General features: G+C 56.6%; 40 protein-coding genes and 4 pseudogenes (1 of these 44 running past the window's edge). 24 read left to right on the top strand and 20 right to left on the bottom strand.

The genetic code is table 11. The annotated features are described in order from the left end of the window. The first annotated feature begins 222 nt into the window (after positions 1-222). The 3 genes and pseudogenes from ACQZ45_RS19340 to ACQZ45_RS19330 all read left to right on the top strand — a co-directional run bounded on the left by ACQZ45_RS19340 (position 223) and on the right by ACQZ45_RS19330 (position 1,660). Positions 223-522: a hypothetical protein gene (locus ACQZ45_RS19340; RefSeq protein ID WP_080670375.1), complete on the top strand. Its 300-nt coding sequence runs from the start codon at positions 223-225 to the stop codon at positions 520-522. Then, positions 522-952: pseudogene (locus ACQZ45_RS19335) on the top strand (PIN domain-containing protein). The gene ACQZ45_RS19340 and the pseudogene ACQZ45_RS19335 overlap by 1 nt, the downstream one beginning before the upstream one ends. A gap of 393 nt (positions 953-1,345) precedes the next feature. Next, complete coding sequence (locus ACQZ45_RS19330) at positions 1,346-1,660, top strand: hypothetical protein (RefSeq protein WP_421461398.1); 315 nt, start codon at positions 1,346-1,348, stop codon at positions 1,658-1,660. Between the two features lie 38 nt (positions 1,661-1,698). Here the strand turns inward: ACQZ45_RS19330 and ACQZ45_RS19325 are convergent, their stop codons facing one another. The 5 genes and pseudogenes from ACQZ45_RS19325 to ACQZ45_RS19305 form a co-directional block, all read right to left on the bottom strand. Continuing rightward, positions 1,699-2,805, bottom strand: coding sequence for a Fic family protein (locus tag ACQZ45_RS19325; protein WP_421461396.1), 1,107 nt, complete (start codon positions 2,803-2,805; stop codon positions 1,699-1,701). Positions 2,806-3,397: 592 nt separating this feature from the next. Next, positions 3,398-3,538 carry a hypothetical protein gene (locus tag ACQZ45_RS19320; protein ID WP_003518781.1) on the bottom strand — a complete coding sequence of 47 codons (141 nt, stop codon included), beginning with the start codon at positions 3,536-3,538 and terminating at the stop codon, positions 3,398-3,400. Between the two features lie 370 nt (positions 3,539-3,908). After that, on the bottom strand, positions 3,909-4,679 hold the full coding sequence (gene hpaI / locus ACQZ45_RS19315) for a 4-hydroxy-2-oxoheptanedioate aldolase (RefSeq protein ID WP_025591807.1): 771 nt from the start codon (positions 4,677-4,679) through the stop codon (positions 3,909-3,911). A gap of 7 nt (positions 4,680-4,686) precedes the next feature. Further along, complete coding sequence (gene hpaH / locus ACQZ45_RS19310) at positions 4,687-5,469, bottom strand: 2-oxo-hept-4-ene-1,7-dioate hydratase (RefSeq protein ID WP_421461394.1); 783 nt, start codon at positions 5,467-5,469, stop codon at positions 4,687-4,689. A 19-nt stretch (positions 5,470-5,488) separates the two neighbouring features. Beyond that, a pseudogene (locus ACQZ45_RS19305) lies at positions 5,489-6,383 on the bottom strand (intradiol ring-cleavage dioxygenase). A 245-nt stretch (positions 6,384-6,628) separates the two neighbouring features. Between ACQZ45_RS19305 and ACQZ45_RS19300 the strand changes: the two are divergent. Together ACQZ45_RS19300 and ACQZ45_RS19295 are read left to right on the top strand one after the other, a co-directional pair. Continuing rightward, positions 6,629-7,363 (top strand): GntR family transcriptional regulator, encoded by a 735-nt coding sequence (locus ACQZ45_RS19300; protein ID WP_019567163.1) that lies wholly within the window; start codon positions 6,629-6,631, stop codon positions 7,361-7,363. After that, positions 7,360-8,178 (top strand): sugar phosphate isomerase/epimerase family protein, encoded by an 819-nt coding sequence (locus ACQZ45_RS19295; protein WP_112157981.1) that lies wholly within the window; start codon positions 7,360-7,362, stop codon positions 8,176-8,178. Before ACQZ45_RS19300 ends, ACQZ45_RS19295 begins: the two co-directional genes overlap by 4 nt. Positions 8,179-10,464: 2,286 nt before the next feature. Here the strand turns inward: ACQZ45_RS19295 and ACQZ45_RS19290 are convergent. The 3 genes and pseudogenes from ACQZ45_RS19290 to ACQZ45_RS19280 all read right to left on the bottom strand — a co-directional run bounded on the left by ACQZ45_RS19290 (position 10,465) and on the right by ACQZ45_RS19280 (position 12,404). Beyond that, a pseudogene (locus ACQZ45_RS19290) lies at positions 10,465-10,868 on the bottom strand (PIN domain-containing protein). After that, positions 10,865-11,110, bottom strand: a complete 246-nt coding sequence (locus ACQZ45_RS19285; protein WP_080671390.1) for a type II toxin-antitoxin system prevent-host-death family antitoxin — start codon at positions 11,108-11,110, stop codon at positions 10,865-10,867. The pseudogene ACQZ45_RS19290 and the gene ACQZ45_RS19285 overlap by 4 nt, the downstream one beginning before the upstream one ends. Positions 11,111-11,255: 145 nt before the next feature. Beyond that, positions 11,256-12,404: a site-specific integrase gene (locus ACQZ45_RS19280; protein ID WP_026331063.1), complete on the bottom strand. Its 1,149-nt coding sequence runs from the start codon at positions 12,402-12,404 to the stop codon at positions 11,256-11,258. A gap of 190 nt (positions 12,405-12,594) precedes the next feature. Between ACQZ45_RS19280 and ACQZ45_RS19275 the strand changes: the two genes are divergently transcribed. Then, a complete protein-coding gene (locus tag ACQZ45_RS19275; RefSeq protein ID WP_448742480.1) occupies positions 12,595-13,761 on the top strand; it encodes an RHE_PE00001 family protein in 1,167 nt (388 codons plus the stop codon). A gap of 101 nt (positions 13,762-13,862) precedes the next feature. Here ACQZ45_RS19275 and ACQZ45_RS19270 read toward each other — a convergent pair whose 3' ends face one another. The 6 genes from ACQZ45_RS19270 to ACQZ45_RS19245 form a co-directional block, all read right to left on the bottom strand. Continuing rightward, on the bottom strand, positions 13,863-15,551 hold the full coding sequence (locus tag ACQZ45_RS19270) for a response regulator receiver domain (protein WP_448742479.1): 1,689 nt from the start codon (positions 15,549-15,551) through the stop codon (positions 13,863-13,865). 3 nt (positions 15,552-15,554) lie between these two features. After that, on the bottom strand, positions 15,555-18,518 hold the full coding sequence (locus ACQZ45_RS19265; RefSeq protein ID WP_448742478.1) for an ATP-binding protein: 2,964 nt from the start codon (positions 18,516-18,518) through the stop codon (positions 15,555-15,557). Further along, positions 18,511-19,566 carry a DNA cytosine methyltransferase gene (locus ACQZ45_RS19260; protein WP_448742477.1) on the bottom strand — a complete coding sequence of 352 codons (1,056 nt, stop codon included), beginning with the start codon at positions 19,564-19,566 and terminating at the stop codon, positions 18,511-18,513. Before ACQZ45_RS19260 ends, ACQZ45_RS19265 begins: the two co-directional genes overlap by 8 nt. A gap of 417 nt (positions 19,567-19,983) precedes the next feature. Continuing rightward, entirely contained in the window at positions 19,984-21,252 is a 1,269-nt protein-coding gene (locus ACQZ45_RS19255) for an McrC family protein (RefSeq protein WP_448742476.1), read from the bottom strand. After that, positions 21,239-23,407 carry an McrB family protein gene (locus tag ACQZ45_RS19250; protein WP_448742475.1) on the bottom strand — a complete coding sequence of 723 codons (2,169 nt, stop codon included), beginning with the start codon at positions 23,405-23,407 and terminating at the stop codon, positions 21,239-21,241. Before ACQZ45_RS19250 ends, ACQZ45_RS19255 begins: the two co-directional genes overlap by 14 nt. Positions 23,408-23,677: 270 nt before the next feature. Continuing rightward, complete coding sequence (locus tag ACQZ45_RS19245; RefSeq protein WP_448742474.1) at positions 23,678-26,050, bottom strand: hypothetical protein; 2,373 nt, start codon at positions 26,048-26,050, stop codon at positions 23,678-23,680. A 240-nt stretch (positions 26,051-26,290) separates the two neighbouring features. Here ACQZ45_RS19245 and ACQZ45_RS19240 point away from each other — a divergent pair, with 240 nt between their 5' ends. Beyond that, a complete protein-coding gene (locus ACQZ45_RS19240; RefSeq protein ID WP_448742473.1) occupies positions 26,291-27,472 on the top strand; it encodes a Fic family protein in 1,182 nt (393 codons plus the stop codon). A gap of 47 nt (positions 27,473-27,519) precedes the next feature. On the opposite strand, the gene ACQZ45_RS19235 is transcribed toward ACQZ45_RS19240, so the two are convergent. Further along, complete coding sequence (locus ACQZ45_RS19235; protein ID WP_448742472.1) at positions 27,520-28,533, bottom strand: LacI family DNA-binding transcriptional regulator; 1,014 nt, start codon at positions 28,531-28,533, stop codon at positions 27,520-27,522. Between the two features lie 196 nt (positions 28,534-28,729). Between ACQZ45_RS19235 and ACQZ45_RS19230 the strand changes: the two genes are divergently transcribed. The 12 genes from ACQZ45_RS19230 to ACQZ45_RS19175 all read left to right on the top strand — a co-directional run bounded on the left by ACQZ45_RS19230 (position 28,730) and on the right by ACQZ45_RS19175 (position 44,715). Further along, a complete protein-coding gene (locus ACQZ45_RS19230) occupies positions 28,730-30,658 on the top strand; it encodes an ABC transporter substrate-binding protein (RefSeq protein ID WP_448742471.1) in 1,929 nt (642 codons plus the stop codon). A 103-nt stretch (positions 30,659-30,761) separates the two neighbouring features. Beyond that, positions 30,762-32,876: a family 10 glycosylhydrolase gene (locus ACQZ45_RS19225; RefSeq protein ID WP_448742470.1), complete on the top strand. Its 2,115-nt coding sequence runs from the start codon at positions 30,762-30,764 to the stop codon at positions 32,874-32,876. 28 nt (positions 32,877-32,904) lie between these two features. After that, a complete protein-coding gene (locus ACQZ45_RS19220) occupies positions 32,905-33,891 on the top strand; it encodes an ABC transporter permease (protein WP_448742469.1) in 987 nt (328 codons plus the stop codon). Positions 33,892-33,901: 10 nt separating this feature from the next. Beyond that, positions 33,902-35,077 carry an ABC transporter permease gene (locus ACQZ45_RS19215; protein ID WP_448742468.1) on the top strand — a complete coding sequence of 392 codons (1,176 nt, stop codon included), beginning with the start codon at positions 33,902-33,904 and terminating at the stop codon, positions 35,075-35,077. An 11-nt stretch (positions 35,078-35,088) separates the two neighbouring features. Further along, positions 35,089-36,801, top strand: a complete 1,713-nt coding sequence (locus ACQZ45_RS19210; RefSeq protein WP_448742467.1) for an ABC transporter ATP-binding protein — start codon at positions 35,089-35,091, stop codon at positions 36,799-36,801. Between the two features lie 11 nt (positions 36,802-36,812). Beyond that, positions 36,813-37,598 (top strand): 2-oxo-tetronate isomerase, encoded by a 786-nt coding sequence (gene otnI / locus ACQZ45_RS19205; RefSeq protein WP_448742466.1) that lies wholly within the window; start codon positions 36,813-36,815, stop codon positions 37,596-37,598. Positions 37,599-37,601: 3 nt separating this feature from the next. Next, positions 37,602-38,471: a 2-hydroxy-3-oxopropionate reductase gene (locus tag ACQZ45_RS19200; RefSeq protein ID WP_448742465.1), complete on the top strand. Its 870-nt coding sequence runs from the start codon at positions 37,602-37,604 to the stop codon at positions 38,469-38,471. Positions 38,472-38,802: 331 nt separating this feature from the next. Continuing rightward, the gene (locus ACQZ45_RS19195; protein WP_448742464.1) at positions 38,803-39,087 is read left to right on the top strand and encodes a YMGG-like glycine zipper-containing protein; all 285 of its coding nucleotides are present in this window, start codon (positions 38,803-38,805) and stop codon (positions 39,085-39,087) included. A gap of 207 nt (positions 39,088-39,294) precedes the next feature. After that, complete coding sequence (locus ACQZ45_RS19190; RefSeq protein WP_448742463.1) at positions 39,295-39,969, top strand: response regulator transcription factor; 675 nt, start codon at positions 39,295-39,297, stop codon at positions 39,967-39,969. A gap of 1 nt (position 39,970) precedes the next feature. After that, complete coding sequence (locus tag ACQZ45_RS19185; protein WP_448742462.1) at positions 39,971-41,320, top strand: sensor histidine kinase; 1,350 nt, start codon at positions 39,971-39,973, stop codon at positions 41,318-41,320. Positions 41,321-41,565: 245 nt separating this feature from the next. Beyond that, complete coding sequence (locus ACQZ45_RS19180) at positions 41,566-42,759, top strand: efflux RND transporter periplasmic adaptor subunit (protein WP_448742461.1); 1,194 nt, start codon at positions 41,566-41,568, stop codon at positions 42,757-42,759. 9 nt (positions 42,760-42,768) lie between these two features. After that, a complete protein-coding gene (locus ACQZ45_RS19175; RefSeq protein ID WP_448742460.1) occupies positions 42,769-44,715 on the top strand; it encodes a MacB family efflux pump subunit in 1,947 nt (648 codons plus the stop codon). 847 nt (positions 44,716-45,562) lie between these two features. On the opposite strand, the pseudogene ACQZ45_RS19170 reads toward ACQZ45_RS19175, so the two are convergent. The 4 genes and pseudogenes from ACQZ45_RS19170 to ACQZ45_RS19155 form a co-directional block, all read right to left on the bottom strand. Next, positions 45,563-45,790 (bottom strand): annotated as a pseudogene (locus ACQZ45_RS19170) (helix-turn-helix domain-containing protein); the annotation flags it as partial. Positions 45,791-45,974: 184 nt separating this feature from the next. After that, on the bottom strand, positions 45,975-46,712 hold the full coding sequence (locus ACQZ45_RS19165; protein WP_448742459.1) for an SDR family NAD(P)-dependent oxidoreductase: 738 nt from the start codon (positions 46,710-46,712) through the stop codon (positions 45,975-45,977). Between the two features lie 95 nt (positions 46,713-46,807). After that, positions 46,808-47,761, bottom strand: a complete 954-nt coding sequence (locus ACQZ45_RS19160; RefSeq protein WP_448742458.1) for a zinc-binding dehydrogenase — start codon at positions 47,759-47,761, stop codon at positions 46,808-46,810. A gap of 67 nt (positions 47,762-47,828) precedes the next feature. Continuing rightward, positions 47,829-48,425, bottom strand: a complete 597-nt coding sequence (locus ACQZ45_RS19155; protein WP_448742457.1) for an NADPH-dependent F420 reductase — start codon at positions 48,423-48,425, stop codon at positions 47,829-47,831. 191 nt (positions 48,426-48,616) lie between these two features. On the opposite strand from ACQZ45_RS19155, the gene ACQZ45_RS19150 reads away from it, so the two are divergent. Further along, positions 48,617-49,546: a LysR substrate-binding domain-containing protein gene (locus tag ACQZ45_RS19150; RefSeq protein ID WP_448742456.1), complete on the top strand. Its 930-nt coding sequence runs from the start codon at positions 48,617-48,619 to the stop codon at positions 49,544-49,546. A gap of 167 nt (positions 49,547-49,713) precedes the next feature. Further along, positions 49,714-50,478, top strand: coding sequence for a 3-oxoacyl-ACP reductase family protein (locus ACQZ45_RS19145; RefSeq protein ID WP_010974443.1), 765 nt, complete (start codon positions 49,714-49,716; stop codon positions 50,476-50,478). 272 nt (positions 50,479-50,750) lie between these two features. Here ACQZ45_RS19145 and ACQZ45_RS19140 read toward each other — a convergent pair whose 3' ends face one another. Continuing rightward, on the bottom strand, positions 50,751-51,677 hold the full coding sequence (locus ACQZ45_RS19140; RefSeq protein WP_448742455.1) for a LysR family transcriptional regulator: 927 nt from the start codon (positions 51,675-51,677) through the stop codon (positions 50,751-50,753). A gap of 194 nt (positions 51,678-51,871) precedes the next feature. Here ACQZ45_RS19140 and ACQZ45_RS19135 point away from each other — a divergent pair, with 194 nt between their 5' ends. The 3 genes from ACQZ45_RS19135 to ACQZ45_RS19125 form a co-directional block, all read left to right on the top strand. Further along, positions 51,872-52,858: a zinc-dependent alcohol dehydrogenase family protein gene (locus ACQZ45_RS19135; RefSeq protein WP_010974446.1), complete on the top strand. Its 987-nt coding sequence runs from the start codon at positions 51,872-51,874 to the stop codon at positions 52,856-52,858. Between the two features lie 14 nt (positions 52,859-52,872). After that, entirely contained in the window at positions 52,873-53,187 is a 315-nt protein-coding gene (locus ACQZ45_RS19130) for an antibiotic biosynthesis monooxygenase family protein (protein ID WP_448742454.1), read from the top strand. Between the two features lie 114 nt (positions 53,188-53,301). Then, a protein-coding gene (locus ACQZ45_RS19125) for an alpha/beta fold hydrolase (protein ID WP_448742453.1) crosses the window boundary here: on the top strand, positions 53,302-53,486 show its 5' end (the start). Its footprint extends 538 nt past the window's final position; the window shows 185 of its 723 coding nt (coding positions 1-185); its start codon is at positions 53,302-53,304; the stop codon falls past the right edge of the window.

Raw genomic sequence — 53,486 nt, 5'->3', positions numbered from 1 at the left:
ACCGGGCCGGTAATTGCTATGGGCTCAGACCGTGGATCCGCCTACGAAGGAGAAATTCGATGCCACTCGAATGAACAATTGACAAAAATCCTGATGTGAGGGGATACGAAGTGACGACCGCAATATTCTAATCAAACTCTAGCTGCGCCAATATCATTCCTCCTGACGACTTGTCGAAACCTCGATATCCAGCTTTATTACTGGAAATATCTGGAGGATCAGATGGCTAGCTCTCAGACACGCGCAATGCAGAAATATAGAAGCCGCCTGGGCGACCGCGGTCTCGCTCGTTTTGAGGTGCTCGGGCGCGATAGTGATCGCAGCCTGATTAGATCACTTGCGCGCCGATTGGCCGAAGATGGCCCGGAAGCAGCCAATTTACGAGCCTTTGTAAGCGAAACTCTCGCTGGAGAGCCGCCGAAAAAAGGAGGGATTGTCGCGGCACTCCGCCGATCACCACTGGTTGGAGCAAATCTCGACACACCCCGTTCACGCGAAGAAGGTCGCGAGATCGATTTGTAATGCGCTATTTGCTCGACACCAACATTCTCAGCAATATCACGAAACCAGAGCCTTCAGCGTCATTGTTGACATGGATGGCTGAACAATTTGACGATGATTTGTTCATCGCGTCTCTCACTATCGCCGCGATACACCGAGAAATACTCGAGAACCCGGAGGGTAAAAAGCGAACTGCTCTCGAAACTTGGTTGGAGGCAAGGAGGGGCCGCTGTCACTCTTCGCAGGTCGCATCCTTTCGTTTGACGAGAAGGCAGCCCTCGTTTGGGGAGAGCTGATGGCACAAGGAAGGGCAACCGGCCGCCCGCGTAGTGCGCTGGACATGATTGTGGCTGCCATCGCCCAATCCAATAGCTGCGTTGTTGTCACCGATAATGAACGAGATTTTCACGGGATCGAAATCATCAATCCTGTCCGAGGAAACGCAATCTAAAACAATTGCTAGATTTAGCTCTTGAAAGGATCGGAACCAAGGACGCCTTTGTTTTTATTTTCTCATCGCCACAAAATTTCTAGGCACGGGAACGAAACATCAAATGTAACTCGCTTTATCGGTCGATATGAGTGAGCGGTAGCGATGCGGAGATTACGCTTGCTATTCTCTGCATCTGAGCCCGATTATGAGCCATGACCGATATCTGGCAGTCGCCCCTGACCATTTCTAAGGCGGCACGTCAGGCTACGTTACCTGCAATAGATCGATCACGACAGCGTGGTTGGCTGGCTTTCGAACGACCAATTCATAACCGAATTGCGAAGGAGAGCGATTCTGGCGTAGCCATTCGAGCGAAGGCGCCTTGTTAGTGACCACTATGAGCGGTTCGCGTTGATCAGCCTTTGCGACATCAACGATCACCGCCAGGACCTCGTGGTCCGGATTTCCATGTTTGCCGTTCGCCGAGAGCAGATAGATGTCAGCAGGCAGGCGTTCGAAGTAGTTTTCCGTGACATTTCTATCGCTGCCGTGGTGCTAGACCTTGAGAAGGCGAAGGTGGTGGGCGGCACCTGTCGCGACAGCACCGCTCTGTTCGAGGCCGTTGAGAATGTGATCGCCCCGCGCATCTCCGGTGAGAAGGATATTACCGGCCGGCGTCCTTCCGAAAAACCTGATGAGAGCGGAATCGAACAATCGGTTACGTAGATAATGACTTTGGTTGAGTTCACTGGACTAGCGGCAATTTATTTCTGCAATGACAGCGAGTACCGGGTATGCCTACGTTCACCCGTACGCGTCAGTGCGCCAATCTCCACGAGCTGCTGAAGGTCGCGTGTTGCTGTAGCGCGGGAGGTGTCTGTGATCGAAATGTAGTTTTCGGCACTTAGCCCCCGCTTGAAGCCTGCCGTGCCTTCCTTGAAGATGCGCGCGACTACTTTTTCCTGCCGATCGTTTAGCTGGCCCCGAAAACGATGATATAACTTTGCTTTCTGAATGAAGAAATCTATGCGCTCAAGCGTCGCCCGTTGAGCATCCAGGATAGTTTCTGAAAAGAAAATGACCCAGTCGGTGATATCGAGCGTGCGCTGATGCCGCTCAAGCTCTGAGTAATAGGCCTTCCGGTGTTTCTCGATTGTGAAGGCGAGTGAAATGAGGCTTGGCTGCCCTATGTTTTGCGCTAGGGATTTCTCGGCGAGCGCGCGTCCAATTCGGCCGTTGCCATCCTCAAACGGATGTATGCTTTCAAAGTAAAGATGGCCTACTGCGGCACGCGTCAAAGCTTGAAGCGAGCATTGGCCATCTGGCCCTGATTGATTGAACCATGTGATGAAGGTCTCCATCTCAGCGGCAACCCGGCGCGACGGGGGAGCCTCGAAGTGGATGGTGGGCTTGTCCAATCGACCTGACACGATCTGCATGGCGTCGTCATGCGTGCGGTAAGCCCCAACCGTTTCAATATATTTGTTTCCCGCCATCAGCATTGAATGCCAGTGGAACAGTCCCTCATGACGCAGCGGCCCATGCCAACTTCGATAGACATCTGCCATCATCTCGGCGATCCCCCGCTCTTGGGGGCGGATCTGTCTATCATCAGTGTTTAGCCCGAACTGTCGGCGGAGTGACGACTGGACACTCACGCGGTCCAGAAATTCCCCCTCAATCTCTGAGGTCTTGACCGCTTCGTCGCTCAGCAACTCAATGCGAAGTTGGTTGCTGTCGTCCTCGTTCAAATGCCGGACAGCACCGATAACCTCTCCGGCTGATTGCAGGAATTTCTGCTCCAGCGGTACCAGGCTTGCGGTGTCGCACCTGAAGTTTGGCCAATCAGTGTTTCGCCAGTTCCATTCCATGAGTTATAGAATCCCTCTCTATAACTCATAATTATTGCCATAAATGAGTTATTGCAAGCCTATCTATCGCTCAGCACCACAATCGGCAGCTCTCCATTCAAGAGGCAGCGATCGACAGCCAACCACTTGCCCTAAACATATTTTGTTAACGGGCGCTCAAGCGAAGAGCTGCAAAAACGATCCGTTCGTCGACCATGATGGCAGCTGACGGATTATCCGATTCAATAAGTGCGAAGATGGCGTCTCGATCTTATCGCGCAAACGCTGAGCAAGTAAGCTTCACGACTTGCGTGCCACTGCTTCAAGCCGCGCTTACCCGCTACGTTTCTCAAACTGTGCCTCGACTTTACCGTCCGAGACGCCCGGTCGAGAGAAATTAGTTCAGCCCCACCTTGTTACGGGCGGGGCTGGTCAAATAAATGCATGGATAATGGCTTGCGGATAATCTATTGGGCCAGGTGCGTGAGGCGAGGTCTATGCTCGATCTCCTGCTACGCAAATCGCCCCCTACGTTTCGTCGAGGCGGGTTTGAAGAAGGTCCATTCTGCTTCCAAACCAATGTGGATTGAAGCAAGTTGACACCTGTCGGCGCTCAGTTTCCTTTGGCCTCGTTATCTTTCTTAGCCTGATCGTGATGCCACTTGATGGCGTAGTACATGCCAATGCCCAGTACGATAATTTTGAACGGCAAGAAAACTATTGGGAAAAAGTCCACCCATTCCAGGTCAGCCATTTCGAGTACTTCCAGTCTGTTGCTTGGAATTGTCTATGCTTTTGCATAGGACACACCCGAAATGCTCCTTTAACAACTCAATTACAAGATCGACAGGCATGGTCTTTTTGACGCAGCCTCGCCTCCTTTGTGCCGGCTGCTAACGTGATACAGGGCTCCTCAATCAGGAGCGAGACGCCGCCGCGCGCAGGTGCATGCTGTCTATCAGGCTGGATGGAAAGACTGTTGACACCGATACGGTCGGACCGGTCTCGGCCTCGAATGCGAGTTGGCACGCGTTTGGATCGGATGGCCGCATCGCTCTCACATTCCAATCGGTTCACGCCCGTAGGCACAAGTTCGTTGACGACGTGCCCGGAAGCTCGCATGTCTACAACTGTTTCGAGAACCTGGCCGCCAGTGCTTCTGATCCGCGCGCCAGCAATGCGACATCGACACCGACGGCAGTGAACAGCGTTCCCAATTCCATGCAACGTGCCGCGAACTTCTCGTCAGGCGTGAGTATTCCTGCCGGCTTTCCGAGCCGTTTGAGTAATGCGATCGTATTTTCAATCGCCTCGACCACTTCCGGATGGCCTGGTTGTCCCGGATAGCCGAAACTGGCTGCGAGATCCGCCGGGCCGATAAATATCCCGTCCACCCCTTCGACCGATGCCATGGCCTCGATATGAGCAATAGCCTCCCGCGTTTCGACTTGAACGAGAACACAAATCTCCCCCTCCGCCTGCTGGGCATAATTCTTTACCCTGCCGAAACGTGTGGCACGCGTAAGGGCCGAAACGCCTCGAATTCCTTTCGGTGGATAGCGGGTTGCTTCCACCGCGGCTTTCGCTTCGTCTGCATTTTGAACAAAGGGTATTAGAAGAGATTGTACACCAATATCTAGGAATCGCTTGATCAGCACAGGATCGTTGACAGCTGGGCGCACCACCGGGGCGACATCGTAGGCGGCGATCGCCTGCAATTGTGGCAGCACGGTCAGCACGTCGCTGGGGGAATGTTCGGTATCAAACAACAGCCAATCGAAGCCGGCTGGCGCCACGATTTCGGCAGCGTAGCTCCCTGGAAGCCCGCACCAAAGTCCTATCTGGCTTTGCCCGGCCTGCAGTTTTGCTTTAAATTTATTGACTGGAAGATCCATCTCTACCTCACGTAAAAGAGACGCCGATCGAGCCAACTGGCCCATAATCAGCCTGAATGACATCGCCCTTTATGATGTCGACCGGTCTCGTAAATGAGCCCGCAAGGACGATCTGACCTTTTTTCAAGCCGCCGCCGACGGCATGAAGTTTGTTGACAAGCCATGCAACGCCGGCGGCCGGATGACCCATGATCGCGGCTGAAACCCCGGACTCTTCGATAATGCCGTTTTTCGACAGAGTTGCTCCGACCCAGCGTATGTCGATATCAAACGGGCGGATCACCCGCCCACCCACGACGATTGCTCCGAAGGCTGCATTGTCGGCGATTGTGTCGGTAATCGCACGCGGAACTTCGGTTCTGTAATCGATGATCTCGAGCGCAGGCAGAATGAACTCCGTCGCGCGCATGACGTCATAGATACGGGTGCCCGCTCCTTCCAGGTCTTCACCCATTACGAACGCCAACTCGACTTCCAGGCGCGGCTTGATGAACAAATCCGCATTAATTTGCGCGCCATCATTGTAGAGCGCATCATCCAGTATCACCCCATAATCCGGCTCGGTCATCTTGGATGCCATTTGCATGGCGCGAGACGTCAGACCTATTTTGTGACCGACAATCCGCGCGCCGCGCGACACACGCAACTCGGCCCAAAGCGCCTGAATGCGATACGCATCCTCAATTTCGAGCTCGGGATAAGTTTTGCTGGGTTGGACAATGGGAGTGCGCGTGGTTTCGGCCTCCAGGATGGTCCTGGCTGCTGACTGGCGTTGTTCCTCGGTAATCATTATCCGGCTCCAAATAACGTTATTTGATTGGCGGGCGCGGCAAGAGAGCCTCGCCTGCTTCCATGACATAAGTGTAGTCGAGCGAGAACCACGGCGCCTGAATGTCTCCGTTGGTTGGATGCGGTTCGTCGTGGCGAATGAAATCGCCGGTGAGTGCCGCAGTCACGCCAAACTGAACGTCGGATTCGATATTCGGATCGCTCGGATCGAAAACCTGCGAAATCAGCGTCTTGTAGCCCCGCTTGAAGATCAGCGCGTGCAAATGTGCCGGTCGATAAGGATGACGGTCCTGAGCCTTGAGCATGCGTCCGACAACGCCATCGACAGGGATGGGATAACCAACCATCTTGAGTGTCTGGAACCAGAAACGTCCCTCCCCGTCCGTCGTGAATTTGCCGCGCAAGTTCATCTCCGCCTGATCCGGATCCTGGTTCTCATAAAGACCGACAGGGGATGCGTGCCAGACGTCGACTTCGGCACCAGATATCGGATTGCCTTCGCGATCGATTACACGAGCATGGACGAAAAGCGGGGTACCAGGCGTGTAGGACCGGATGATCGTGCCGCCGTTTTCAACTCTCGGAGAATTCAGGGCGCCAAAATGGTCCAAGAAGCGACTGTGAAGTCTCTGTTTGCCCCTTGTCACCGTTATTGAGCAGGCAGACTAGGGACGAAACGCCAAGTGAGCCGGACATGAGGACAAATTCGTTATGACTGTCGGTTTGCATTTGGCCGATCTCGTTGAGAATAGCAGTCGCTTCCCGGAATTCCACCTCGGTCAGCCGCACTTCGCGAACGAAAGCATGGAGATGTTTCACCAGCGCCATCAGGATGTCCCGCATCCTTGGATCAGAGGTCTGGCGCATGGCCGCAATCACGGCGGGCGTTAAGTCTCTTTCAGATTTAATCACCATCGTTACCTCCCAACGCTCGAGTGATACGTAAATAATCGATTATCTGTCAAGCGCTCATCAACGCCCCCAGCGTCAGGATTTGTGAAATTACAAAATTGTGAGATAAATAGCCGATATCGGCGTTTGTTTCTCGATATTCTGAATCGTCCTGTCAAACGATGATGGAAAACTCCAAATTCGTTGACAAGAATAATCGTTTATAATATCGCCCATCAACCAAGCGCGACATTTGCGTGGGAGGTTTTATGAAGCGACAGAGTGCCTCACCCGACGCACCCAGCGAGCAAGCTGGAAATGGTGACTTTGCCGATGACGGCAAGAATACGATTGGAAGCCAACTGGCATTCCGGCTGCGCGAAGCAATTATTTCCGGAGGGCTGGAGGCTGGCAGCAAGATCAATCTCGACAAGGCGCGACAGTCATTCAATGTGAGCCTCAGCCCCTTGCGCGAAGGGCTTGCGCGCTTGATTTCCGACGGGCTGGTAGAGTTTGAAGACAATCGCGGCTACCGGGTCGCGCCAGTATCACTGGCAAATCTGGAAGAGATAACGAGTCTTCGCGAGGAGTTGGAGGTTTTCGCGTTGAAAGAGTCGATTAGGCTCGGTGACGCGGAGTGGGAAAGCAATGTCATGCGCGCGCTTCACAAGCTCAACCGTGCCGACCGGGATGCGAACAAGCCGGAAACTCTCGAATATTGGGAGATGGCGCATCGCGACTTCCATCTAACCCTTATTTCGGGCTGCGGAAAGCCGCTTCTCCTGCATTTCTGCAGGACCCTACTCAATCTAAATGACCGATATCGCAGAAAATTCCTGACCCAGACTTCAGGCGATCGAAATGTCAGCCAGGAGCATAGTGAAATCGCTCAGGGCGCTGTGGCGAGAGACAGCGATTACGCGACTGACAAGCTTCGTCAGCACATCCATCGCACCGGCGCTAACCTGCTTGATCATTTGGCTCGTACCGGAGTTGTGCGATGACCGATGCGGTGAAAGAGTCGCCCGTCGGCATCGCCCATTTCTCTGCGATCCAACTGCCGCCCCAGCAGTTCGTCAGGCATGCTGCAGTCGCAGGCTTCAATTCCGTAGGACTTCGGCTGCATCCCGCTTTCCCTGGGGCACCCTATTACAAGCTGCCGCAGGGCAGCAGGGATGCAATGGAGTTTCGAACTCTACTCGACAGCGAAGGCATCAACGTTTTTGATATCGAGTTTTTCATTATCGGCCCGGATTTTAACGCTGCCCTCATCGAACACATCGTTGCCGCCGCCGCCGATATTGGAGCCAAGCGCCTGTCCGCGTGCGGCGACGATGGCGACTTGCAACGGCTAATCGGCAATTTGACGGAGTTCTGCCAGCTTGCTGCACGATATGGGCTGGCTGTCGACGTTGAGAACATGGGTTGGCGCACTATCAACACCTACAGCAAGGCTGGTGCGCTGGTCACGGCGTCCGGCCAAGACAATGCAGGGGTTTTGGTCGACGCCATTCACTTTTTTCGAAATGGCGGAAACATTGACGAGATCAGAACTGATATCGTACGGCATGTGCAGCTCTGTGACGTAGTGGGGCCAGCACCCAAGCGTCCAGAAAACATGATGACCGAGGCCCGGGCAGGACGGTTGGCGCCAGGTGATGGCATATTGGGGTTGAGCCAATTGCTAAACAAAGTTGCTGGCCATGCCACGATATCGGTAGAGGTGCCATTGGTTGGCGACATCGATCCGCTGGTTCATCTGACAACGCTCAATATGAAGTCCCGGAAAATTCTTCAGCGGGTAGCTGAACAGTTTTAAAGAAGCCTTTGTCGGGCTCCCCCTGCCCCGCTCAGGGGCGCCGTTAATGGGGCTGTGCGGCACGAAAGTTTCTGTAGCGAGCCACAGGGCCCTGTGGCTCGCCGTACGATCGCCACGACAGATCACCAGTATTTGTTTTGGTTCAGGGTTTGGGCAATCGAACTAAGCGGCCATTGGGTGGGAAATTAAATGAACAACGGAACCAGGTTTGTGGCCTGAAGAATATGGTTGTCGCAGCCTGTTCGCCCCCTCGCCGTACTCATGTCGAGTTTGCCTCGGCGATCAGATTTCATAGTTTCCGCCCCCACGCGCGCTGTTGGTGGCCTTGGGTCGAGGGATCGAGCAGCAGAAGTTATCCTCACACTGAAGTGCACATTCTGTTACAGCATAGTCCAATCCGTCTGTTGCAGCAGCTTACGGGCTCGGATGTAAATGCATTAGGAATGCCGGTTGTCCACGTCCCTACCCTGGTCAAGTGGATATTGTCGCTTGGTGTAGGTCGTCGGGGTTGCGGTGACGGTTTTGCATGAGATCAACCTGCCCCCTGCCCCCTGCCCCGGTGTCGGTATGACTGTTGACCGTTGAAGTTGATGCAGGACTGCAAACCTTGTCAGCTGACAAGGTTTTCGATAGCGAGCGTCGTAAACCGCTGACGCTGGTAGCTGGGCGAACTTTAGCGGTCGCGACAACTGATGATCTGGTATCTGGGCTTCCTCAAGAGATGAGCTGATCCGTAGCCAGAGCCGCGTCTCCAAAACCTTGTCAGCTGACAAGGTTTTCCGATTGGGCCTGGGACGTCAACTGTCGCAAAACCATTGATGATGCGCTCACGCCTACGCCTACGCTGCTTGTACCGTACGGATAAATTCTGCCCGTTCACAGATATCAGCGGACAAAAAGTCGCCTCTTGTCGGGTCAGCCCTTCTGGCTGCGGCTTCGAGCCGGCTTTGCGGTTCAGGGCGCAGGAAAGCCTTTGTCACCCGTCCCGGCCCCAGGGAGCGAGCCTAGCATGATATTAAACCAGTTTTGACCCGGGCAAAATTGTTAAAGGCCGGGCACCGGGGTTTAGCCGAGGAAAACGTCCGAGGAAGTCTAGCCTTTTCCGGAGCCGTCGACACCGCGTTGATTGGCTCCTGGCGCTTCTCTTGAAAAGGCTGCATTTTTCTCAGGTTGATGCGGCTTTTGCCGCCATGAAAGCGACTTGCGTACGCTCAACAATCAGCTTTGGCGCCAACTACGCGACGGCGCAAAAGAACGGTCGAAAAAACAAATTTGTTTAGCGAACGTATCGATCGGATTGCCGAGGGACCGAAAAAGGACGCCGCGCTTCGACGATCTGTGCCGTTTGAAAGACTTATTGGCCAGCCAAGGGAGCTCATCAGAATATCCCAAGCACATGGCAAGTGAGGAAATTGACTACCAGAACCACCAGAACGATCGAATCCTCGCTGCGCCCATTATTTGCTTTCGAAATATTCCCCTTGGTAGCGGGGCATCTGCAGCGGAAATACCTACTAAAATTGGAATGGGGAGAACTTCAGAAAGCCTGCTTATCTGGAGGGACAGCAGAGAGATTTCTGCCTGTCGGCAGAGGAGGGCGGTCACGAGGGTAGAGACCGTTTGTAGGATCCCGCTGCTGATTTTTTCCAGGCGGCGAATTTTCCTGAAGATAGCAGGTTCTTTTCGCTGTTCTTAAATGGAATTGGGTAGAAGCGGTCACAGATCTGATCGAAACTCGAAATGAGCAGCGCAAAGCCGGCCTTCCGTTGCCCTTTCGTCCACGAAGAAAATATCCCCTTGGGCGGTCGATCATCTCAAATACTGCAGGCTGTGCTGGACTAAGGTGCTGTCAGAGACCGATGATATACCTGCCTGCGCGCCAAAATCCTCGCGCAATGCATCGTCGATGACGGCCTCCAACGCATAAGTGATAGCTTAGCTCTATCGTCGAGAAACGCGAGAGATCGCTTCAACAGCCTATGCTCCGGCCAAAGGACAGGCCAGAGGATCCGAACGCCATATCGGACGCCGATTTCTTCAAAAATGTTTATGCGGCTGAATAATTTGACGCTGCTGCTCTTATGCTCGGCGCACATCGTGGGCCAACCCAAGGAACGAGCCTTGCTTGCCTTTCACAATTCGCGAGTGTTCATTCACGTGATGGATGACTTCATGCAGCCAGATAAGGGGCGTGTGGTCAGCAATAAGAAGATTACGGCGTGATTCCTGAGCATTTTGTAGGAGAGCGTTCAGTCCAGCCCTTTCAATCGAAAAGCAACGGCCAGATCAGTCCACCCACTGATTACTGATTTTTATTCCGAAGCCTTCTAAATCCTTGATGTTGCGCGTCGCAAGGGTCAATGGGTGAGTGACGGCTGTAGCAACCATCGAGCCGAGCCGGCGACCATTTCGCTTGGCAAGGGCCATCAGATAGGCCCAGGCAAAGGCGGCATGACCTGCCACCGGAATAATCCTGTTTTCTTAAGCGTTGAGGCAGATCATGCGTGAGCCGTTCGTCCAAGGCGCCAGCCGCTATCCATCAGCGCGACACCGCGGCGAATTTCAGCAATAGAGACGATGCTGATTAAGGTTCGATCCACGTCCAGCCCGTGAAGGCACTTCAGACATCCTTCATCAGGGCGAGGCTTTGTAACTTTCGACAGAACATTCGTATCGAGTAGAAGTCTCACAAGGACAGGCCACGGGGCTCGTCGTGTTGTCTCTCAGTATCCAAGTCGGCGCCGTATAGGGGCGATGCCGACAGAAATTCCGCAGGCGATCCCCTGCGAGTAATTTTCTTCAGCCACTCTTCTGCAGAAACAACAACCACGCTCGGTTTTCCATTGCGGGTAATCGTCTGCGGCGCCAACTGGACGCACTCCCTTTGATCGTCTCTGGTGAAGCCTGCCTTGCTTCTGCACGTATCGATCAACGACTTAGGCAGAGGAGGCCATGCCAGCCTGTGGAGAACGTCAGAGAAGCGGGATTTCCGACCTTGCCTAGGTCGTCAGGGAGACCGATTGACTGTGCAACCAGTTCCCACAAGCCGGGGCATCTGATGCTACGCATGAGCGCCACTACAGAATGCGTGCCGCACGCCCGCTTCGCCTTGTGGCGTTGTTATAGTAGCTGGAAGCCTGCTGCATCGACCGATGTCTGGACTGCTCCATCGCCTCGAGAAGGGGAATTCCGCGATTGGCGGCCTCCGTCAAATATCCCGATCGTAGCCCGTGCGCTGAAAATTCCCCACTGTCCAACCCTGCCATCTGTGCGCGCTGCTTGAGGATCGCATTGACCGACTGCGGATCGAGCGCACGCCGCGAGACGGTGCCCCATCGCCCGATTCCCCGAAACACGCTGCCCTTTTCGATCTTTGCGGCCGCCAGCCAGGCGTTCAGCGCCTCGACAGGTCGGCCTGTGAGATAGACGACATCGTCCTGCTCGCCGGTCGTCGTTTTGGTTCGACCAAGATGGATGGCAAGTGAGGGGAGGGGAGGACCGTCGTTCACCTCGATCGGTGGCTCGACTGTCAGCTGCTCGACGCGTAGCCTGGCGATTTCGCTGCGTCGACGGCCGCCGGAAGCAAAGGCGACCATCAGGATTGCCTTGTCGCGTAGATCGCGCAGGCTGTCTGACTCACACGTCGCCAGCAGCTTTGCCAGAACGTCGCCAGTGACGGCCTTTGCGCTCTTGCGCGCACGGGTTCGCGGAACGGCGCGCACGGCCAGACGAATGGCTGACTTAAGAGCAGGGGAGGCGAAGGCACCCGAAAGGCCGCGCCACTTACTCAATGTCGACCAGCTGGCCAGCCGGCGCCGCACCGTGTCAGGCGCGTGCGGGCCAACGGACTTCAGGAAACCCTGACGCCTTAGATTTTTGTCGACATCATCGGGCATGCCGTGGTTGGGGTCACTTGCGCGCTTTTCCGGATCCCACAGATGATGGGCTACGAATTTGAGCAGCAACGCCTCGGGCGCCGGCCAGGGCAGGGACTGTCCGGTGGCAGCGAGACCCCAGGCCTCCAGGTAGGCAAGATCAGACGTCAGGGCCCTTAGCGTATTGTCGCCCATGCCCTGATTAACGAGATGCCGCAGCGTCTCGATGTCATCATCGGTCAACAGCTCGGCAAGCTCGTCGCGGCGTTCGAGCGGCAAAACGGACGCGATGGTATCGAGCTCTTCGGCGCGCCACTCGACGGACGTGTGTGATGTCTTCGTTTTAGGCACGATAGGCTCCAGAATCGCGGGTTTCGGCGGCCGCTGGCACCGTGATTTGCCCCGATTTTCCTCGATTTGCGCCGCGAAATCAACTACCATCGATAAGGGGTACTTATCGATGGTTATAGGCATAGCGCAAAACCGTACCATGTGACGGACTACAAATAGCCACTAGCGTCCGTTTAACAAATCATTTACCATGATTTCAATGCCTTACGATCTCGCCAAATTGCCCATTTCGACGTTGCTGCGGCCAATTTCGGACGCGGCTTCCGCCTTGTCGCGTCTCGACGAGCGCATCGCCCGATCGCGGGTCGGTGAGGGCTTTGTAGAGCGTTCCCATTTCACCGACGCCTGCGCCTCGCTTTGGATCGACGGCGAGCTCGTCCATCTCGAAGATCTCGTCCTGCATGACGCCACCAAAGATATCCGCACGCCGACCCACGAGCTCACCATCGCCCGCGATGTTTTGCGCATGCGCCAACGCATCGTCGCGCAACCACCCGGCTGGGCGCTCTCTACAGAAGGTCTGCGCAGCCTCCGGCAGGCCCGAGCATGGCCGGGTGAGGCGTTGCCTGCAGCATCTTTGGGTGATGATATATCCGTCGTGGTCGACGACAACGCGCTGCCCGACATTGCGAACGGAGCAGGGGAGGGCAACGAGGATGAGGATGCGAGCACGCTTGCGGAAGAATTCGCTGCCATCGACGTGTTGCTCGCCCGCTCGGACGCCGCCATCGAGCAAGCAAAGCGTCCCGGCCAATCGGCGGCCGGCCGCGTCGGTGAAAAAAATCCGATGATCTATGATCTCGACTGGGACGAGGATGCGCGGCTGGAGGACTGGCACGGTGTCGTGCGGCAGGCCGAAAACTTGCCACCGGTGCTGCAGGCGATCATCGCCCTCGATGCCTGGAACGAGTTGTCGGTGCTGCAACATGCGCCGTGGCTCGGCCGGCTGCTAACCGCCTCACTCCTGCGACAGGCCGGCATCATCACCGGCGCTCATCTGGTCGCCATCAATCTCGGTCTGAAAACCATTCCGGTCGATCGGCGTCGTCATCGCGATCGGGAAACGCGACTGCTCGCCATCGCCCATGGTTTGTTGTCGGCTGCAGAGCTCGGCCTCAAAGAGCATGACCGACTGGCGCTGGCGCGCACCATGATGGAACGCAAGCTGAAAGGGCGGCGGACGTCGTCAAAACTGCCGGAGCTGATTGAGCTGGTGATGGCAAAACCGCTGGTGTCGGCCGGGATGGTCGCCAAAGAACTGGGTGTGACGCAGCGCGCGGCGCTGCGGATCGTCGAGGAGCTGGGCTTGAGAGAGATGACGGGGAGGGGGAGGTTTCGGGCGTGGGGTATCCTATGATGCCCCCTACAAATGATTAGTGTTGTGATGCATCGCGCGATAGATGCACGGTGGGTGAGGCCAGTAACTTGCGTTGCCGGTGTAGCACTTTTGGGCAGTAGCTAACCGTACTTCCGGCGAAAAGCCTCAAACTCGTCAAACCCGATCCGACCCATTGTCTGACCAATGTACTGCACCGTTCGGAGCGCCCGACGCCGCTTTACGTCGGCGATCCACACATATTGCTTATGCTTGTCGGATCGTTTGCCTGCTGGCATCGAGGATGCCTCGAACGTCATGATGCCGGTCGGCGACCTGGACGCTGTAACCTTTTCATCTTTTGTCGGCGCGAAAACGATCGATCTCAGCGCTGCATAAGGAGCCTTGTCCGACAGCTTGAGGCACAAGAACTCTCGGCTGTCTTTCGCTGTGGGCTTATGCGGCACAACAAACTCGATCTTTTCCTTCGTCTGCCAGACCGCATCCTCCAGAACGATCTCAAGCTGCGCGAAAAGGAATGGCTGCGGCTTTTTCAATCTGACGGAATCACAGGATGCCTGGACGCAAAGGACGTAGTTGCCGTCCGCATCCCTGATGATGGAACCTAGAGAAAGCAACGGTTCATGGTGTCGATAGCCGGAAACCGCGTCAGCAGCCAGGCAAGTCAGGGCCGCGAACTTAAGCATATCCCTTCTGCTGGCCTTGCTGTCGGAGAAAGGATCCGCCAAAAACTCCTGGAAGAACGATTCTTTGCGACCAAGCGACGCGTTCGCATCGTTGAACTTCCTAATGGTCGGACCGATGCCGTCGATGATCAGGTCCTTGTATTGATCGACTGAAACGGATAGCGCTTTTGGTCCCAAGCCTATTGACACGCCTTCTTCTGGCAGCACCGACGTTATCGCTTTGTCCAGAGCATCCCTGCCTGCGAACTGAGCCGCTATCGAACTGCTGTCGATAGCGTTTTTCAACTCGCTCAGGATGATCTGGGTTGCGTATTCTTCGGCGTCCTCAGCGCTCTGTACAGTGCTCCGATGATGAAAATACGGGCCGTCCATATCCCTGCTGAATTTGGAAATGACGTGATGGGTCGCCGACCTGATCGAGGCTATCGTAGCGATCGCGACGTTGGTAAGCACGCCGCCGGACAGGTATGAAAACTCCTTCTGAAGCCGAGCCGGTAGTTCTGATTCGTCAGCAGCGAACGCGGCGAGTGTTTTGGGATATGTACCGCCTTTCTTCAGCAGCCAGACAATCCGGAGACCGTCGGTACTAGCTAGAAAGTTTTCCTTGATTACGATCCCCCGCCGATCGACAGTGGCTTTCGGTAGATGCTCCAACACCTTGTTGAGAATTTTCGCCTTATCGGAGACCCCGGTGTAGATGGCAATCAGCCGAAACCGCCCACCGATGGTCTCGTCGCGCGCGACTACCTCGCCTATGATTTCTAATGCCGTCTTGCCCTCGTCGCGGTGCATTTCCCAGTCGACGCATAGTATGTCAGCCTTTTCAGCAGCCTTCGCAACGCGCGCCACCGATCCGTCTTCCGGCTTCGGCTTCAACACCGAGCAAATTAGGCCGAGCGACATCGAAGTCTCGACAAGAACGTCCGCTTTCAGTGGGTGGCTTGGCGATTGCGCTGCCGAGGCAGCAGGCAGAGCTTTAGTGAGATCGATGCGACCGGGTTTCTTCAACGCGGCGGCAGGCCCGGCAGTCTCCAACATCTCCGTGCTGGCTTCGTCATCGACGACGATGAGCGTGTGGGCGAACTGACGTGTGGCTTCCAGCCTGAAGTCGTCGAATGTATCCATGCCCTATTCCTGCCCAGCCCGTGCAATTCGAAAAATAGTTCCGCTGTCCGCAGGATCAAGCCGTAGCTCATAGCCGATCTTCTTCAGCGCTTGGCGCGATATGTATAGTCCCATGCCGCGTCCTCCCGGCTTCCTGGTGAAATTCAAACTGAACACATTCTCGCGGTCGCGAGGACTGATGCCAGGCCCGTTGTCGATCACTAGGAGGTCGTCGACGTCGACGTCGAAGAAAACTTTCTTGGTCCCGGTCCGCTTATCTCGAAGCCAATAGATGGCATTGTCGACCAAGTTCACGAAGACCGGATAGAAGGTCGAGGTATGCCCCTCCCACGAATACGAGTTGAAGGCATCGCTTGCGTTCAACTCGATCGATTCCTGTTCGAGAATGAGTTCGAACAGCTTGCGGACAAAGTCGAGCACGTCCTTGCCGGTGATGCGCGTCGTCTCGCGATTAAACCGAATGTCCATCTCGGTGAAGAGCGTGAGATATCCATTTAGATGCTCGAAGCTTGAGAACATCGAGTGGTAGAGACTTGTGATTTCTGGATTCGCCTTTGCCCAACCTTCTAGCCTCCGGAAACCGTCCCGCAAAGTATGCACAGCCTTATCGAACTCGTGGTTAACTGCGCTAATGGCGAGTCCGATCTGCGCAAGTTCAAGCTCCGACGAGCGGCGGTCCCGAAGCTCCTCAAGTTCCTCCTCGAGCGACTCCGTCAATTCGTCGGCATCAAATCCGTCGCCGTCAATGAAGCGTCTAACCAGATTGATCTGGTTCTGCAGGTCGAGGATGCGGGTGTTTTCCTTCGTGAAAAGAGCAGTGAATTCTCCGACTATCCGTTCGCGTTCCTTGTCCAGATCTTCCGGCTTTGCTGCCGCCACGAAGGATTGGGCCTCGACCAAAAGCCGGTCCAAAGCAAGGTTTACCGTCTTTGTCGCATCGGCGTTGATAGCTTTAGCCTTGGTGTACAGGTCGTTGATCGCCTGATCGCCTTTGGCGCGCGAGGACTTGATCTGCTCTTTCGAGCGATCGGCACTTGATCTAACGTTGCCCATAAACCTGTTGGCTTCATCGACGTGGATGCCGTTGGTCTCAGCCGCGCGGTTGATGATATCGGATATGGAGGCGTTAGCGGTCTGGAAGATCGAGTTTTCCAACCGCTCTCGTTCCGTCTGATAGGCAATCCACTCGTTGTTCATCGCTCGTGTCAGCCCAACTCCGCGCGGCTTCTGGATCTGTAGGCCGGACTGTAGCCCGTAAATGACGTCCTTAGTTTCCTTCTCGACGCGCATCAGCGCCAGCGCCTTGGATGGTCCATCGCGACGACTGTCGACAATATCGGCTACACGAGTAGCGAGACTTTCAAGCTCCGACTTGACCGACAATTCCGGCACGCGATCTTCCAGCGATTGGAAGAATTCGTTCAGCTCTGCCTGCAAAACGCGCTTCTTTGTTGTGGACTGTTTGGCCTTCTTTGCTCTGATCTCGGCGTTCTTCTGAAGGTCCGAACGGCCAACCTCCCACGTGCCTGAATATTTGCCCTCTTCGCGGAAATAGTCAGCAGCGGTCTGTAGGAAGAAGTTCATCAGGATCGAGCGAAATTGTCTGTAAGCCAGGTTTTCGCGGAAGCCCTCGCGGCCCGCTTTCTCAGACAACTCGACGTTTTGCACGCCGTCGAGCTCTATTACGCCCATCAGCCTTCGATACGAATAGTAGTAGTAGGAGGCACTGAGCGTGCGTCGCTTCTCTATGTCAAGAAAGTCGTAGTCGGAATCTCCGTAGGGCTGGACCCGGATGCCATCCTTGTAAATGTAGACACCGCCGTGCTTCTGTAGCTTCCTGGTTAGTCGGACGTATTCTTCTGGCGGCACCAGGCTATCGCGGGCAGCGCCTTGAACTACGGCAAAATCGACTTTGAAAGGCCCACAGCGGGTTGGGCGATTGTCGCCATCTGGCCAATTAAGAACATAGGACTCCGGCGCTGTGTGATAGACCCCGATTTGACCGCGGAACTGCCCAAATTCGTCGAAGGTTCCAGAAATATGGTGGTCGACCTCGCCGAACTCGTCCTTTGTAAAAAAGGCATTCTCGCCAAGGCGTTCTATCGGCGAGCTCTCGTCCACGTAGTCGCGGAACCGAGTCACGATCGGAGGAGCGCGCTCGGCCGTTGTGGTCATGGTGTTCGTAAAGCCAATTAGGTGCTTTTCGAACCTGGTGGCCTTACCCTCGTGGTCGCGCGCATCAATGTCACTCTCGATGAGACTGTCGGCGGGCAAAATATAGAAATGGGTTCCAGAACCGTCTCCGGTGAGCTTAGGTTCGTTAAGGTATGTCTCCATCGTCTGCGGCGACACGGAGAATTCTTCCATTTCGTCGAGAATACGCTGTCGCTGGTTCGACTGCACCCGAGAACCGATCTGCTCAAGAGCGGCACGCGCCTCATTCACCATGCCGCGAACGGTGTCATCGCTGGGAAGGACATCTGCGCTTAGTTCCCTGATCGGTATGACTACCTCGCTGAGGTCTAAACCAGGCAGCTCGAACATGCCCCAATGAATGTAGGCCGCGGTGAGCGTGGGTTGCGCGATGCCTTCTCGTCTGGCGCGCGTGACGATAAGAACCTGTGGGCCGATGACCGCGATGGCGAGCCGACCGATGCCCTTTTCTCCGAGGATAGGGCGAGTCTTCTGATTGGCATCGACTGGCGGCGGCGCAAGTCCGGCGGCACTGTTGACCTTGCTGTCCGTTCCGAGTGTCAGCCACCGCTGCTCGAAGTCGACTCGTGTCATCCCGAGACCGTCGTCGCGGAGGACGAGAAGCTTTTCATCCCGGAAGTAGTCGACCTCGGCACGCTTGGCATAGGCATCGTGCGCATTCTTGAACAGTTCGCTCAGTGCCGTAGGCACGCCGGCGATCTGCTGCCGTCCGAGCATATCGAGAGTTCTTGCACGGACTTTGAAGTTAGCCATTGCTGCGGTCCGTGGTCATTTGGCTCAAGTGGGCAAAGACCGCAGTTCCCATTGCCTCGGCGAGCTTGACCGGAACAGCATTGCCTATCTGTTTTGCCATGGAATTCATGCTTCCGCTGAATTGGAAGCTATCCGGGAAGGTCTGGAGCCGGGCGGCCTCACGCACGCTGATAGCACGATCCTGGGTTGGGTGCCCGTATCTCCCATTGGAAAGACTGATGCAGCGCGTCGAAAGCGCCGCGGCAGGTCGATCTTTGGACATGCGACCATAGACATCCGTGTGTCCAGAATGACCCTCGTGGCAGCGCAAGTTTAGATCGCTAGGCCAGTCCCGGCGGCCGCCATTGACCGGCGTGTTGCGAATCCTAGTCTGGTTCAGTTCCGACAGTTTGGCCGCCCTATGATTTGGAACGGCGTAGTCCTCTTCACCAGCACGGATCGAGGGGAGATCGCCAATCCAGTCCCACACGGTGGCATGGGGCCTTTCTGAGATCACGCCATGGGTCGCTGCAGGCACGCTGATGGGTCCGAGCCTGCTTGCGATAAGAACTAGCCTTCTTCGGACTTGAGGAACCCCATAATCAAGAGACGAGACGACCTTTACGTCGAAGCTGTAGCCGTGGGTCCGCAGCAGATCGAGGAAGCGGCCAAGGGGACCTTCCGTTTGGGCAATTTTCTGGAGGCCGGGCACGTTTTCCAGAAGCACATAGTCTGGGTGAAGTTGCTCCACGAACTTATGGAAATGATCGAGCAGCTCGCGGCGGATGTCGCCATCCTTCTTTTGGGTGACCTGTTTTGTGAAAGGCTGACATGGTGCGCATGCCGCAAACAGGAATTTCCCTTGCATGCCGTCAAGCATCTTTTCCAGCTCCGACGGTTCGAAGCCACGGATGTCGCGCTGCACGAAGGTGGCATCTGGAAAATTCGCGGCATAAGTCTTTCCGGCATCGGTGTCGATATCGATCCCAGCGACAATATTCATGCCAACATTACGCAGCCCAGCACTGGTGCCGCCACAACCGCAGAAGAAATCGACAACATTTATCATCAAGTATTCAGCATTCTAAGTTCTTGTGTCGCGCCGCCGATCAGGATCCGTACGTCGCGACGTTTCGCACAGGCTCTTATTATGGCGGTGAAACGTTATTAATTTTCGCCCTCTTCCCATTCGCATTTGTAGAGATCGATTTGTCAACTGCTCTTGTAGTGATTCGCAATCGGCTAGACCAAGTTTCAAGGAAAAAGGCGATGACCTTCAGGTGCTACTGATCCCCGGTGCACCACATCGGCTCTTGGAAAACGTGCAGCGCCAGACACCACTGACCATCCCCGAATCCTCTGCTCTACGCCTCAAAGATGCATGTTTGTGCAGACCATTTACTGCCTGCTTTAATGACGAGTGTGGGACGTGAGCCTTAGCATTCGAACTTGAGCGTCGCTGCTAAGGGCTGGCCCGAATCCGAAACTAAGCCGTCGATTCCTGGTTACGGTCGCGGTCTATGACGGATAGCCACACGGGTGCTGTCCGCGAATGCAAATCGAATGGCAATACGTGAAGGCGAAGATCCCGGGAAAATTCGAACGGTCCCGGCACTTCGGGAAACTCATCGGTCTCAGGATACATCAAGAACATGTCTCCCGACCCCTGCAAGTACTTCTCACCATACGCGAAGAGCTGGTAGAAATCCGCTTGCGTCAGTCCAAAGTTTGCGCTTCGGTCGCGGTTCAAACGCTTCCATTTCGCATCAATGATCCATCTCCGCGCCTCGTTATGCACCAGCATGTCGGGTTTCAACCGAAACCATTCATCCGCGCCGAGGGAGCAGAGGTGATGTCGGTTCGGTTGCCAAACGGATTTGAAGCTTGTTTTGAGCGAGGCCGACATAGAAGAGAAGACATACCGTTCAAACAGCCTCTCCATTGGAAACAGCATGCTCATTCCTTTCCGGTCGCCGAGCGTCGCGAACGGCAGCCGATGGGTGAGCAGCAGTTCGGCCAGCGCCTTAACGCGTCCATAGTCGGCGAGTTGCCTCCCTCGCTCCCATTTACCAAGGTCGGAGCCGACGTTTCCGCTTTCTGGTACCTCGCCGAGGAGCGCTGACAGTTCTCTGGCTCGGCGCCAATTTTCCGACGAGGACGTATTGCGGGCGATGTGTTCGACGGCGGACCGCAAGATCCGGTTTTCCGGCCGGTCCAGCGAATACTCGTCCAATTGAACACTAAACTGATGAAGTCCGCCGGCCGCGCCGATTTGCCTTGGGACGTCAAGTCGTCCGCGAAGAAACGGCTCTCTTGTCTCAATGGTGGCATAGCCAGAGCGGAGGCCCCGCCTGATCAGGTCCGAAGCTTCGTCGAGGAACGCGCCGGCAAACCACTCGGTCATCGGCATATGGAAGGCCGTGACGTCCGCGTTGCCCGCGCGACGAGGGAACAAATCGAGGCTTTCCGTTATCATCTTGATGAGCAGGCTGCGGATGCTCGTGAGGTCGGACGTCTCTGAGACGTGCTTCGGCAGGATTTCGATCCGCGTGCCGCAGGGTGTTTCGATCACGCCGACATAGTTTTGGAGGCTTATCGTATCGGGCGACGAGATCTGTACAAAGGGTAAATCTTCTTCATTGCCTCGCCCGTACCGCAATAGCCAATCAAACGCACTCGCCGAGATCGACGCGCGGTCCAGGGATGAAGATACCACCCTGGTCGTCAGCCGGGCGAACTCCCTAACGGTCGGCATTCTGTACGCCGATGATTTGTCTATAGGACTCTGGTCGATCATAGGCCGTGGGATTGATCCGCCAGGTTCTATTGATCGCAACCCCTTGTTGTTCGGGCCCAAACAGCGTTGCGGCGTCGTGCGGTCCCTCGATGACGAATTGATCCCGAGGGTCGTTCTTTCGCTGATCATTCAAGACGAGGCGAATTCGCCGCCAATCGTCGAAGAAGTATTCCTTTAAAAGCGGGATGATCCTCCGCGAGAAAAGCTCCTTGAGTTGATCGATGTCGTCTGATGCCTGCAAGTTTAGAAAATAGGCATGTCCCAGGCGGTGATCACGATCCAGAAGCGCCTCGATCCTCGCGTTCATCACCGAAAGCAACTGGGCAAGATCAACGCCTGCGATCTCGACGCCTTCGAGTTGCGTCGTCTGTGGCTCGATTTCCTCGAAAACGAAGCGACGGCGTAGAGCCATATCGATAGACGCAAGCGAGCGATCGGCAGTGTTCATCGTGCCGATGATGTGAAGCCCGACTGGAACGCCGAACGTGGTTTTCGAATAGGGCAGGATCGTCGTTAGCGCTTCTTTGGACCCTAGACGTTTTGACGGTTCGATCAGTGTGATCGTCTCGCCGAGTATTTTTGAGATGTTGCCTCGGTTGATCTCGTCGATGATGAGGACCCTCTTGCGGAGGACGTCACTTTTGGAAGAGAAGCGCTCGAGAAGCCGCTCAACGAGAACCGGGATGATGTTATTGTATCCGTTGACGAGGAACTTCTCGAGCCGGCAATCGGGAATGAGATCGAAGACCTTCTTGTCCCGTATGTCTTGGACGGTGAGCTTGCCATGCCGGACCGCGTCGGCGAGTTCGTCGAGCACCTTCCAAGGAAAAGGCAGTTGCGCGCCGTTAGGCTTGTCGAGCCATAAAATCTCTGGAGTGCATCGGTTGACCACATATCCGCTCGAGAACTGCTCTCCGAGCTTGAAGGGCCGGACGGGCGGTTCACAGAACGACTTCAAGATGCCATCGCGAACAACATAGCGGACAGAGCCTGCCTCCGTCGTTTCCGCTCGCAGGCCTTCTATGAACTCCTCGTAACTGAAGCTTTGATGAAACGTGACGAAGCGGATTGAGCCTTCATCGACAAGTTCGTCGAAACGATCTTTCAGGCCTTTGCGATGCCCCTCCGACCGAACCAGAAAATTCGGGTCTAGTATGGCGACGGCTCGATCGACGACTTGAAAGGTCTTGCCCGTGCCGGGAGGGCCATACAAAATTTGGTTGAGTGGCATGCTCGACGAAATCTCTTCGGCACCCGCGAAGTCGTGGATGCCGACGGAGGTCGGGGTTGACGCATCGGCGATTTCTTTCGCTGGATCCCAGACCTCCTTGACGTCGGGCTGGTAGAAGTCGATCAGTTCTCCTCGGCTCTCCTCCAACTCCTGGCGAACGCGCGCAAGTTCACGATCTTGCTCAATCTTGGTCATCTGGCTGACCGTTGTACGGGGCAGGTTCCCAAGCGTTTCAAGAACCTGCCCGACTTGCCCCGTGCTTGAAAAGCGCTCGAACGTGTCAGGAAAAAGCAAATGCGGCACCATCAGCTTGAGTTGCCGTCTGCCGGCGTCAGGCACTTCATCCAGCCATGTCGCAAAAGCCCACCCATCATTTAGCAAAGACAGCTGCATTTCGGGTGAGAATGACTTGAAGGAAGTCATGGCACGAATAAGGAAGCCCAGTTCACGCGGCCTATGGTTCATAAAGCCCGGGCCGCCGGAGCCGAGGCCCTTCAGGACATCGTCGGAAAGAAGTCGCTCGGCCTGCTCACCTTCGAGCGGCGCTTCCGACCATGCCCATACGTTGCCTATACCTTCGCGCTTCGAGCGGGGGCCCATGTTGTTAGGGAAGAGGTACAGGATCCAGAGGATCTCGGACAGCAATTTGCAGGCGTTCGCAGATGCCCCTTTGAACTGCTCCGTCAACTTCTCGTAAAATCCGCCGACGCCGCTTTCGACAGCCCCGCTAAAGCGTTCGGCGACTTCAACGAGCCCATCATTGGACCAAAGTTGATCAGGTCCGAAAAGCGATCCGTCCTTCTTCAGGCAGCGGTCTCTCCATTCCGTCGCCGCCTCCAAGGTGGTCTCTGAATTTGGATGAAACGGGCTGTAGCGCGACATATCTTCTCCCCAGGTGTCTATTTACACATCCATAGGATGCCTCGGTTAAATATCACTTAGATAGTCTTCATGCGGCCAAAAGCGTCAGCCTTATTTCCAACTCGATAGCCGTCCGTTCGAGGAAGCGCCGACCTTAAACTGCTGATTTTAAGCGAGTTATCTTCATTCCAATAGGAGGGTCGTAGGTTCACATCCGTTCAAGGCGAGACGAGGAGGCTCGGTCCAGATGCAACATGGTATGGGGATCTGAGCCGAGCATCTCATTCGATCTTACGCAGCTTCCCAAACCTGATTGAGAATCTTGGCAGCCAGTGCGGCTTTGTCTTGCGGCAGAAAGCGACCGTAGTGCTGCTGAACGACATCGGGCGTATCCTGAATTGCGTAGCTCGCCTGCTCGTACGATCCGGTCTGCTTCAGAATATGCGTCGCGAGAATGTCCCGCAGGTTATGCGGTCCATGCGGCAGCAGGCCCTTGATGGCACCTCGTCCGGTATAAGGGTTATAAATTCCATAGCGTTGGATGACGGTCCTCCAAGCCTCGTAGAATGTGGTCGAGTTGTAAGCTGCGTCGATGCTGGTGGTCTTCACCGTCTTTACGAACAGGGTTCCGGGATCTTTGGCTCCTCCAAGAAGGACACCACGATGACGGTCGATATAGACATCGAGATATTTGTAGAGATCGAGCAGGTCCGGCAGTACCAGCCGAAATGGTTTCTGTCCGAAGAAGGAGGAGCCAGAGTTTTTGAACGCGACTGATGGAATAAGCACCTCCCAGCCATGGTCGCGATCACTCCAGCGCAGCTCACCACATTTCATGTCCTCAAGCCGCCGTTCAGATGTCGGATAGTGTCCGCGCGGGCAGACGCGTAACTGGCGAAGGTTTTTTTGTCTGAGCCCAAGGTGCAAGCCAAGCCGAAGCAGCAGGAATGATCTGACGGCTTCGGCGGCCGGTCGTGGATATCTGTTCTCGTCCGGCATTCGTTTCACGATCTCGTCCGTGATCTTGCGATATTCCGCTAACGGACTGTCCGCTTCAAGTACACACATAATCGGTTCAAATGGATCGCGATGCACGCGCATCACTCGCTGAATCTCCTTGGAACGGTTCGCAGCATGTCGGTGAAACGCATCACAGGCGCCATGCCAGTCGCGAGCCGCGAAGTCGATCTCTTCCTGCTCAATTAAACCCGCGATGGGCCGGACATTCCGAAGCAGCTCCGGATGCTGCCGGATCCAACCGACGTCTGCGCGGGATAGGGCTTGGGCGACCATCAGCATGTCTTCTTCCCATTTCGTGTAAAAGCCACGTCGTTGTTCCCGCCACTGCAGATACCAGTCCCAGACGCCAGGGAATATGAGAAGGCCAAAGCTCAATTGGCTAAGTGGTACGCCGCAGCCCTTCACGGCACTGCTTGGAGAAGCCGCTAGTGCGCCGAACATCAACCCGAGGTGCTCGATCTTCTGAGAGGCCGTCTCCTCACCCCAGGCGCCGTTTCGTTGGAAACCAATCGCGGTCAGTGTTGAGGTTTTAAAACGGATGAGGTCAGCCATTTCCATCGCAAGCCTTGGCGGCGCGTCGGAAACGCCGGAGAGCAGATCCGGATCATCAAGTTCTGCCGCGACGTTCTGATTAGCGCCGGCTGCAGAGACCAACGATCGAGGGGCAAGGAAGCCGCCGCCATAGGTGACGCCAGGAAAGCGGATGGCATAACGCTGCTTGCTGGCTGCCGCCTGATAGCGGCGATATTCCGTCGAGCCGGAAATTATGACGCGGCGCACCCAATCCAGGATTTCTTCGCGTTTGGAGAACGGCAGACTGCTGAAATCATCCGGAAGATGCGCGGAGATCCTTCGCCGCTCAGCCGGGCTGATGTCACCGAGATCGTGACCATACAATGAGCGTGCCTGGTGCGGCAGTTTCTCTTTGAAATATCCCTCGGGAAGTTGGTAGCGTCGCTCGATGCGGCGCAGCATATCGAAACTCGTTACAGATCGGGGCACTCGCTCGCCCTGGATCCAGGATAGCAGCGTCTTGTTGTCAAAGGTCTCATTCAGATGAACAACGGCGCGATAGAGTTGCCAATAGGTGTCGCCGAACCGCCGCATATGATAGATCAATGCGTCCTGAAAGCTCGCCGGATCTTCTGTCGCTTCAAATAGTCCCTGTGGGAAAGGGCTTATCGGTTTTGGTGCTGGGCCGCTCGATGTTGACATAGACCTGACAAAGGTGCCGCCGGTCGGCGCGCGTTGTGGCTGTCGGGCGGAGCGTGCGGAGCGTGCGGAAGCTGCCTTCTTAGCGGGGGCCATTTTGCCCGAGCTAACTGTTGGCTTTGGCGGTCGTCGTTCTTCGGCCGCTGGTGGTGCGCCGAGCCAGCGGATGATTGCATCCAAGCATGGTCGGAGCTGCTTTTTCAGTTCTGCCGTCAACTCGGCTTCGATCCCACAGGCCTGACCGATCATCGTCCAGTCGATGTGGCCATTCAGAAGCGGGGGCGATTTCCGGTAGATGATCAAACTGGCCAGATAAGGCCGTATATTCTCCAATACCCGCCTGGATGCGATCGGAGCGATACGAAGCTCGCAGAATTCCGAGATTTTTCGCTGAAAATGACGTGATGAAAGGTCGTGTTTGGTCATGCTCATTCCGTTTCTCTCGGCACCAGTACCAAGGGCGAGCGGAAATAGGGGGCGAGCTTTAACAAAGGGTGTATCGGGCGTGTCACTTATAATGACGGCTATCCAACGTATTAGGCGCCTATGCCGCCTGGATTAAAGGTCGGGAATTCAATGTCGGCGCGTTAATTAAGCGCGCTTATCTACGTCTGTCGCTTAATTAAATGAAATGCGCCTTGCTTAAATAAGGGGAGCGACTGATATTGGGTTATGTCTGATTCCCAATCCAAAAACCGCCTGGGTCGTTTCGTCGAGACGGTCGCTGCCAGTGAAACAGTGCGGGCGTTCGTGCCCCCACCATTGCCGCCCGAACCGGCGATTGATGTGCTTTCATTGCTCGAGCGTCTCAGCTTGGCTGAGCGCGCGCTAGGACGCCTGGATGGCATCACAATGCTGCTGCCGAGACAGGAGCTGTTTCTTTATATGTACGTAAGAAAAGAAGCCGTTCTTTCCTCGCAGATTGAAGGCACGCAGTCGACGCTTTCTGATCTCTTGCGGTTTGAGACCGAAGCTCAAGCCGGGCAGCCGGTTGATGATATCCGTGAAGTGTCCAACTATGTTGACGCCATGATGTATGGTTTAGAGCGGCTAGAAACGCTTCCCATGTCGTTGCGTCTGATCCGTGAGATGCATGCCAGACTCCTACACAGTGGTCGGGGAGGCACCAAAGATCCGGGAGAGTTCCGCCGCTCGCAAAATTGGATTGGTGGCACGCGCCCCGGTAACGCACTCTTTGTACCGCCACCCGTCATTGAAATGGCCGGTTGCCTGGACGCGTTCGAGCGCTTCATGCATGACGACCAATCGAGGTTACCGGCGCTAATCAAAGCTGGCCTGCTGCACGTGCAGTTCGAAACGATCCATCCGTTTCTCGATGGTAACGGTCGTATCGGCCGGCTGCTTGTAACCCTATATCTTTGCATGAACGCCGTTTTGCGAAAGCCGCTGCTCTACCTCAGCCTCTATCTGAAGTCGCATCGGAGAGAATACTATCGGCTACTGCAAGAGGTTCGCGAACATGGTAATTGGGAAGCTTGGCTGGAGTTCTTCCTGACGGGCGTCGCCGACACTGCCAATCAAGCGTTTGAGGCTGCTACTCAGATCGTCGATCTTTTCAAAGAAGATCGGGAGCGGATAACGATGGAGAGTGATAGAGCAGGGTCGGCCCTTCGCATTCACGAGCTGTTCCAGCAGAATCCTTTTCACACAGCGAACCAGATTGTTCAGGTGACTGGTTTGTCCGCACCAACGGTCAACGCTGCACTTGCCGACCTAGAACGATTGGGCATCGTTGATGAGGTCACCGGCCGCAGGCGCGGCCGCGTGTTCAGCTATCGACGATACCTCGCAATTCTAAGTGAAGGCACAGATCCCTTGCCTCTCAATTCATGACAAATAGATGGGCTGAAGGTTCGATTTTCATCAAGAGCGGGTTGTTTTCATCGCTCGAAGGGAGTTAACCATTTCGAATGTCTAGGGGCAGGCCCCGATGAGCGTCGCTCGATAAAGGTCGAGGCGATAAGAATGCGTTTTGCGACGACCGGCTGCCCTCTTGTTTCAATGCGTTCCAACAATAGCCGCATCGCTGTAGCGCCCATCTCCCCCCCTTGTACTCTGATGGTCGTCAGGGGAGGAGATATTTGGGTCGCGGCGGAAAAATCACCGAATCCGACAACGGACATGTCGTCTGGTATGCGGTAGCCACGTGCTAGTAGCTCGGAAACAGCGGTCAGCGCCAGCCCATCGTGAGCGCAGAACAGAGCTGTGGGCCCGATTCCGGCAGTGTGAAGAGTTTGCAGCGCAGGGATAAAGCCACCATCTTCGTCAAAGCGCAGGACATGCAGTCTTGCATCGGCATGTTGCTCTAAACTTTCGCGCAGACCGTGATATCGCTCCATACGACCGCGATAGCCTTCCTGCCCCTGCACGAAAGCGATGTCGCGATGCCCGAGTCCAAACAAATAATCGCCGACCGCTATCCCTGCCTCGTGGTCCGTGCCGCCGACATGATCGGCCTGTTCAAGTGGAAACACCCACCCCAGTCGAACAGAAGGCAAACCCGACGCATTTACAATGTCCAGCGTCTTTTGTTCGTGCGGCCCAACAAGAATGACGCCAGCACTATCTTTCACCATCGCTTCGACCCTATCGGCGTCGTGCGTCCACTGCAACCGTACGGCTTGACCCAGTCGATGCGCCTCCTTCTGCATGCCGTCCTGCAGCATCGTCCGCAACTCGTAGCTCACGCTATCGACCTGATCGTGAAAGATCAGAGTGATCTCGCGTTGCTCGTCGGCGGGCTTCGGGCGCTGGTAGCCTAGCATCATGGCAGCGTCCTCGACGCGTTTGCGCGTCGCCTCACTAACCCCGGCTTTTCCTGAAAGTGAGCATGAGACCGCAAATTTTGATAGGCCGGTGTGATTTGCGATGTCCTGCAATGTCACTTTGCGCATAACGCATCCTCCCACGATGAACCTGCGTCTCGAAATAAGTTTAACATAACGCTTTACCTAACAAAGTACATAATACAAGCTAAACAAATACGGACATGCAAGCTACTTTTTTGGCGTCGCAGCCGTCCGCAAATTGCGGGATCGATCCTGAGGAGGAGAGATAATTCCGCGATGCGTGAGTGGAGGAGGAAAACAAATGCAAGGATTAAATCGCCGCGCGTTTCTCGCTGCGAGCACCGCTGCCGTCATACTACCCGCTTTACCAGCGTTTGCGCAGACGAAGACCGTCAAAGACCCCGCCATGCTGAACGCCTTGGTCAAGGAGGGTAAGCTGCCCGCCGTAGTGGACCGCCTGCCGCTCAATCCACTTGTCATCACGCCGCTTGACCGCGTCGGAACACATGGTGGTGACTGGAACAGCGCGATCGTCGGTGGTGGGTCCCTGTCGATGTTGTTTCGATATCAGGCTTACGAGCCGCTGTTGCGATATAAGCCGGACTGGTCGGATGTGGTACCGAATGTCGCAGAGCACTACGAAAGCAATGCCGACGCCACGGAGTTCACCTTCAGATTGCGCAAGGGCATGAAGTGGTCTGACGGTCAGCCGTTCACTACCGAGGACATCATGTTCTGGTACGAGGACATCTTCAATTACGAGGGCCTTAACGACATCGGCCAGAACCATCTGCGTGCGGGCGGACAAAAGGCGCGCTTCGAGGCGTTGGACGATGTGACGTTCAAGGTGATTTTCGCTGCGCCCAACGGTCTCTTCCCTTTGCGGCTGGCATGGGCGAACGACGATCAGACCACCCGTGCACCGAAACACTACCTCAAGCAGTTCCACATCAAGTACAACCCAAATGCTGAACAGGAAGCCAAGGCCAAGGGCGCGTCTGGCTGGATTCAACTGTTTCAGCGAGAAGCGGGCCTCGTCGTGGACAACGAGTTCTTTCAGAACTCGCAACGTCCCGTTATCCACGCGTGGAAGATGGCGGTTGCGCCAGGACAGAGCACCGACCGTGCGATCGCCGAGCGCAACCCGTTCTACTGGAAGGTCGATACGGAGGGAAATCAACTACCCTACATTGATCGCATCGTCTACCAGATGGTCGCAGACGCACAGGTGTTGTTGTTGAAAGCGATGCAGGGCGAAATCGATCTGATGGACCAGTATATCGCCACGCCTGCAAACCGGGCAGTGCTTTACGACTCCCAAGACCAGGGCCAGTTTGGCTTATATACGCTGACGTCGACCGAAACGAACGAGATGGTTTTCCAGCTTAATCTCAATCATCCGGACGAAGCCAAACGCAAGCTTTACGGCAACAGGGATTTCAGGGCCGCGCTGTCAATGGCGCTGGACCGGCAGGCGATTATCGACACTGTTTTCATCGGACAGGGAACGATCTCCCAACCGGCCGTGCGGGCGGAGGATCCTCTTTATAACGAACGTCTGGCTACGCAATTCACCCAATACGACCCCGACGCCGCCAACGCTCTGCTCGACGAGATCCTTCCCACCAAGGATGGCGAGGGTTTCCGGCAAGATGAAAACGGCAAGCGTGTGACGGTCATATTCGAGATCGACCAGGCTCGAACCACATTCCTTGACATTTTCCAGCTGGCGCTGCCGATGTTTCACGCGGTGGGTGTGGACGTGCAGATGCGAAGCATGGACCGTTCGCTTTGGGAGGTGCGCGTGCGTCAGGGCATCGACTATGACGCCACTGCACACCGCTTCGGCGGCAATGGCGGCATCGCGGCTATTCTCGATCCGCGCTATTTCATTCCCAATACGACCGAGGCGCTCTACGCCAAGGGCTGGCAATTGTGGTACCGCGATCCTGCTTCCAAGGGTGCGGTCGAGCCGCCTCAGCCGGTCAAGGACGCATTGTCACGCTATGACCGCGTGCTGGGCTCGCCGGACCCGGATGTGCAGCGCAAGCTGATGTCCGAAATACTGGAGATCGCGGCCGACCAGTTTTACGTCTTCGGCGTTTGCCTGCCCAGCGACAGTTACGGCGTGGTTAAGAACAACATGCAGAACGTTCCCAAATCCATGCCGAATTCGTGGGGATATCCCACACCCGGGCCCGCCAACCCCGAAACCTTTTTCAAGGCCTGATCCCACCGTTCCATTCCGGCATCAACTGAACCCGGATGGAAACATCAAACCTTTTAGCCGCCCCCAAAGGGCGTGACGGCATAATATTGTCATTGGAGAACACATGTTGCATCGACCAAACGCCATTTCCAGAGCTGCCGTTCGTTCTCCAGACTGGTTTAAATCCGCCACTCGCTGGACCCAATTGACCTTTGCAGAAGACGATCCGGCGAAATATGACCCCGAGTTCTGGATCGACGTCTTCAAGCGCACCAAGTCGAATGCAGTCTGCCTTTCTGCTGGCGGCTATATCGCCTATTACCCAAGCGAAATCCCCCTGCATTACGTGTCCAGCTTCATTGGCGATACCGATCCGTTTGGCACGATCGTGGAAGGCGCGCGCAAATTGGGAATGCACGTCATGGCGCGCGTCGACCCACATGCGATCCACGAGGATGCAGCACTGGCCCATCCCGAATGGGTGGCCATCAATCAGGACGGAAGTCCGCGTGAGCACTGGGCATTTCCCGGTATCTACGTCACCGATGCGCTGGGAAGTTATAATCGGGAGTTCACCACCGACGTCATTCGTGAAGTCGTGACCAAATATGACGTCGATGCCGTGTTCGCCAACCGCTGGCAGGGCCATGGCGTGTCCTACAGCGACGACAATCGCATACGATTCAGGCAGGAAACTGGTTTTGATTTGCCGATGAGACCGGATGCGACGGATCCGGCATGGCAGGCGTGGGCGGCGTGGCGCAGACGGATACTTACCGAGCTCGTGGTCTATTGGGACGAGACGGTCAAATCCATCCGTCCCCATGCCAGCTTCATTCCAAATATGAGCGGTTCGTCACTGATGGAATTCGACCTTTCGCTCATCCAGAAACATTGCCCGATCCTGTTCGTGGACCACCAGGCGCGACAAGGTGTGGAGGTTGGCTGGTCTGCTGGACGGAACGGCAAACGCATTCGTGGAACGTTCCGCAACCGACCCGTTGGCCTCATCACCTCCATCGGACCAGAGGAAGAGTACCGATGGAAGGATTCCGTTCAGAGCGGTGAGGAAATCAAGCTCTGGATTCACGACGGCATTGCGCAGGGCCTTTTCCCATGGTTCACCAAATTCAATGCCTGCGTTCCTGACAACCGCTGGGTGAAGCCCGTTGCAGAAGCCTTTAATCTTCATGCGGACATTGAGCCGTATCTGGAGGGCATGCAGCCAACTGCCGAAATCGCGATCATTGATCCATCCACGACGTTGCGGCACTGGGCACCGGAGCAACGTCATATCGCCGAACATAATGATCTCGGCTTTTATCATGCGCTGGTGGAAGCACGCATTCCGTTTGAATTTCTATCCGATCAGGTCATGACCCCGGATGCGCTTGATCGCTTCAAGGTCATTATTCTGGCCAATGCGACCTATCTGTCGGACGAACAATGCGCGGCTATCGAACAGTATGTACAGCGCGGCGGGTCGATCGTTGCCGCGCATGAAACCTCGCTCTGTAATGAAGTCGGCGAGCGGCGCGGTAATTTTGGACTATCAAATGTCTTTGGTGCCTCGCTGGCATCGGCGCCACGCGGCCCGGTCAAGAACACCTATGTTGCACTGTCCGATCCGCACCCCTTGAACGTGGGCTACGAGGGCGCCGCACGCATTATCGGCGGCACACACCTGATTGCCGTCGATGCCAATCCGGACGTTGAAACGCCTTTCCTCTACGTCCCTGATTTTCCGGATCTGCCCATGGAGGAAGTCTACCCACGCGAAGCCCCGAACGGTGCTGCGGTGATTGCGCGTGAGACCAGACATGGAGGCCGTGTGGTGTACATTCCATGGAACATTGGCGAGGTCTTCTGGAAAGTACTTGCACCCGATCATGGCAAGCTGATCGCCAACGCCGTGAACTGGGCTCTTGGCCAAGACCATCGTGTGGCGGTCGAAGGGAAGGGTATCATAGACATCGCCGTTTATGAAAACGAGGACTCGATGGCAATCTTCCTCGTCAACCTTACCAACCCGATGATGATGAAAGGTCCTTTGCGGGAGGTCTACCCTATCGGTGAGCAGACACTGTCGATCGAGCTGCCAAAAGGTCTCTCGTCTGCCACGGTGAAACTGCTTGTGAAAAACGAGGCCGCGTCGTGCAAGATCGTTGGCAACCGTGCAGAAATCACCGTGCCCTCCATTCAGGACCTCGAAACGGTTCATCTGACCTGGCATTCATAAGCCGGATAGCGTGTAGCGGGAGGAACCCATGCTGACATATGTGGCAAAGCGCGTTCTTTACATGATACCGACCCTGTTCGGCATGTCCTTGATCGCATTCATGATCATTCAATTGCCGCCAGGCGATTATCTGACCTCGCTTCTCTCCACCATGGCCGATGGCGGGCAGAATCTGGACGAGGCGACGATTGCGCGCCTGCGCGCGCAATATGGTCTCGATCAACCTGTCTATGTCCAGTATTTCGTGTGGATCAGCGGAATATTGACCCAGGGTGATTTCGGATACTCCTTCGAGTGGAACCAGCCGGTCTCGACCCTGATCTGGGACCGGATGGGATCGACGCTGTTGATCTCGCTGGCGAGTCTTTTACTGGTTTGGGCGATATCCCTCCCGATTGGGATCTATTCCGCGGTCAGACGCCATTCCTTCGGCGACCACGCCTTTACGCTTCTCGGCTTTATCGGGCTGGCCGTTCCGAATTTCATCATGGCGCTGACCTTGATGTATGCGAGCTACCGGTTTCTGGGACAAAGCGTTGGCGGCATATTTTCTCCCGCTTTCGTCGATGCACCGTGGAGCATCGCAAAATTCAAAGACATGCTCAGCCACATGTGGATACCTGTGATCGTCATCGCCATGTCAGGCACTGCCGCCATGATTAGAATTCTGCGCGCAAATCTGTCGGACGAGTTGAGCAAGCCCTATGTCATCACAGCGCGTGCCAAGGGTTTGCCGGAGCGCAAGGTCATTGTGAAATACCCCGTCCGCATCGCGCTCAACCCTTTCGTCAGCTCGATCGGCTGGGTGCTGCCGGATCTCGTTTCCGGCGTCACCATCACCGCCATCGTGCTGAACCTTCCAACGGCGGGACCGCTTCTGCTGCGGGCGCTGGTCGGTCAGGACATGTATCTGGCCGGAAGTTTCATTCTCTTAATGGGCGTGCTGACACTGGTGGGCATGCTGATTTCAGACATATTGCTGGCGGTGCTCGACCCCCGCATCCGGTTCAATTGAAGGGGCGGCCATGTCGATCAACCAAAAACCCACCATCGCGCTGGAAACCGGCCCCGCCATCAGCCCTCTGAAGTCCGGGCGCAAGGTAGTAAGCCTCGAGGCGGCAGGGCAATGGACGCTCATTCGCCAGCGTTTCTTTCGCCACAAGGTCGCAGCATTTGCTGCGGGCATTATTCTGTTGCTCTATCTCATCGGTGCCTTTGCCGAGTTTCTCGCACCGGGCCTGCCGAACACGTCGCGCCCGCAATATACCTTTGCGCCGCCGCAAAGCATCGCTTTATTTGCGCCGGCTGCCGATGGCGGTTCCCGCTTTCTCCCACACGTCAAGGGCTACAAGATCGAGATCGAGCCGAAAGCCCTCCGCCGCAGCTTCGTTGTCGATGACACGAAAATCATTCCTATCGGATTCTTCGTCAAAGGGGCGCCTTACAAGCTGTGGGGCATCATCCCGATGGAAAGGCATCTGGTTGGGCCGCTCGACGCCCGCGATCCAATGTACCTGTTAGGATCGGACCGGCTCGGACGAGACCTCATGAGCCGCCTCGTTTATGGAACCCGCGTCTCCATGTCCATCGGCCTTGTCGGCGTTGCCATTTCGCTGACGCTCGGCGTCGTGATGGGTGCGGTCTCCGGTTATTACGGAGGTTGGGTCGATACCCTCATCCAGCGTATCATTGAGATTGTGAGCGCCATGCCGACCATTCCGCTCTGGTTGGGGCTGGCCGCTGCCATTCCCCTAAACTGGTCGCCGCTTTCGGTATATTTTGTCGTAACCCTGATTGTTTCCCTGCTGAGCTGGACGGGTTTGGCACGCGAGGTGCGGGGACGATTCTTCGCGCTGCGCGGCGATGACTTCGTGACGGCTGCCCGGCTGGACGGTGCAGGGGAAAGGCGGATCATATTCCGCCACATCCTTCCATCACTTACCAGCCACATCCTGGCGGTGGTGACACTTGCCATTCCGACCATGATCGTCGCTGAAACCTCGCTGTCGTTTCTCGGGGTCGGTCTGAAACCACCGGTCGTCAGCTGGGGTGTGCTATTGCAGGATGCCCAGAACGTGCGAACAGTTGCCACGGCGCCATGGTTGCTGATCTGGCCGAGCCTTGCGGTGGTCCTGGCGGTTCTGTCCTTCAATTTCTTTGGCGATGGCCTGCGCGATGCAGCCGACCCTTACGATAGCTGAAAGGAAGTGAGATGACGAAGCACGAAACCTTGCTGGCGGTCAAAGACCTGTCCATCGATTTCCATCTCAGAACCCATGTGCTCCATGCCGTTCGCAATGTCAGTTTCAACCTTGAACGGGGAAAGACGCTTGCGCTGGTAGGGGAAAGCGGTTCAGGCAAATCAGTGATCGCCCGCGCCCTGATGCGGATCATCGACAAGCCCGGACAGATGACAGGCGGCCAGATCGTTCTCGATGGGCCCAAGGGACCAGTCGATATCGCGAAATTTGCCGCAAGCAGTCGCGAGGTTCTGGCCATTCGCGGTGGACGGATCGGCCTGATTTTTCAGGAACCGATGAGTTCGCTGTCGCCGGTCCACACCATCGGCTCACAGATCATCGAAGCCGTGCGCTTGCATCGCCGCGTGTCGAAGAGACAGGCTCGGGAGCGATGTATCGAACTGCTGCGCCAGGTTGAGATACCGCAGCCGGAAGTGATGGCCGACAGATACACCTTCGAGTTTTCGGGCGGAATGCGTCAGCGGGCGATGATTGCTATGGCGCTCGCCTGCGACCCGGAAGTTCTGATCGCCGATGAGCCGACGACGGCGCTGGATGTGACGACGCAGGCCGAAATCCTCGATCTCATCAAGCGGCTGCAGGTGGAGCGCGGCATGGCGATGCTGCTCATCACCCACGACATGGGCATCGTTGCCGAAGTAGCGGACGAGGTCGCCGTCATGCGTTTTGGCAAGATCGTTGAAAAAGGGCCGGTGGACGAGATTTTCCACGCCAGTCAGCATCCCTACACACGGCAACTTCTGGAAGCGACGGTCAAGCTCGAGAGCGGTGCAGCCACGCGAACGCTACCGGCGTCACTGACGGCCAACGTTGCTCCGATCCTGTCGGTGCGCAATCTTTCCAAAGTCTACGGTGCGACGTCCGGATTGTTTTCGCATGGCGGCGGTCGTGGGCTGGTGGCAGTGGATGATGCTAGTCTTGACCTATTTGCCGGTGAAAATCTCGGCATTGTCGGCGAAAGCGGATCGGGCAAAACCACATTAGGGCGAATGATACTGCGGATCGTTGAGCCCACTTACGGCAAAATCGCGTATCGCGGATGCCCGGATGCGGCCCCGATGGACGTCACCACGCTGAGCAAATTGGATTTGCGCCGCTACCACCAGGATGTGCGTCTTATCTTTCAGGACCCATTTGCGTCGCTTAACCCCCGTATGACGGTGAAGCAGATCATCGGCGATCCTCTGGTCATCGCCGGTGGCATGTCCGGCAAAGCGGTGGAGACCCGCGTTGGCGAACTTTTGCAGAAGGTCGGGCTCGATCCCTTGGCGATGGAAAGATACCCACATGCCTTTTCCGGTGGTCAACGCCAGCGGATCGGCATCGCGCGGGCCCTCGCCGTCAACCCGAAGGTCATCGTCGCCGACGAGGCGACCTCGGCGCTCGACGTGTCGATCCGAAGCCAGATCCTCGACCTGTTGCTCGACATTCAAAAGCAGCTCAATCTCAGCTTCATCTTCATTTCGCACGATATCTCGGTCGTGCGCTATTTCTGCGACCGCGTCGCCGTCATGCACAAAGGCAAGATCGTCGAGATCGGACATGCGGAAACCATCTGCACAACGCCCTCGCAGCCCTATACCAAGCGACTGATCTCCTCTGTTCCGAACCCCGACCCCCGCAACAAGCGCATGCTGCACCGCCTGCGCGCAGACCAACTTTGAGGTCATTGTCGATGCCGAAATTCGCAGCCAACCTATCTATGCTCTATACCGAACATTTGTTCATGGAACGGTTCGCCGCTGCCGCTGCCGATGGTTTTGCGGCAGTCGAATATGTCAGCCCCTACGAGGAGGCGGCAGAGACGATTGCAGCGGAGCTCAGGAGGTTCAAACTCACCCAGGCTCTGTTCAACCTGCCGCCCGGCAATTGGGCCGCAGGCGAGCGTGGCATTGCCTGCCTGCCGGACAGGGTCTCCGAATTCGACACGTCCGTTGAAACGGCGATCCGCTATGCAAAAGTTCTGGGATGCCGAAAGATCAATTGTCTGGCCGGTATTCAACCGCCCGGTGTCGATCCGCAAGTTCTGGAAGACACGCTTGTTGGCAATCTCGGTCACGCTGCGCAACGTCTGGCGGATTCCGGAATTGCCCTTGTCTTCGAGCCCATCAACACTCGCGACATACCCGGATATTTCCTCACCAACACCGATCAGGCAGAGCGGATCATGGACCGTGTCGGCCATTCCAACCTGCTGATCCAATATGATTTCTACCACATGCAAATCATGCAGGGCGATCTCGTCGCGACCTTCGAGCGCCTGCAGGACAAAATCGGCCATGTTCAGATCGCCGATAATCCCGGACGTCATGAGCCGGGGACGGGCGAGATCAACCACGATTTTATCTTCAGGCGTCTGGATGAACTTGGTTACGACGGATGGGTCGGCTGCGAATATCGACCGGCGTCGACCACCAGCGCAGGTCTTGACTGGTTGAAAGCATATCAACAGGAGGATTGAGCCATGAAAATAGGATTTATCGGACTGGGGGTCATGGGCCGCCCGATGGCGCAGCATCTGATCGATGCCGGACATGACCTTTATCTTCACAGGGTCAAACCCGTGTCGAACTCCCTCCTGAAAAGTGGTGCGAGGGCATGCGGTTCAGGTGCAGAAGTGGCGCGCAGCGCCGAGATCGTGATTTTGATGCTGCCGGACACGCCCGATGTGGAAGCGGTTTTGTTCGGTGACGATGGCGTCGCGCACGGCCTCGATGCGGGAAAGCTCGTCATCGACATGAGTTCGATTTCACCGATTGCGACGAAGGATTTTGCCGCCCGTATTGAGGCGCTGGGATGCGATTATCTCGACGCGCCGGTGTCGGGCGGTGAAGTTGGCGCCAAAGCGGCGTCGCTGACCATCATGGTCGGCGGAAAACCGGATATTTTCGAGCGCGCAAGGCCACTGTTTGAAAAGATGGGCAAGAACATCACCCTGATCGGTGACGTTGGAAACGGTCAGGTTGCAAAGGTCGCCAATCAGATTGTTGTCGCCCTAAATATTCAGGCCGTTTCGGAAGCCCTTCGCTTTTCGAAAAAAGCCGGAGCGGACCCCTCGATCGTGCGCAAGGCGTTGATGGGTGGCTTTGCCGCGTCCCGCGTGCTGGAGGTTCACGGCGAAAGGATGATCAACGAAACATTCGAGCCCGGCTTTCGCATACGTTTGCATCACAAGGACATATCGCTCGCGCTTGAGTCGGCGCGTCTTCTCGAGCTTATGCTGCCCAACACTGCGATGGTTCATCAGTTGATGAATGGCGCGCTGGAAAGAGGCTTGGGCGACAAAGACCACTCGGCGTTGATCAAAGCTTGTAGTTCAAACGAGACCTCCTGATTGATAGTCGGCAATCCAGCGTAAAGCGTGCAAAATCAGTAGATTGGTCCCTCGGTCGGGCCGCAAGACCGTTGGCGAGGAGCCGCATGTAGTCATTTCGGCTCCCCGTTCTGGAGCTCAGCCAGGAACAGCGAGATTCCGGATCCCATGGGTGGGCGGCGGTCACCTGAGAATGGGTGATCGCTAAGACGCGCGTCCTAAATGAATTTGCCCTTTCGACAGGTGTCGATGGCGACAGTTCTGCGTAACTTCCCCGTAATTTTCGGCGGCCATACATCTCTGCCTCAACGGTCGATGGACGACCGCCGTGGCGGTGAACGGAAGGATAGGCATGAAAAAGATTATCTCGGGCGTATTTGTTTGCGTGGTATTGACCGCGTGCAGCCAGACGGAAAAGGGCGCCGGCATTGGCGCGGCGAGCGGTGCTATAATCGGCGGGCTGGCAAGCGGTACCTGGGAAGGCGCAGCAGTGGGAGCCGCCGCAGGCGGCGCGGGTGGCGCTGTGATAGGCAACATCAGCGAACGTCACGACAGGAACCGCCGCGACCGCTGGGAACAACGGGATCGCCGCGGCTACAACTGCAGATACCGGGATTATTACGGTCGCTGCCGATAGAGATTGCAGTCGGGCTGCCTCACGTCAAAGGTGAGAGCGATACCGACGAACCCCGGTCCTTCGGTCTCCGCGTCCGCAGCAGTTTTATGACATCCGGCAATCTGACAGTCAGGACGTCACGAACGTCGAGTTTATCTCGACCAAGGGTCGTAGTTTTGCTGTAAGGATTTTCGGAAACGATAGTCCGACTTGAACGAGTACCCGACTATGAAACTTCTGCTTATCGAAGATGATCCGGAAATGACGGATGCCTTGAAGGTAGCCCTCTCGCAACATGGCATTGTCCTTGATGCCGTTGGCGATCTGGCAACGGCGCGGGAAGCGATTATTATGGCGGATTATGATATCGTCCTTATCGATCGACAACTGCCGGATGGTGATGGCAGTACCTTCCTCGCCGATTTACGCCGCGCGGGTTCAAATACACGATCGATCATCATCTCCGCTCTGAGGTCGACCGACGAGCGAATTTCGGGGCTGAATGACGGTGCTGACGATTACTTACCGAAGCCCTTCGAAATCCCCGAACTGGTCGCGAGAATGAGCGCCGTGCTGAGGCGGGCACCGACAACCGGCCCGTTCGTCCTGTCGGCAGGAAACGTCACCTATGATCGTGTTTCATGTGACGTGCATGTCAACGGCATCCGGCTTGCGCTCACCCGCAGGGAACTGCTCATCATCGAAACGCTGCTGAGAAACCGAGGTCGTACCGTGTTGCGCTCGTCCCTTGAGGGGCAGGTCTATTCATTTGACGATGAGATCCAGTCTAACTCACTGGAATCCAATATGTCTCGCCTGCGCCGAAAGCTTGGTGAAGCGGAGGCCGACATTATCATCAAAAACATTAGAGGCATAGGCTACTACCTTCATGAGCAGAAATAGGATGACCAGCACCTCCCTTCGCTGGCGTTTCACTTTCGGTTTTATCGTCCTGCAGCTCTGCGCCGTCATCGCGTCGCTCAGCCTGGTTTTCTATCTCCTTTCCGGCCTCAAGCCCGATGTGGCGATCACGTCCATCTGGCTGTCTCAGGAAATCGCAGATTCAGTCCGTCTCGAGCCGAATGGCCGAGCAAGTCTGATGCCGACGGCTGAACTTAAAGAGATCATGGAAGACTCGCCTAACCTTTGGTTCGTGGCAGACCTGGGAAAAGATATCGTTCTGGCACATGGCACGCCTCCCGGGAAAATTGCCGACAACATGCCGTTCTTGCGGACGTTCAGAAGTGTCGAAATTCATGGCGATCTAGATGATCCGTTGAGTGTGGGCCGCGTGGAGCGTTTCGACACCCGGGCCGGTGTGGCGACGATTTTTGCTGGCGGTGTTCCGATGTCTCAATATGGTGTGACCGTGCTGTTGGGGAACCTTGCCATCGGTATTCCGGCGCTGATCCTCATCGCCATCTCGCTCATTGGCGCTCCGGTTGTCACACGCTGGGCTTTGCGATCCTTCAGCGATCTGACCACGCGTCTTGACAGGATCGATCTCGACACACGTGGCGCCCTGGTGGAAGAGCGGGGCTTGCCCACTGAGGTGCTTCGTCTGGTGCGCGACATCAACAGGGCGCTGCGTCGTCTCGATAATGGCTTCGAGGCGACGGAGCGCTTCTTCGTCAACGCGGCGCATGAACTTCGAACGCCGATCGCTGTCCTGCAGGTGAGGATTGATACGCTTTCACCAAGTTCTGACAAGACCCACCTGCAGACGGCCATCAAGCGACTGACAGCGATCGCGAACCAGCTTCTCGACACCGAGAAGTACCGGCAGAAGCCCCAGCAGAATGCACCTGTCGATCTCAACAGCGTTGTGTCGAAGGTCGTCGCCGACCTTGCTCCCCTGGCCATCGCCGAAGGCTACGAGATTTCATTCGACAGCGACGCGCAAGACGTGTTCGTCCCTGGTGATGCCGAATCTCTGGAGCGTGCATTCGTCAATCTGGTACGGAATGCAGTCCAGTACGGAGGTGGAAGAGGACAGATATCGGTCGGTATTGAGGCTGACGGCAGCGTGACCGTAGCCGATCAGGGCTGCGGAATTGCTGGCGACAAGCATTCGCGCATATTCGAACCGTTCTACCGGGTTAACCCTCACGGCTCAGGTGCGGGCCTGGGGCTCAGTATGGTCAATGAGATCGTGACCCGCCATGGCGGTTACGTCGAGCTCTCTTCCGCACCAGGCAAGGGCAGCACCTTTGTGGTGCGCTGGCGCGAAATGCGCGTTTTCAAACAGCGGTAGGGGCTGTCGCCTGCGCCAACAGGTCAAGGCGTTTTCATCCGTCAATGTTGGCTGAGCACGGCCGCGATCGCTTGATGTCGGGGGGAGATTTCTGGGACGCCATCCACATTACAAACACTTTTGACGATCGGTTGATTTTACAGTGCTTGCCAAACGGATAGGCGCGACGACCGCTCTCCGTAATTTTCAGGTAACTCTCGTGACAGAGAAAGCCCGCAAATTTCAATAGCATGGGCCACGACTAAATGACACGACACATTACCCGCAAGCGTTTCATCCTGGCGGCGGCAACACTTGTCGGTCTGCTGGGCGTCTGGCTCCTGTTTCTGCGTCCGCCGGCGAAGCTTGAACTGGTGACGGCGCAGGCACGAACGGGTGACATTGAAGAGGTTGTGTTGGCGACAGGGGTTCTCGAACCGCTCGAGCTGGTGCGTGTTGGCGCCCAGGCGTCGGGTCGCGTTGAGCGACTGTCGGTCGAGGTCGGTGACGTCGTCGAGGCTGGTCAATTGGTGGCCGAGATCGATTCCCAGACCCGGCGCAACACCTTGCGGGACCGGGAGGCCGCCCTGGCCAACATCCGTGCCGTGCACGCCGCGCGTATGGCCGGTCTGGTCAAAGCCCGGAAGGATTTCGAGCGCGAGCGTGAACTGCTGGCGGGAGGCTCGATACCGCGTGCCCAGTATGACGCGGCTGTCGCCACGTTAGACAGTGCGCGCGCGGAGGTCCAGGCGCTGGACGCTCAGATCACCCAGGCGCAGGTCGCGCTGGCGTCTGCGGACATAGAGCTGGGCTATACCCGCATCACCGCCCCGATCGCCGGCACCGTGGTGGCGATCGTCACTGAGGAAGGTCAAACCGTCAATGCCCTGCAGACCGCGCCGACCATCGTTATGATCGCGCGATTGGACAGAATGAAGGTGCGCGCGGATATTTCCGAGGCTGACGTCGTTCGTGTACGGCGGGGCCTGCCGGTCTGGTTCAGTATTCTCGGCGACCCGAAGCGTCGTTTCGATGGGGAATTGCGCCAGGTGGAACCGGCTCCAGCCTCCATCGCCAACGACGGCAGCTCTGCTGCAAGGGAGCTTGGCTCAACCAAAGGTGCTGTCTATTACACCGGGCTGATCGACGTCGCAAACGCGGACGGGGTTCTGCGGCCCTCCATGACGGCGCAGGTGTCCATTGTTCTCAGCCGCGTCAGCGGCGCCGTGCTGGCGCCGCTGAGTGCTGTGGAGGGTGCGCCGCGGGCTGGCGATACGGCACGCATCCGGGTGCTCGACGCGGCAAGCGAGGTCCAGATCCGGCAGGTTCAGGTCGGCGTCGACAACGGCGCGGACATCCAGATCCTTAGTGGTCTTCAGGCAGGCGAGACCATCGTTCTGGGAGCATCCACGGATGAACGCACAGATGGCCAGGCTCAATTGGCCGCGGCGAAGCGATAGGGCGGCGCCATGACGGAACCACTGATACGCGTACGCGGGGTATCCCGCGCTTTTCCCGCAGGCGACGAGATGGTGCGCGTGCTGAAAGACGTCGACCTCGACATCGAGGCCGGCGAGATGATGGCCATCATCGGTGCTTCGGGTTCTGGCAAGTCGACCCTGATGAACATCCTTGGCTGCCTCGATCGTCCAACGACTGGCAGTTACTGGATCGAGGGGCGCGAGACGTCGAAAATGGCCGTGGACGAACTGGCTGCACTACGCCGTGAGCGTTTTGGTTTCATCTTTCAGCGCTACCATCTGCTTGGCGATCTCAGCGCGGCCAGCAACGTCGAGGTGCCGGCCATCTATGCCGGGCGCAGCCGATCCGACCGGCACAAGCGAGCGATCTCCTTGTTGACCCGGCTGGGCCTGGCCGAGCGGACGGGCAATATCCCGAGCAAGCTTTCGGGCGGCCAGCAGCAGCGGGTGTCGATCGCCCGCGCCCTGATGAATGGCGGCGAGATAATTCTGGCCGACGAACCGACCGGAGCGCTGGATACGCACAGTGGCGCCGAGGTTATGAAGATCCTGCGCGAGCTTCACGCCGAAGGACACACCATCATCCTCGTCACTCACGACAAGAAGATCGCCGAACATGCGGATCGGGTTGTAGAGATAAGCGACGGCGTTATCATTTCCGATGAACGCAATGTATCGAGGTCCACGACGGCCCGTCCCATCCGCGAACACGGGCCGAGCGCGGGCTGGCGCGGCGCAATTGACCGGATGACTGAGGCCTTTCGTATGGCGGGCGCGGCAATATGGGCGCACAAAATGCGCTCGCTTCTGACCATGCTCGGTATCATCATTGGCATCGCCTCGGTGGCGGCTATCTCGGCACTGGGAGCCGGCTCGCAGCAACAAATCCTGAGCAGTATCAGTTCACTCGGCACCAACACGATCGAGGTGCGGGCCGGTAAAGGCTTCGGCGATCTGGAAGCGGGCAAGATACGGACGCTGGTTCCCGCCGATGCAGAAGCGCTGGTGAACCAGCCCTATGTCGACAGCGTGACACCAACCGTCACGACGAGCGTAACTGTCAAGCGCGCCGCTGTGGCCGTCAATGCGTCGGTCACCGGAGTTGGCGCCGACTTCTTTCGTGTACGGGGCCTTGAGCTGGCGCATGGACAACTGTTCGACGCCCAGGATGTTATCGCCTACAGCCAGAATGTGGTGATCGATGCAAATGCCGCGCGAGACCTGTTTCCAGACCGGGTTAACCCGGTGGGGCAGGTCATCCTTCTGGGCACAATGCCGGCGAGGGTTGTGGGTGTGACGAAACGGGAAAACTCTTTCGGCCCGGCGGTTGATACGTTGACCGTTTATGCGCCTTACACAACCGTCATGGGCCGCATGCTGGGTCGTCCGAACGTCGACGGCATAACGGTCCGTATCAGAGACGATGTCGATCCGGGCAATGTCGAGGCCGCAGTTACGCGCCTTATCGAGCGTCGGCATGGCGCGAAAGACTTCTTCCTCACCAACTCGGCGACCATTCGCGAGACTATCGAGACCACCACGCAAACCCTGACGCTGCTGATTTCGTCAGTCGCCGTGATCTCGCTGATCGTCGGCGGCATTGGCGTGATGAATATCATGCTGGTATCCGTGACCGAACGCACCAAGGAGATCGGCGTTCGTGTGGCCGTCGGCGCGCGCCGCAGCGACATCCTCTCCCAGTTCCTGATCGAGGCTGTCATGGTCTGCCTTGTCGGCGGCCTCATGGGGATCATGCTCGCCCTCGGGATCAGCGCTCTTTTCAATTTGTTGAGCCCCGACTTCAAGATGATCTTCTCTCCTGGCTCCATTATTGTGGCCTTCGCCTGCTCCACCCTGATCGGTATTGTTTTCGGCTTCCTTCCCGCCCGCAATGCGGCAAAGCTGGACCCGATAGAAGCCTTGGCTCGCGATTGATGGCTGGAAAGGTGTGTGATGGTATAGTGAAGAATAGCAGTGGGCATTTCCGTTTTGGAATTCCAATTGGAAATCAGTCTCGCAAGTAGCTGGAGAACTGACTGCTTCCGAGTTCACGGCCTGATGATCGGCGGTCTTCACAGTATGGTCTAACGGCATTTCTAAATCAAACCTCTGCCTCCGATTCATTTCCTTCCCCGATCAAGATCCTGGTCGGCACGGTCGCATCGCCCTGAGACGGCAGCGGGTCTCAGACCGCAGGGCAACGGACGGTCCTTTCGGTTTGTCATAACTTGTCTGCTTTGGGCTTTCATCGAGAAACCTGCAAAGCAGACGTCCGGCCCGACCAGACCTATTGACCACGATCAGCCCGAAGTGGCCATTTCATCGATCCGGCGCACGTTCGCTAGGCTGAACCGTCAGATAGCTGGTTGGAGTATGGTTGGTAACCACAGCCGGCCCCTCCGGTTCTCCTGGACCGTAAAACAGACGATTGACCGAGTCATAAAGCAGGAAATGATCCCCATCGACGTGGACGACGGCCACACCTTGAATATCACCCCAATCGCTGGTTCTTATCAGCGCGCCGATAGGCCAGCCGAGCGACCTCAACACCCGGCAGACGTCATCCCACAGCGTATATGGACCGACCTGTCGCCCCAATCCACCATGGCCGCGACCTGATCATACGTCATGCCGGTGAGCATTTGCCGAACGCGAACCCCCACAGCCGTCATCCCTTGGCAATTGTGAGTGAAAGGGAAATCGAACTTGGCCGGGCTGGCGCAGTGACATGGTTGAGCTCCTTGATTCACGAATCTCGGCATATTGCCTTTCGACTCATGCCCTCCTCCTCCAGTCCAAGCAGGCCGGACTTGCAGATTCGCACCCGGCCGACTTTCTCCGTGGTGACGAGGCCCGCTTGCTTCAGGACGCCGACGTGCTTCTTCATGCCCGTGAGGCTAATGTGAAATTTCGCGGCGAGCTCCCTGATCGAAGCGTTGTGACGTCCAAGCTGCTCCCGGATGCCGCGTCGCGTGGCGTCCGAAAGCGCGGCGAAATGGGCATCGAGGCGGTCCGCCGCTGTAACTCGATTCCCAGCGTGACGGCCGGTCCGCTCCTGAAAGACACGCGACCTACACTTCGTTCGACCACGCTATGATGGTACAAAGTGGAATGAGGAAGGAGAGCTAGCAGGTGGTAGTATCCAGTTAGCTCCCGCTCTCGTATGTTTAAATCGTGGACCCACGGGAGTGTGTTTAGGTTAGCGTGCCGCCATCAACGGTCAGGATGGTTCCGGTGATTTGTCGGGCCGCGCCAGATGCGAGGAACGCTACCGCTGCCGCGACATCCTCCGGCTCGCCGTACCGGCCGAGTGGTATTAGGGCACGCTGGAAATCTCCGAACTCGCCCTCGGCCGGATTCATTTCGGTGTTGGTTGATCCCGGCTGAATGAGGTTGACAGTGATGTCACGGGGGCCAAGTTCTCGCGCCAGACCGCGGGTAAATGATTGAAGTGCCGATTTGGTCATTGAATAAACCGTCGATGGCCCGACAATGCGTTCCGCGCCTGCGGAGCCGATTGTGACGATCCGACCACCTTTGCCAAGATAAGGCATCGCGGCTTGTGATGCCAAGATTGGGGAACGAGCGTTGACAGCAAAAAGCGCGTCGATCTCGGCGACGGTGAAATCCGCCACGTCTTTGTAGATCGCGATAGCCGCATTGTTCACCAATATGTCGAGGCCGCCCAACGCTTGCGCCGCTTGATCAACCGACCGCTTGACCGCCTCTGGGTCCATGCTATCAGCCTGGATAGGCAAGGCCTTGCGTCCTTTGCCTTCTATCGTTGCGACAACTTGCGCTGCCCGATCAGCGGCGCGCTCGTACGTGATCGCAACGTCGGCGCCTTTCTCGGCCAGAGCGATCGCAATCGCGGCTCCAATGCCGCGGGAGGCACCAGTCACGAGCGCACGTTTACCTGCTAGTTCACTCATCGATCATTCCTTTCTTTATCGACAGGGGAAATGTTTCGCCCGGCCGCCTTGCGGCGGGCGTCCGTGCGGCCTGCAGCCGTACGATTATTTTCGGTTCAAGCGATCAGGACCGGCAGACCGCTTAAGCGGCGATTGTCCATGTCATCATGCGCTCGGGCTATCTCGTCGAACGGATAGCGTGTCGTTTCGAGATCATCGAACACGCCTGAGCGCAGCGCATCCCATAGCTGGGAAGTTGCGTTCTCGACTGCCGGTCCCCGGACATATTGAGGGGTTCCACCGCTGCGGACATCTACCCCCCGTCGCACAAGATCGGGGGCCGGCGCTGGCTGACCCGTCGCGGCTCCGATCGCGGCAATCACGCCACCATCACGGACACTCGAGGCGGCCAGAGCAAAGGTCGCCCGGCCGACCAAATCATAGACGACGTCGACACCGTCAGGTGCGATCGCACGGATCTTGGCGGCGATGTCTGGCTCGCCAGCGTGGAAGGCATGGGTGGAACCCGCCGCGACCTTGTCAAACTTGCCTGGCGATCCGGCGACGCCGATCACGGTTGCGCCCAGCGACCTTGCCCAGCGTGACAGGATGGCGCCAACGCTTCCCGATGCCCCAAGCACCATCACCGTATCGGCGGATTTGAGATCGTGTAGACCACGAATCCCCATCCAGGCCGTCGCACCCTTCGCCAGGAAGGTCGCCGCAGTCTCGTTCGAGATATCGGCGGGCAGGCGGATGAGCGGCGCTGTCGGAATGACCCTCCCGGTAGCATAGGCGCCTTCCGAAAAGAAGTAAGCGACCCGGTCACCGACCGACAACCCCTCGACGCCGGATCCGACCTCGGTGATGGTCCCGGCTGCTTCAAAACCGGGAACCGCCGGCAACGCCATCGGATACTGGCCCTTTCGTATCATCGTATCGACGAAGTTGAGGCCGATCGCGTCTTGAATGAGCCTGACCTCGCCGGCACGGGGCGCGTGCAGGTCTTGCTTGATAACCTGCAAAACCGACGGTCCACCGGCCGACTGCATTTGAATGAATCTTGTCACGATATTTTCTCCGGATTTCAGATGGCGCGCCGCGCTCCGATTGCAGACGGCTGGAGCGCAGTGATGTTCAGTCGAACTTGACGAGATTGAGAGCGGGCAGCGGACCGCCTGGGAACTGAAGCAGTTGGCTGCCGACCGGAAGCCCGCCGAGATCGATCCCGAAGAAGCCGATGCGATCAATGATGGCGGCGACCTCAGCCTTCGCCCTCATATCGTCGCCCGAGTAAAACAGGACGCGCCTGCCTCCTTCCGAGTGGGGGTCGCCCGACAGTTGCTTTGGCGTCAGATGGTTGAACGCCTTGACGACGCGCGCGCCTGGCACGAGGGCGGTGAAAATATCCGTAGAGGTGCGGCCGCCAAGGTCCGCCGGCCTGTAAAGCGGCGCTTCGATGGAGTTGTTGGCGTCGATTACGATCCTGTCGCCGAATTTCAAACCGGCGAGCGCGCCAGGTATCTTTGACCACGGGACTGCCACGAGAACGATGGCTTGCGCCGCGGCCTCTTGGACGCTTCCAGCCCGGATTGTGCTTCCAAGTTTTGAAACAAGCGCCGTGAGGCTTTCCGGTCCTCGGCTGTTTGCGATCACGGCTTCGATTCCTGCCTTGCCGAGCGCAGTGGCAAATGCGCCCCCGATATTGCCGGCTCCGATAATTCCAACTGTCATCACCCACTCCTTTGCGGTTCGTGAGAATTCTGTCTGCGACGGTCGGTTTTCCCGCTGCATCCTGGGCGTGATGCCGTTGGCGTTGCAGAAATCCGCTTTTGCTGTTGGCTGGAATATGGCTGGCAAATACACGCAGCATAAGTCATAGATGAATTGTTTTAGTTTCAATCAATGTTTGAAGGTTACGCGTTATGGAGACACTGGCAAACCTCGAAGCGTTCGTTCGAAGCGCAGAAGCAAGCAGCTTTTCTGGGGCGGCACGGCGTCTCTCGATCACACCGGCCGCAGTCAGCCGGAATGTTGCAATGCTGGAACGCAACCTCGGTATACGGCTGTTTCACCGCTCAACGCGGAAGTTGACCTTGACCGAGGCGGGAGAGTCGTTTCTTGCAAGCATCGGCGACAGCCTGAACCATCTTCAGGGGGCAATCCAAGGGGCATCACAAACGAAGGGCGAACCCGTCGGCGTTTTGAAGCTCAGCATGAGTTTGTCGTTCGCGATGGGATACGTTCTCCCCGCACTGCCCGACTTTCTGGCCCGTTATCCGGGCGTCAGACCTGACTGGCATTTCGACAGCCGCAAGGTCGATCTTATCGCCGAGGGTTTCGACGCCGCGATCGGCGGTGGTTTCGAACTCAATCCTGGCATCGTTTCCACGACGCTCGCACCCGTACACGTTATCGCGGTCGCATCGCCCAGCTATTTTGCTGCACGTCGCCGGCCGACCAGCCCCGTCGATCTGGCCGATCATGCCGGAATCTTGATGCGGTCCTCGAATTCGGGCCGGATCAGGCAATGGATGATGCGGGACGCTCAAGGACGCGAAGAGCGCGCGCTCCTCAACGAGACGATTGTGATGAGCGACGCCGCGCCCATGGTGCAGGCGGCAATCGCGGGGTTGGGAATTGCATTGTTGGCTGTACCCGATGTGCTGCCGCATATGGAAAGTGGCGCGCTCGAACGTATCCTTCCCAAGTGGTATGCCGATGCCGGATCTATTTCGCTCTATTACTCAGGCCGCGTGCTACAACCGCTAAAAACACGCGCTTTCATCGACTTCTATACCGAATATTTCCGTCGCGAGCGCCTCAGTGCCCGGTTTGCAGGCAGTCTCGGCTAATGTCCACACGTCCTTGTTAGCTTCTTTGAAAACCGTGGTCTTTTGACTGCGTCGAATATCCCATATTCAACACATGCTTGAAGATGATCCAACCGATATGATGCTAATATTCTAGGACAGGGATGGGCAAATATATCACTCCACAGACACGTAAAAGGAGTGAAAAAATGATTGACTTAACCTCGTCTCGATATCTTCCACTGAACGGAAAGATAGCACTTGTCACGGGTGGATCGCGATCTATCGGCGCATCAATTGCCCAGCGTCTCGCAGCGGATGGCGCTCAGGTTGCCTTCACCTATCGTGGATCACCTGCGAAGGCTGAGGAAGTTGCTGTCGCCATAGAAAAAACGGGCGCGCGCGCGCTGGCTATTGCCGCGGATGCCGCTGATCCGGACGCGATACGCGCTGCCGTTGCCGCGACGGTCGATAAATTCGGCGGCCTCGACATTTTGGTGAACAATGCCGGTATTGCCTTTGCCGGTCCGATCGACGAAATCGCCTTCGATGACTATCAGGCAATGCTTGCAATCAACGTAACCGGCGTTTTCGTTGCCACGCAGGAGGCCGTACGCCATATGAAGGATGGCGGCCGGATCATACATATTGGCAGTTCGATCACGAAATATGCCGGGGTTCCTGGGCTGTCAGCATACGGCCTCACCAAAGGGGCAGTCGCCGGTTTCAACCGCAGTTTGGCTCATGACCTCGGGCCACGCGGCATCACAGTCAACACGGTGCATCCAGGCCCAACCGACACTGACATGAACCCTGTTGATGGTGAGTTTGCCGCTATGCAGATCTCACGTATCGCGGCGGGCCGCTATGGAAAGCCCCGGGAAATTGCGAACGTGGTCGCATTTCTTGCAAGTCCGGAAGCCTCGTTTGTAACAGGTGCCGACATCCGGGCCGATGGTGGTTTCACATCCTGAAACTGCCGGGGCGAAATGCAAAATTCGCTTCGCCAGCCGCAGCGATTTCGACGCCTCACCAACAATCAGTGCTCAAGGCGGGCTTGACCGACGCGGTTGCAAGACGCCGTCGCGGCTTGGCACGATCAAAAACAAGAAGTCGCCTTCGGCCGGTTCACCGTTGTAATCTCGATCTGGAATGCGCGCGTAGCGCCGCCGTTCAAGCGCAAAACCGCACCGCTGCATATGAACTCGTGTTCGCGCGCGCATCGGAACCGGACAATAATCACGTATCATCCACGGTGATCGAGGATGTTTTCCAGCCCTTTATCCCAGTAGGGTTGATTGCTGAACCGATTGACAAGCCAGTCGATGAACACTCTCACTTTCGGTGCCAGTTCGCGAGAACTTGGATACAACGCCCAAAGCGTCTGGGTTGAGATCAGCGGGTACTCCGGAAGGACCGGCACCAATGCGCCGGACTGTAGCTCCTCCGATGCGCACCACGTGGCCATCAGCGCAATGCCCAGCCCGGCGGAAGCGGCATCGCGCACTGCAGTACCGTCATTGATGCGGAGACTCGGAGTAACACGTCGTTCGATCACCACGGAACCTTTTCCCCGAAATGTCCAAAGATCCAGCGCGCCGACGACAAGGCAGGTATGTTCCGCCAGGTCGTCGGGCGTGCTGGGCCGGCCGTGTTTTTCGAGATATTCGGGCGACGCGACCAACACCCGATTGTCGGGAGCAAGCCGCCGCGCGACAAAGGATGAGTCGCTGAGCTCGGTATAACGAACCGCCACATCGAAGGCACCCTCGACCAGATCAACGATGCTGTCCGAAATGCGCAAATCAAGTGCCAAGTCGGGATATTGCCTGCAGAAGTCAGCCAGACCCGGCACAATATGCATTCGCGCGAACGAGGCGGGGGCCGCTATTCGTAATGTGCCTCGAGGCGCTGCTTGCTCTCGCCCAAGTGCCGCTCGGGCGGCCTCCGCAGCGACGACAATATGTTCCGCATGCGGCAGGAACGCCAGACCGTCTTCAGTCAAAGTTGCTTGCCGTGTGGTGCGATGGACGAGCCTTGCACTGAGTTTTCGCTCGAGAACCAACAGTTTGGCGCTGGCGCCGGCAGGCGTCAGACCCAAGTCGCGAGCTGCGGCACTGATGTTGCGCAGTTGAGCAATCCGTACGAAGAGATTTAATTCGTCCACGTCCATTCGCTGACTTTCAAATTTTTTTTGAAGGTGATCCTTAATCCTGGCCACTACCGAAAGCAATCGCGATAAATCACATAGGAGCTATTGAAACGGCGGCGGACGCTTTGAGGCCGGCAATGCTCCAACGGCGGAGCATGTTTCTCGTCCGACGCCGTCGACCAGAATCATTACCTTCGATAGAACAGGAACCTGAAATGAAAGCGATGTCACTCAAATCCTTTGGCGGTCCAGAAGCCTTTGATCTTGTCGAAGTTCCAAAGCCTCTTCCGAAGGCGGGGCAGGTTTTGGTACGGGTCCATGCCACATCGATCAATCCCCTCGACTACCAAGTTCGGCGAGGCGATTATCGCGACCTGGTGCCGTTGCCGGCAATTACCGGCCATGACGTATCGGGCGTTGTCGAAGCTACCGGTCCGGGGGTAACAATGTTCGCTCCAGGAGACGAGGTCTGGTACACGCCACAGATCTTCGACGGGCCAGGCAGTTATGCCGAATACCACGTTGCGAACGAAAATATCATCGGGCGCAAACCCAGCTCGCTGACCCATCTTGAGGCTGCGAGCCTTAGCCTGGTTGGAGGAACCGCCTGGGAAGCGCTTGTCTCGCGTGCTGCCCTGAGGGTTGGTGAAAGCATATTGATCCATGGCGGCGCTGGAGGGGTAGGGCACGTCGCTATCCAAGTTGCGAAAGCCATCGGAGCAAAGGTCTACACGACCGTCCGTGAAGAAAACTTCGAGTTTGCGCGAAGTGTCGGAGCTGACGTCGTCATTGATTACAGAAAAGAGGATTATGTCGCCGCCATCATGCGGGAGACTGAAGGCCTCGGAGTAGACGTCGTGTTCGACACTCTCGGCGGCGAAACATTGTCCCACAGCCCGAAGGTGCTTGCACAATTCGGTCGTGTCGTCTCGATCGTGGACATCGCCCGGCCGCAAAATCTCATTGAGGCATGGGGCAGGAACGCGAGTTACCACTTCGTCTTCACAAGGCAGAACCAAGGCAAGCTCAACGAGCTGAACGTTTTGGTGGAACGTGGTCAGCTGAGGCCGCACGTGGGCGCCGTCTATTCGCTCGCCGACCTTCCGCTTGCCCATGCGCTGCTCGAGAAACCAAACAACGGTTTGCGCGGTAAGATCGCGATTGCCATTGACCCGCAGGCTGAGACAAAGGTGCAATCATGATTTATGAGATCGCTATGCTGCCGGTCCAAAAGGACAAGATCAGCGAGTTCAGACAAGCGTTCGGAGACGTTGTTCCTCTGCTCAAGCGTGCGCGGGGTTACCGCGGTCACGTTCTCGCCCAAGGGGTCGAAACGCCGGAGCTATTCAATCTGATGGTGCGATGGCGGTCGCTTAACGATCATACTCCGGGTTTCGAAGCGAGCGAAGACCATGAGCAGTTCATGGAAGGCATACAGGACTACTTCTCGGGGGAGCCGACGGTCTATCATCTCGAGGGCGACAACAGCGGCTGGAGTGACTATCGTCATGGGAAAAGCGGCGCGGCTTAGAGCGCACAACGGCAAGGGTTCCGCTAATAGCAACGCCGGGTTTCTCTGACGCCGACTTCCGCGATGCCACCATGTCCCTATTCTCCTGACAACAACCACCAAGGAGATCGCGACATGCCTGCAGTCCTCGTCCACGGCGTACCCGACACCCACCGGCTCTGGGACACCGTTCGCTCTCATCTTGAGCGCAGTGACATTATAACGATCGATCTTCCCGGCTTCGGTAATCCGTTGCCATCAGACTTCAGGTCAACAAAGGAAGAGTATCTCGACTGGCTGATCAACCGGATCGATGAGAT

This window comes from Agrobacterium sp. 16-2014-1-2a (genome assembly GCF_053522705.1).
This window is presented reverse-complemented; position numbering and strand designations above follow the sequence as displayed.

Excerpts from the sequence above, each read along its gene's own strand:
- ACQZ45_RS19340 (WP_080670375.1), top strand. The coding sequence starts at position 223 with ATGGCTAGCTCTCAGACACGCGCAATGCAGAAATATAGAAGCCGCCTG.
- ACQZ45_RS19325 (WP_421461396.1), bottom strand. The coding sequence starts at position 2,805 with ATGGAATGGAACTGGCGAAACACTGATTGGCCAAACTTCAGGTGCGAC.
- ACQZ45_RS19320 (WP_003518781.1), bottom strand. The coding sequence starts at position 3,538 with ATGGCTGACCTGGAATGGGTGGACTTTTTCCCAATAGTTTTCTTGCCG.
- hpaI (WP_025591807.1), bottom strand. The coding sequence starts at position 4,679 with ATGGATCTTCCAGTCAATAAATTTAAAGCAAAACTGCAGGCCGGGCAA.
- hpaH (WP_421461394.1), bottom strand. The coding sequence starts at position 5,469 with ATGATTACCGAGGAACAACGCCAGTCAGCAGCCAGGACCATCCTGGAG.
- ACQZ45_RS19300 (WP_019567163.1), top strand. The coding sequence starts at position 6,629 with ATGAAGCGACAGAGTGCCTCACCCGACGCACCCAGCGAGCAAGCTGGA.
- ACQZ45_RS19295 (WP_112157981.1), top strand. The coding sequence starts at position 7,360 with ATGACCGATGCGGTGAAAGAGTCGCCCGTCGGCATCGCCCATTTCTCT.
- ACQZ45_RS19275 (WP_448742480.1), top strand. The coding sequence starts at position 12,595 with ATGATTTCAATGCCTTACGATCTCGCCAAATTGCCCATTTCGACGTTG.
- ACQZ45_RS19270 (WP_448742479.1), bottom strand. The coding sequence starts at position 15,551 with ATGGATACATTCGACGACTTCAGGCTGGAAGCCACACGTCAGTTCGCC.
- ACQZ45_RS19265 (WP_448742478.1), bottom strand. The coding sequence starts at position 18,518 with ATGGCTAACTTCAAAGTCCGTGCAAGAACTCTCGATATGCTCGGACGG.
- ACQZ45_RS19260 (WP_448742477.1), bottom strand. The coding sequence starts at position 19,566 with ATGATAAATGTTGTCGATTTCTTCTGCGGTTGTGGCGGCACCAGTGCT.
- ACQZ45_RS19255 (WP_448742476.1), bottom strand. The coding sequence starts at position 21,252 with ATGCCGACCGTTAGGGAGTTCGCCCGGCTGACGACCAGGGTGGTATCT.
- ACQZ45_RS19250 (WP_448742475.1), bottom strand. The coding sequence starts at position 23,407 with ATGTCGCGCTACAGCCCGTTTCATCCAAATTCAGAGACCACCTTGGAG.
- ACQZ45_RS19245 (WP_448742474.1), bottom strand. The coding sequence starts at position 26,050 with ATGAGCATGACCAAACACGACCTTTCATCACGTCATTTTCAGCGAAAA.
- ACQZ45_RS19240 (WP_448742473.1), top strand. The coding sequence starts at position 26,291 with ATGTCTGATTCCCAATCCAAAAACCGCCTGGGTCGTTTCGTCGAGACG.
- ACQZ45_RS19235 (WP_448742472.1), bottom strand. The coding sequence starts at position 28,533 with ATGCGCAAAGTGACATTGCAGGACATCGCAAATCACACCGGCCTATCA.
- ACQZ45_RS19230 (WP_448742471.1), top strand. The coding sequence starts at position 28,730 with ATGCAAGGATTAAATCGCCGCGCGTTTCTCGCTGCGAGCACCGCTGCC.
- ACQZ45_RS19225 (WP_448742470.1), top strand. The coding sequence starts at position 30,762 with ATGTTGCATCGACCAAACGCCATTTCCAGAGCTGCCGTTCGTTCTCCA.
- ACQZ45_RS19220 (WP_448742469.1), top strand. The coding sequence starts at position 32,905 with ATGCTGACATATGTGGCAAAGCGCGTTCTTTACATGATACCGACCCTG.
- ACQZ45_RS19215 (WP_448742468.1), top strand. The coding sequence starts at position 33,902 with ATGTCGATCAACCAAAAACCCACCATCGCGCTGGAAACCGGCCCCGCC.
- ACQZ45_RS19210 (WP_448742467.1), top strand. The coding sequence starts at position 35,089 with ATGACGAAGCACGAAACCTTGCTGGCGGTCAAAGACCTGTCCATCGAT.
- otnI (WP_448742466.1), top strand. The coding sequence starts at position 36,813 with ATGCCGAAATTCGCAGCCAACCTATCTATGCTCTATACCGAACATTTG.
- ACQZ45_RS19200 (WP_448742465.1), top strand. The coding sequence starts at position 37,602 with ATGAAAATAGGATTTATCGGACTGGGGGTCATGGGCCGCCCGATGGCG.
- ACQZ45_RS19195 (WP_448742464.1), top strand. The coding sequence starts at position 38,803 with ATGAAAAAGATTATCTCGGGCGTATTTGTTTGCGTGGTATTGACCGCG.
- ACQZ45_RS19190 (WP_448742463.1), top strand. The coding sequence starts at position 39,295 with ATGAAACTTCTGCTTATCGAAGATGATCCGGAAATGACGGATGCCTTG.
- ACQZ45_RS19185 (WP_448742462.1), top strand. The coding sequence starts at position 39,971 with ATGACCAGCACCTCCCTTCGCTGGCGTTTCACTTTCGGTTTTATCGTC.
- ACQZ45_RS19180 (WP_448742461.1), top strand. The coding sequence starts at position 41,566 with ATGACACGACACATTACCCGCAAGCGTTTCATCCTGGCGGCGGCAACA.
- ACQZ45_RS19175 (WP_448742460.1), top strand. The coding sequence starts at position 42,769 with ATGACGGAACCACTGATACGCGTACGCGGGGTATCCCGCGCTTTTCCC.
- ACQZ45_RS19165 (WP_448742459.1), bottom strand. The coding sequence starts at position 46,712 with ATGAGTGAACTAGCAGGTAAACGTGCGCTCGTGACTGGTGCCTCCCGC.
- ACQZ45_RS19155 (WP_448742457.1), bottom strand. The coding sequence starts at position 48,425 with ATGACAGTTGGAATTATCGGAGCCGGCAATATCGGGGGCGCATTTGCC.
- ACQZ45_RS19150 (WP_448742456.1), top strand. The coding sequence starts at position 48,617 with ATGGAGACACTGGCAAACCTCGAAGCGTTCGTTCGAAGCGCAGAAGCA.
- ACQZ45_RS19145 (WP_010974443.1), top strand. The coding sequence starts at position 49,714 with ATGATTGACTTAACCTCGTCTCGATATCTTCCACTGAACGGAAAGATA.
- ACQZ45_RS19140 (WP_448742455.1), bottom strand. The coding sequence starts at position 51,677 with ATGGACGTGGACGAATTAAATCTCTTCGTACGGATTGCTCAACTGCGC.
- ACQZ45_RS19135 (WP_010974446.1), top strand. The coding sequence starts at position 51,872 with ATGAAAGCGATGTCACTCAAATCCTTTGGCGGTCCAGAAGCCTTTGAT.
- ACQZ45_RS19130 (WP_448742454.1), top strand. The coding sequence starts at position 52,873 with ATGCTGCCGGTCCAAAAGGACAAGATCAGCGAGTTCAGACAAGCGTTC.